The sequence below is a fragment of the Demequina sp. genome (assembly GCF_049841215.1).
Taxonomy (GTDB): Bacteria; Actinomycetota; Actinomycetes; order Actinomycetales; family Demequinaceae; genus Demequina.
In genome coordinates this window covers 1-57,671 of record NZ_JASGEO010000010.1, presented here as the reverse complement: position 1 = coordinate 57,671, position 57,671 = coordinate 1, and the positions used below count along the sequence as shown (strand labels likewise).

The 57,671-nt window shown below is 67.3% G+C and carries 53 protein-coding genes and 1 tRNA gene (1 of these 54 running past the window's edge); 12 read left to right on the top strand and 42 right to left on the bottom strand.

The features are described from left to right. From QM618_RS03820 to QM618_RS03805, 4 genes are all read left to right on the top strand, one after another. On the top strand, positions 1-334 hold the 3' portion of the coding sequence (locus QM618_RS03820; RefSeq protein WP_428095122.1) for a uracil-DNA glycosylase. It extends 332 nt beyond the left edge of the window; the window shows 334 of its 666 coding nt (coding positions 333-666); its start codon lies beyond the left edge, outside the window; its stop codon occupies positions 332-334. A gap of 302 nt (positions 335-636) precedes the next feature. Continuing rightward, positions 637-2,097, top strand: a complete 1,461-nt coding sequence (locus QM618_RS03815; protein ID WP_428095119.1) for a dicarboxylate/amino acid:cation symporter — start codon at positions 637-639, stop codon at positions 2,095-2,097. A gap of 2 nt (positions 2,098-2,099) precedes the next feature. Next, positions 2,100-2,930 (top strand): hypothetical protein, encoded by an 831-nt coding sequence (locus QM618_RS03810; protein WP_428095117.1) that lies wholly within the window; start codon positions 2,100-2,102, stop codon positions 2,928-2,930. Positions 2,931-3,060: 130 nt separating this feature from the next. After that, positions 3,061-5,523 (top strand): Ig-like domain-containing protein, encoded by a 2,463-nt coding sequence (locus QM618_RS03805; protein ID WP_428095115.1) that lies wholly within the window; start codon positions 3,061-3,063, stop codon positions 5,521-5,523. A gap of 62 nt (positions 5,524-5,585) precedes the next feature. Here QM618_RS03805 and QM618_RS03800 read toward each other — a convergent pair. The 5 genes from QM618_RS03800 to QM618_RS03780 form a co-directional block, all read right to left on the bottom strand. Then, positions 5,586-5,658, bottom strand: a tRNA-Thr gene (locus tag QM618_RS03800). A gap of 74 nt (positions 5,659-5,732) precedes the next feature. Beyond that, the gene (locus QM618_RS03795; protein WP_428095113.1) at positions 5,733-6,497 is read right to left on the bottom strand and encodes a DsbA family protein; all 765 of its coding nucleotides are present in this window, start codon (positions 6,495-6,497) and stop codon (positions 5,733-5,735) included. A gap of 80 nt (positions 6,498-6,577) precedes the next feature. Continuing rightward, positions 6,578-7,366, bottom strand: a complete 789-nt coding sequence (locus QM618_RS03790) for a DsbA family protein (RefSeq protein ID WP_428095110.1) — start codon at positions 7,364-7,366, stop codon at positions 6,578-6,580. A gap of 29 nt (positions 7,367-7,395) precedes the next feature. Then, the gene (locus QM618_RS03785; protein WP_428095108.1) at positions 7,396-7,872 is read right to left on the bottom strand and encodes a MauE/DoxX family redox-associated membrane protein; all 477 of its coding nucleotides are present in this window, start codon (positions 7,870-7,872) and stop codon (positions 7,396-7,398) included. A gap of 59 nt (positions 7,873-7,931) precedes the next feature. Next, positions 7,932-9,449, bottom strand: coding sequence for a protein kinase domain-containing protein (locus QM618_RS03780; RefSeq protein WP_428095106.1), 1,518 nt, complete (start codon positions 9,447-9,449; stop codon positions 7,932-7,934). Positions 9,450-9,622: 173 nt separating this feature from the next. Between QM618_RS03780 and QM618_RS03775 the strand changes: the two genes are divergently transcribed. Together QM618_RS03775 and QM618_RS03770 are read left to right on the top strand one after the other, a co-directional pair. Further along, complete coding sequence (locus tag QM618_RS03775) at positions 9,623-10,783, top strand: ABC transporter ATP-binding protein (protein ID WP_428095104.1); 1,161 nt, start codon at positions 9,623-9,625, stop codon at positions 10,781-10,783. A gap of 166 nt (positions 10,784-10,949) precedes the next feature. Next, the gene (locus QM618_RS03770) at positions 10,950-12,326 is read left to right on the top strand and encodes a DUF4032 domain-containing protein (protein WP_428095102.1); all 1,377 of its coding nucleotides are present in this window, start codon (positions 10,950-10,952) and stop codon (positions 12,324-12,326) included. Here QM618_RS03770 and rlmB read toward each other — a convergent pair. From rlmB to QM618_RS03745, 5 genes are all read right to left on the bottom strand, one after another. Continuing rightward, positions 12,323-13,303, bottom strand: coding sequence for a 23S rRNA (guanosine(2251)-2'-O)-methyltransferase RlmB (rlmB, locus tag QM618_RS03765; protein ID WP_428095100.1), 981 nt, complete (start codon positions 13,301-13,303; stop codon positions 12,323-12,325). The two genes, QM618_RS03770 and rlmB, sit on opposite strands and share 4 nt — an antisense overlap. Positions 13,304-13,520: 217 nt before the next feature. Then, entirely contained in the window at positions 13,521-14,924 is a 1,404-nt protein-coding gene (gene cysS / locus QM618_RS03760; RefSeq protein WP_428095098.1) for a cysteine--tRNA ligase, read from the bottom strand. A 9-nt stretch (positions 14,925-14,933) separates the two neighbouring features. Next, positions 14,934-15,416: a 2-C-methyl-D-erythritol 2,4-cyclodiphosphate synthase gene (ispF, locus tag QM618_RS03755; protein ID WP_428095096.1), complete on the bottom strand. Its 483-nt coding sequence runs from the start codon at positions 15,414-15,416 to the stop codon at positions 14,934-14,936. 13 nt (positions 15,417-15,429) lie between these two features. Then, on the bottom strand, positions 15,430-16,104 hold the full coding sequence (gene ispD / locus QM618_RS03750; protein WP_428095094.1) for a 2-C-methyl-D-erythritol 4-phosphate cytidylyltransferase: 675 nt from the start codon (positions 16,102-16,104) through the stop codon (positions 15,430-15,432). Then, complete coding sequence (locus tag QM618_RS03745; RefSeq protein WP_428095092.1) at positions 16,101-16,583, bottom strand: CarD family transcriptional regulator; 483 nt, start codon at positions 16,581-16,583, stop codon at positions 16,101-16,103. The genes ispD and QM618_RS03745 overlap by 4 nt, the downstream gene beginning before the upstream one ends. 159 nt (positions 16,584-16,742) lie before the next feature. Between QM618_RS03745 and QM618_RS03740 the strand changes: the two genes are divergently transcribed. Then, entirely contained in the window at positions 16,743-17,285 is a 543-nt protein-coding gene (locus tag QM618_RS03740) for a hypothetical protein (protein WP_428095090.1), read from the top strand. 249 nt (positions 17,286-17,534) lie between these two features. Here QM618_RS03740 and pstB read toward each other — a convergent pair whose 3' ends face one another. The 6 genes from pstB to QM618_RS03710 form a co-directional block, all read right to left on the bottom strand. Then, positions 17,535-18,314 carry a phosphate ABC transporter ATP-binding protein PstB gene (gene pstB, locus QM618_RS03735; protein WP_428095088.1) on the bottom strand — a complete coding sequence of 260 codons (780 nt, stop codon included), beginning with the start codon at positions 18,312-18,314 and terminating at the stop codon, positions 17,535-17,537. 30 nt (positions 18,315-18,344) lie between these two features. Next, positions 18,345-19,307: a phosphate ABC transporter permease PstA gene (pstA, locus tag QM618_RS03730; RefSeq protein WP_428095086.1), complete on the bottom strand. Its 963-nt coding sequence runs from the start codon at positions 19,305-19,307 to the stop codon at positions 18,345-18,347. Then, positions 19,307-20,311 carry a phosphate ABC transporter permease subunit PstC gene (gene pstC / locus QM618_RS03725; protein WP_428095084.1) on the bottom strand — a complete coding sequence of 335 codons (1,005 nt, stop codon included), beginning with the start codon at positions 20,309-20,311 and terminating at the stop codon, positions 19,307-19,309. Before pstC ends, pstA begins: the two co-directional genes overlap by 1 nt. An 82-nt stretch (positions 20,312-20,393) precedes the next feature. Further along, positions 20,394-21,506: a phosphate ABC transporter substrate-binding protein PstS gene (pstS, locus tag QM618_RS03720; RefSeq protein ID WP_428095082.1), complete on the bottom strand. Its 1,113-nt coding sequence runs from the start codon at positions 21,504-21,506 to the stop codon at positions 20,394-20,396. Positions 21,507-21,634: 128 nt separating this feature from the next. Then, complete coding sequence (locus QM618_RS03715; RefSeq protein WP_428095080.1) at positions 21,635-22,330, bottom strand: winged helix-turn-helix domain-containing protein; 696 nt, start codon at positions 22,328-22,330, stop codon at positions 21,635-21,637. Beyond that, the gene (locus QM618_RS03710; RefSeq protein WP_428095078.1) at positions 22,327-23,448 is read right to left on the bottom strand and encodes a sensor histidine kinase; all 1,122 of its coding nucleotides are present in this window, start codon (positions 23,446-23,448) and stop codon (positions 22,327-22,329) included. Before QM618_RS03710 ends, QM618_RS03715 begins: the two co-directional genes overlap by 4 nt. A gap of 175 nt (positions 23,449-23,623) precedes the next feature. Between QM618_RS03710 and phoU the strand changes: the two genes are divergently transcribed. Beyond that, a complete protein-coding gene (phoU, locus tag QM618_RS03705; RefSeq protein ID WP_428095076.1) occupies positions 23,624-24,283 on the top strand; it encodes a phosphate signaling complex protein PhoU in 660 nt (219 codons plus the stop codon). A 368-nt stretch (positions 24,284-24,651) separates the two neighbouring features. Here phoU and QM618_RS03700 read toward each other — a convergent pair whose 3' ends face one another. From QM618_RS03700 to dacB, 23 genes are all read right to left on the bottom strand, one after another. Further along, complete coding sequence (locus QM618_RS03700; RefSeq protein WP_428095073.1) at positions 24,652-25,392, bottom strand: phosphoglyceromutase; 741 nt, start codon at positions 25,390-25,392, stop codon at positions 24,652-24,654. A 58-nt stretch (positions 25,393-25,450) separates the two neighbouring features. Then, the gene (locus QM618_RS03695) at positions 25,451-26,521 is read right to left on the bottom strand and encodes a lactonase family protein (protein WP_428095071.1); all 1,071 of its coding nucleotides are present in this window, start codon (positions 26,519-26,521) and stop codon (positions 25,451-25,453) included. Continuing rightward, on the bottom strand, positions 26,518-26,838 hold the full coding sequence (locus QM618_RS03690) for a histone-like nucleoid-structuring protein Lsr2 (protein WP_428095069.1): 321 nt from the start codon (positions 26,836-26,838) through the stop codon (positions 26,518-26,520). The genes QM618_RS03695 and QM618_RS03690 overlap by 4 nt, the downstream gene beginning before the upstream one ends. Before the next feature lie 79 nt (positions 26,839-26,917). Beyond that, positions 26,918-27,112, bottom strand: coding sequence for a hypothetical protein (locus tag QM618_RS03685; RefSeq protein ID WP_428095066.1), 195 nt, complete (start codon positions 27,110-27,112; stop codon positions 26,918-26,920). Further along, a complete protein-coding gene (gene lysS, locus QM618_RS03680) occupies positions 27,109-28,620 on the bottom strand; it encodes a lysine--tRNA ligase (protein ID WP_428095064.1) in 1,512 nt (503 codons plus the stop codon). The genes QM618_RS03685 and lysS overlap by 4 nt, the downstream gene beginning before the upstream one ends. Before the next feature lie 20 nt (positions 28,621-28,640). Next, complete coding sequence (gene nadC, locus QM618_RS03675; protein WP_428095333.1) at positions 28,641-29,540, bottom strand: carboxylating nicotinate-nucleotide diphosphorylase; 900 nt, start codon at positions 29,538-29,540, stop codon at positions 28,641-28,643. 29 nt (positions 29,541-29,569) lie between these two features. Continuing rightward, the gene (locus QM618_RS03670) at positions 29,570-30,793 is read right to left on the bottom strand and encodes a PrsW family glutamic-type intramembrane protease (protein ID WP_428095062.1); all 1,224 of its coding nucleotides are present in this window, start codon (positions 30,791-30,793) and stop codon (positions 29,570-29,572) included. Beyond that, on the bottom strand, positions 30,790-31,455 hold the full coding sequence (locus QM618_RS03665; protein ID WP_428095060.1) for a hypothetical protein: 666 nt from the start codon (positions 31,453-31,455) through the stop codon (positions 30,790-30,792). Before QM618_RS03665 ends, QM618_RS03670 begins: the two co-directional genes overlap by 4 nt. 154 nt (positions 31,456-31,609) lie before the next feature. Then, on the bottom strand, positions 31,610-32,113 hold the full coding sequence (locus QM618_RS03660) for a hypothetical protein (protein WP_428095058.1): 504 nt from the start codon (positions 32,111-32,113) through the stop codon (positions 31,610-31,612). A 4-nt stretch (positions 32,114-32,117) separates the two neighbouring features. After that, complete coding sequence (locus QM618_RS03655) at positions 32,118-33,809, bottom strand: L-aspartate oxidase (protein WP_428095056.1); 1,692 nt, start codon at positions 33,807-33,809, stop codon at positions 32,118-32,120. 182 nt (positions 33,810-33,991) lie between these two features. Next, entirely contained in the window at positions 33,992-34,792 is an 801-nt protein-coding gene (panC, locus tag QM618_RS03650; RefSeq protein WP_428095054.1) for a pantoate--beta-alanine ligase, read from the bottom strand. Next, positions 34,792-35,682 carry a Rossmann-like and DUF2520 domain-containing protein gene (locus QM618_RS03645; protein WP_428095051.1) on the bottom strand — a complete coding sequence of 297 codons (891 nt, stop codon included), beginning with the start codon at positions 35,680-35,682 and terminating at the stop codon, positions 34,792-34,794. The genes panC and QM618_RS03645 overlap by 1 nt, the downstream gene beginning before the upstream one ends. Then, positions 35,675-37,201, bottom strand: coding sequence for a PH domain-containing protein (locus tag QM618_RS03640; RefSeq protein WP_428095048.1), 1,527 nt, complete (start codon positions 37,199-37,201; stop codon positions 35,675-35,677). The genes QM618_RS03645 and QM618_RS03640 overlap by 8 nt, the downstream gene beginning before the upstream one ends. An 18-nt stretch (positions 37,202-37,219) precedes the next feature. Beyond that, entirely contained in the window at positions 37,220-37,696 is a 477-nt protein-coding gene (locus QM618_RS03635; RefSeq protein ID WP_428095046.1) for a PH domain-containing protein, read from the bottom strand. Between the two features lie 219 nt (positions 37,697-37,915). After that, complete coding sequence (locus QM618_RS03630; protein WP_428095043.1) at positions 37,916-38,377, bottom strand: DUF3180 family protein; 462 nt, start codon at positions 38,375-38,377, stop codon at positions 37,916-37,918. Positions 38,378-38,380: 3 nt separating this feature from the next. After that, complete coding sequence (folK, locus tag QM618_RS03625) at positions 38,381-39,454, bottom strand: 2-amino-4-hydroxy-6-hydroxymethyldihydropteridine diphosphokinase (RefSeq protein WP_428095041.1); 1,074 nt, start codon at positions 39,452-39,454, stop codon at positions 38,381-38,383. A gap of 4 nt (positions 39,455-39,458) precedes the next feature. Next, positions 39,459-40,271, bottom strand: a complete 813-nt coding sequence (gene folP / locus QM618_RS03620) for a dihydropteroate synthase (RefSeq protein ID WP_428095039.1) — start codon at positions 40,269-40,271, stop codon at positions 39,459-39,461. 3 nt (positions 40,272-40,274) lie between these two features. Beyond that, on the bottom strand, positions 40,275-40,841 hold the full coding sequence (gene folE / locus QM618_RS03615; RefSeq protein ID WP_428095036.1) for a GTP cyclohydrolase I FolE: 567 nt from the start codon (positions 40,839-40,841) through the stop codon (positions 40,275-40,277). A gap of 5 nt (positions 40,842-40,846) precedes the next feature. After that, positions 40,847-42,871, bottom strand: a complete 2,025-nt coding sequence (gene ftsH, locus QM618_RS03610; RefSeq protein WP_428095034.1) for an ATP-dependent zinc metalloprotease FtsH — start codon at positions 42,869-42,871, stop codon at positions 40,847-40,849. A 287-nt stretch (positions 42,872-43,158) separates the two neighbouring features. Beyond that, positions 43,159-44,007, bottom strand: a complete 849-nt coding sequence (locus QM618_RS03605) for a hypothetical protein (protein ID WP_428095032.1) — start codon at positions 44,005-44,007, stop codon at positions 43,159-43,161. A 273-nt stretch (positions 44,008-44,280) separates the two neighbouring features. Then, positions 44,281-44,814, bottom strand: coding sequence for a hypoxanthine phosphoribosyltransferase (gene hpt / locus QM618_RS03600; RefSeq protein ID WP_428095332.1), 534 nt, complete (start codon positions 44,812-44,814; stop codon positions 44,281-44,283). 41 nt (positions 44,815-44,855) lie between these two features. Then, a complete protein-coding gene (gene tilS / locus QM618_RS03595) occupies positions 44,856-45,947 on the bottom strand; it encodes a tRNA lysidine(34) synthetase TilS (protein WP_428095030.1) in 1,092 nt (363 codons plus the stop codon). Then, the gene (dacB, locus tag QM618_RS03590; RefSeq protein WP_428095027.1) at positions 45,937-47,370 is read right to left on the bottom strand and encodes a D-alanyl-D-alanine carboxypeptidase/D-alanyl-D-alanine endopeptidase; all 1,434 of its coding nucleotides are present in this window, start codon (positions 47,368-47,370) and stop codon (positions 45,937-45,939) included. Before dacB ends, tilS begins: the two co-directional genes overlap by 11 nt. Before the next feature lie 65 nt (positions 47,371-47,435). Between dacB and QM618_RS03585 the strand changes: the two genes are divergently transcribed. Next, a complete protein-coding gene (locus tag QM618_RS03585; protein ID WP_428095025.1) occupies positions 47,436-47,960 on the top strand; it encodes an inorganic diphosphatase in 525 nt (174 codons plus the stop codon). Here QM618_RS03585 and QM618_RS03580 read toward each other — a convergent pair whose 3' ends face one another. Further along, positions 47,961-49,352, bottom strand: coding sequence for an NlpC/P60 family protein (locus tag QM618_RS03580; protein WP_428095023.1), 1,392 nt, complete (start codon positions 49,350-49,352; stop codon positions 47,961-47,963). 288 nt (positions 49,353-49,640) lie between these two features. On the opposite strand from QM618_RS03580, the gene metX (QM618_RS03575) reads away from it, so the two are divergent. Next, positions 49,641-50,837 carry a homoserine O-acetyltransferase MetX gene (gene metX / locus QM618_RS03575; protein WP_428095021.1) on the top strand — a complete coding sequence of 399 codons (1,197 nt, stop codon included), beginning with the start codon at positions 49,641-49,643 and terminating at the stop codon, positions 50,835-50,837. 13 nt (positions 50,838-50,850) lie between these two features. Here the strand turns inward: metX (QM618_RS03575) and QM618_RS03570 are convergent, their stop codons facing one another. Together QM618_RS03570 and QM618_RS03565 are read right to left on the bottom strand one after the other, a co-directional pair. Further along, positions 50,851-53,874, bottom strand: coding sequence for a hypothetical protein (locus tag QM618_RS03570; RefSeq protein ID WP_428095019.1), 3,024 nt, complete (start codon positions 53,872-53,874; stop codon positions 50,851-50,853). Positions 53,875-54,003: 129 nt separating this feature from the next. Then, the gene (locus QM618_RS03565) at positions 54,004-54,417 is read right to left on the bottom strand and encodes a hypothetical protein (RefSeq protein ID WP_428095017.1); all 414 of its coding nucleotides are present in this window, start codon (positions 54,415-54,417) and stop codon (positions 54,004-54,006) included. Between the two features lie 393 nt (positions 54,418-54,810). Here QM618_RS03565 and QM618_RS03560 point away from each other — a divergent pair, with 393 nt between their 5' ends. Continuing rightward, complete coding sequence (locus QM618_RS03560) at positions 54,811-56,169, top strand: bifunctional o-acetylhomoserine/o-acetylserine sulfhydrylase (protein ID WP_428095015.1); 1,359 nt, start codon at positions 54,811-54,813, stop codon at positions 56,167-56,169. Beyond that, positions 56,166-57,317, top strand: a complete 1,152-nt coding sequence (gene metX / locus QM618_RS03555) for a homoserine O-acetyltransferase MetX (protein WP_428095013.1) — start codon at positions 56,166-56,168, stop codon at positions 57,315-57,317. Before QM618_RS03560 ends, metX (QM618_RS03555) begins: the two co-directional genes overlap by 4 nt. Positions 57,318-57,671: the final 354 nt, after the last annotated feature.

Here is a 57,671-nt window from a genome sequence, read left to right as displayed (position 1 = left end):
CACTGCGTGGCAACGACAGGGCGTGATGCTGCTCAACAGGGTGCTCACCGTCCGGCCGGGAGCGCCCGCGAGCCACCGCGGCAAGGGTTGGGAGCAGTTCACCGAGACCGCGATCAGGGCTCTCGCCCAGCGCGGCGGACCGCTCGTGGCGATCCTGTGGGGACGTGATGCGCAGGCGCTAGCGCCGCTACTCGGAGACATCCCACGCATTGAGAGTGCCCATCCCTCGCCCCTCAGTGCGAGCAGAGGTTTCTTTGGTTCCAAGCCCTTTAGCAGGGCAAACGATGCCCTCGTGGCCCAAGGAGCCGCCCCCATCACGTGGGGCATCAACTAACCTCACGCACATCATTTGCAATTCCTACAAAACCGATGGTATTAATAGGACATCGGTTACGGAGGTGCACCCAGCGCCCCGGCCCGCGAGCGAGGGAAGTGAAGCGATGGCCACTGCAGCCAGCACCGCGATCTGTCGCATCACGCCTCGCCGAATGCAGGCGTAGGCCGCCCCGGCGTCCACGGACGCACCCGCGCAACGCCGCGCCCCCTCGCACCGCCGCCCCTAAGCACTACAGCCCCTAAGCAACACAGCCCTAAGAACAACCGCCCCACAAGCCCCACACTCCCAAGGAGAACCCAGTGAACTGGCCTGCCCTCGCCGTGCTCGCCGCCGTCGCGGCCGCGTACGTCGGCATTTACTACTTGAACCGCAGACGGTTCAACTTCAGCCTTCTGACGCTCAGCGCACTCGGCGTTGGCGTCGTGATCGGCCTCATCGGCCGCGGCCACGCAGAGTGGATCGAGCCCATCGGCCGCATCTACATCAACCTGCTGCTTGCCTCGGTGGCGCCGCTCGTCGTGGTCTCGATCATTTCCTCGATCGTCTCCCTCGGCAGCATCGAGAAGCTCCGTACGGTGGGCGCACGCAGCTTCGGCTGGCTCCTGCTCACGAACGCGATCGCGGTGGTGCTCACGCTCGGAGTCGCCATCTCGGTTGGCGTGGGTAAGGGAGTCAACGAGAGCCTCGGCGGCGAACAACTCAACGTACTCGAGAACTCGGTGCAGAGCTTCACCGAGGTGGTCGTTGGCTTCTTCCCCGTCAATGTGATCGGCGATCTGGGGGCCAACCACATCATCCCCATCATCATCATCTCGATCGCACTCGCGGTGGCCTACCTTGCGGTGGCACGCAAGGACCCCAAGGGCGTCCGCCCGTTCCGCACCGGCATCGAGGCCCTGCGCCTCGTCATCTACAAGGCCGTTGGCTACGTCATCAAGCTCACGCCGTACGCCGTGCTTGCCCTCACCGCAGGCATCGTCGCCAACTCGGTCAATCTCACCAACAAGTTCTGGTCCCTCATTGGCCTGCTCGCCGTGGCGTGGCTGGTCTGCTTCGTGGATCTCTACGTGGTGAACGGCCTGCTACTGAGTACCTTTGCGCGGGTCTCCCCCGTGGCGTTCTTCCGCAAGATTTTCCCCGCCCAGGTCACGGCTTTCACCACGCAAAGCTCCGTTGGCACCCTGCCCGTGACCACGAGCGTGCTCACCAAGCGCGTGGGCGTGCACCCAGAGGTGGCGCACTTCACTGCGCCCCTCGGCACCACGATCGGCATGCCAGGATGCTCCGGCATCTGGCCCGTCCTGGTGGCGGTGTGGGGCATCAACGCCTACAACATCCCCTACACGGCCCAGGACTACCTGGTGCTCGCGCTGCTCGCCACCGTGGTGTCGATCGGAGTCGCGGGCGTGCCCGGCACGGCCACGGTTGCCGCCGCAACGGTCCTCGCAGCCGCCGGCCTCCCGCTCGAGTTCATCGCCGTCACGCTACCCATCTCGATGATCGCGGACATGGCACGCACCACCGCGAACGTCACGGCCGCGGCCACGAGCGCCACGATTGTCGCTCGCCAGACCGGCCTGCTCAACGACGACATTTTCGCCGGGCGCGCCAGCTTTGACGAGGTCACCGGAGACGTCACCCCACTGCCCGACGCTCCGCTCACCAAGGCGACGGCCGTCACCCAAGGCGCGCCAAGCGTCGGGCAAGAAAACCCCATCCCCACCGAAGAGCCCGCGTATGCGGGAGCGAACAGGAGCTGATCATGAAGCGCATCGTCACCGCCGCGGCAGGCGCCGCGGGCCTCGCAGTACTGCTGTTGGGGATCTCGCCGGCTGCACACGCCGACGTCACCAACCCCGCGGACAACCCCAGCAAGATCACCGTGAAGGGGGACGACGGCCAGACGTACGTCGACGGCCAGGACACGCTCCCCGGCTACGACGACTACGAGTGCACCTACATCCCCGGCGCGTGGTTCGACTTCGACAAGAACCGCGTCTACTACGCGGACGGCAGCTGGATCCCGTGGACCGAATGGGACCGCGCCACCGGCTACAAGGAGTGGCTGGCCAAGAAGGACTCTTCGGGTTCGGGATCCAGCGGCGGCTCGTCGTCCGGGGGTTCGTCTTCCGGCGGCGGATCGAGCTCAAGCGGAGGCTCCTCCTCGAGCGGTGGTTCCTCCTCAAGCGGCGGCTCCGGCGGCAGCAAGACCTCTGGCACGAAGACGTCGGGCACCAAGACGTCGTCCACGAAGTCCGGCGGCACCTCGACCACGAAGTCCGGCGGCACCTCCACGACCAAGGACGGCACGACGAGCGAGACCGAGGTCTCGCCCACCGCATCGGCACTGCCGCTCGTGAGCGCCTCGGCAAGCCCAAGCGCATCGCCCCTCCCCCAGCTGGTCTCCGAGTCGCCAACCGCGCAGCCAAGCGCCTCCGCCGCCGTGGTCGCGTCGGAGCCCGGCGAGAGCGCGGGCGCGGGCGCCGGACTCGCGATCCTCGGCGGCCTCGCGGCCGCGGGAGGCCTCGCTTACGGAACCACGTGGTTTGTGCGGCGCGGCCGCGCACCCCAGGCAGCAAGGGGGTCGGCGTGATGTCTAGCGCCCGCAGCATGCGCTGACCCCTAACCCCAAGCAAAAGCTCCGCACCACCGCCCGTGAGCGCCACAGCTCAGCGGGTGGGCGAAGCACACCCCTTTCACCCAAGACATAAGGAAGAACTCTGATGCAAGGAAAGACAGTGCGGCGCCTGGCAGCCGCATCGGCGGGTCTCGCGGTAGCGGCCACGCCGTTCCTCGGGGCCGCGGCATACGCGGCGCCTGAACGGGCGGCTGCCACGTCCGAGGACACCACCTATCTGGCGGACACGCTCGGCCTCCCGGCCCAGTCCATCGTGGAAACCGTCACGTACGACCGTTTCCAGTGGCTGCTCCAGCAGCCAGGACAGTTCGCGTTCGTCGTGGGCTCCACCAACGACGCCAACTTCAAGACCCGCGTGCAAGAGGCAGACGCCGCGGCTCGCGAGGCGGGAGCCACCAAGCTCTACTGGTTTGACCCCAACCTCACGGGATACACGGACGCCAACCGCAAGCTCGACGTTCGTAACCCGGAGACCATCAACCTGGCTGCGGCCTCCCAGACCATCTTTGGGAACATCTGGCGCAACGTCATCGGCCAGTACCTTGGCAACGGGATCCAGTCCACGCCTAACTCCTCCGGCAACTCGGTCACCGTGACGGCGAACGACTCTGTGGTCAACGACTCCGTGAACCCCGCATGGGACCTGCGCACCGGTGCCACGCCAGCGGTGAGCTCCACGGATGATGTGTTCTTTGTCTATGACAAGGACCGCACGGTTGACGGCGTGGCGGACAAGGTGGCGGACTTCGTCAATCTCTCTACGGTGGCCGACGCCAAGCCCGGAGTGACGGCCGCACTCGCAACCGTTGGCGGCGGCGCCGCGATCGACGCGATCGGCCAGTTCTACTGGTGGAAGGACTCCAACAACAAGATCCAGGCGAACCAGAACGGCGGCACCCCTGAGGGCATCGCGCGCTATGGCGGCGACATCCTCAACGATTCCGACAACGCGGACGGCTGGAACGTCAAGCAGGTCACCTACCCCGAGTTGCTCCACCTGCTGAGCATCAAGGAGCAGGGCGCCAACTTTGCCCTGCTGTTTGGCGGCACGTGGTGCCCCAACACCCGCGCGGTGATCAAGTTCGTCAACCAAGAGGCCGTGGAGAATGACGTCACCGTCTACAACTTCGACCTCGTGCTCGACGGCGGCAAGACCAACGGCAGCAACGGTGGCTCCAACCCCATTCACGTGCGTGACAACGCCGCGAGTGGAAGCACCTTCAACTTCCGCCCGTCGTTCGTCTACGGCGACCTGGTCCGCACCTACTTCGCGAACCTGATCACGCAATACGACCCCAACTCCGGCAACCGCGTTGCGTACTACCCAAGCGGCAACCAGTCGGCGTTCCCTGACGTGGTGCGCAAGCTCCAGGTGCCGTTCCTCATCGGTTACGAGCGCGGCGTCTCCACCAACCCCTCCGGAACCGCGGTCAAGCGCCAGTGGATTCAGCAGAACACGGACGCCAATACGGGCCTCGCGACGTTCAAGGAGTACATGACGAACTGGTGGTTCACGCAGCCGTCGGCACAGATTGGCCTCAACTTCGCGATCCCCGCGGACGAGTCCACGCTCACGAGCGCCGAGCAGAGCCAGCTGGCACAGGCTCGCGCCAACGTCGCCTTCGCCCAAGAGGCCCTCGACAAGCTCGACGTCTTCTTTGGCGGGCTTCCGGGTGCGGTCAAGTCCACGCGCACGGTCACGGCGCCCGACGCTGTGTATGGGGCCGACGCTACGGTCGCCTTGGCCATTGCCAACAAGTACGGCAGGGTTCCGGCTGGCGTGGCAACGCTCAGCATCAATGGGGCGGAGTACCCGGTGACGGTGGCGCAGAACGCGGCCGAGTTCACGGTGCCTGGCCTGCCTGCTGGCTCGCACCCCTTCACGATCACCTACGCGGCCGACTCGCAGCTGCTTGGCTTCACCGAGACGGGAACGCTCACGGTCACCAAGGCAGCCGTGAAGTCCGCGGCAGGCGCGGTTGTTACCAAGCCCACCCCGCAGAAGGCCGGAAGCTACAAGGTCACGGTGACCGAGCCGTCGGGCCTTGCTAAGGCGAGCGGTGCGGTCACGGTGACGCTCAAGAACGGGTCCACCACCAAGACGGCCACGGGGACGGTCACGGCCGGTACCGCGACGATCGCGCTGCCCAAGCTGCCTGCGGGCACGTGGACGGCCTCCGTGGCATACGCCGGGGATGCCAACTACGCGGCCAAGACGGTCGCTGGCGGCTCGGTGGTGTCCTCGAAGTCTGCGGTCTCGAAGGTGGCGGGTGCGGTCTCGAAGACCCCAACCAGCACTAAGGCCGGCGCCTACAAGGTCACGGTGAGCGCTCCCGCGGGCCTTGCGAAGGCGAGCGGCAAGGTCACGGTGACGCTCAAGAAGGGCTCATCGAAGAAGACCGTCACGGGAACGCTGAAGTCGGGCGTGGTGACGATCGCGGTGCCGAAGCTGGCGAAGGGCACGTGGACCGCCTCTGTCGCGTTTGCCGGCGACGCCAACTACGCGGCGAAGACCGCTGCTGGGGCCTCCATTAAGGTCACCAAGTAGCACACACAAAGGGCCGGTCGCGGAGCGTGGGGCACCGCGGCCGGCCCTTTGTGCTGCCTGGGAGCTGGCAGCGGGACTTGAACCCGCAACCGCCCGATTACAAGTCGGGTGCGCTACCAATTGCGCCATGCCAGCGAGCTCCTCTGACCACAGCCAAAGGCGCGCGGTCAAGAATACCGGCGCGAGCGTCGGGCCGGATGCGTGGTGGCTTAGCCCGCCAGTTGCGACTCGAGGAACGGGCCAAGTACGCCCTCTTGCAAGAACGGCACTTCTTGGATGTTCACTGGCTCGCGATTGACCATGAAGGTAGGCGTGGCGGTGACGCCGTCAATGGACGCCTGTTGCGCGGCCGCGTTGACCCAGTCGTTGAACTCGCCGTCGACGAAGGTGTCAGCCACCTCTTGCGGCACGCCCACGCTCACGGCGAGGTTGGCGATCTCCGCATCGGTGAGGCCCGGGGTCTGCTCCGCGGGCTGGTTGGCGAACAGGATCGCGTAGAAGTCGGCGAGGTGCTCTGGCGAGCGGTCCGAGACCACGGCGGCTGCGTTCGCGGTGCGCGTCGAGTACTTGGTGCCGTTCGAGTACGGGTCCAGGCCATTGAGCATGTGGTAGTAGATCGAGACGTCGCCGGCTTCGCTCATGGAGGTGAGCGTCTCAGCGTTGGTGTCTTCAAAGATCTTGCAATACGGGCACAAGAAGTCCAGGTAGATGTCCGTGCGGAGCTCGCCGCCGGCGGCGCCAACGAGGATGCCGCCCGTCTCGTCAGAGCCTGCCGGAGCGTGCGCCTCCGCAAGCGTTGGCGTCTTGGAGGTGTCGACGATGAAGTAGACGACGCCCGCGAACACCGCGATGACGGCGATCGAGACCGCGATCACGATGGCGGTGGTGCGGCGCTCCTTCGCCTTGACCTCTGCCTGAGCCTTCGCCTTGGCCTGTGCGCGAGCCTGCGCCGCGCGATCTGACTTCGATGTCATCTCTCCCCCTTATAGATAGGCGGTCCGTCTCGCCACCCTAACGGGCAGCGAGACGGACCGCCTGGGACCTAAGCCGTGCTTTACGCGGAGGCCTGCTCCTCAAGGAAGGACTTGAGTGCGCCCTCCTGGAAGTACGGCACCTGGTTCTGGTCGAGGATCTCGCGATCGACCATCACGGTAGGCGTGCCCTGCATGCCGTCCGCGGAGGCCTGCTGCGTGGCGGCGGCCACCCACTTGGTGAACTCACCGTCCGCGAAGGTCTCAGCCACGTCTGACGGCACACCCGCACCAATCGCGAGCGCGGCGATCGTCGCGTCGTCGAGGCCCGTGGTGTTCTCGGCCGGCTGATTGGCGTACAGCGCGTCAAGGAAGCCAAGGAACTGCTCCGGCGACTTGTCCGCGACAACGGCGAGCGCGTTCGCCGCACGCGTGGAGTACTTGGTGCCCGCCGAGTAGCGGTCAAGGATCGAGATGGGGTGGTAGACCATCTGGATGGTTCCGGCCTCGCGCAGAGCGTTGAGGTCCTCGCCGTTGATCTGCTCAAACTGGTTGCAGACGGGACACATGAGGTCGAGGTAGACGTCCACGCGCACCGCATCGGTGGGCACGTCTACACCGGCCACTCCACCACTGCCAACCGCAATGCCGCCCGTCTCGTCGGCGATGGCGGGCCCGCCCGCCTCGGCCAGGGGCGGCACGTTCGCCGAGTTCACGATGAAGTAGACGATGCCCGCGAACGCGGCGATCACCACAAGCGAAACCGCGATGATGATCACGGTGGTGCGGCGCTCCTTGGCCTTCACCTGCTGCTGCGCCTTGGCCTTCGCGTTGGCGCGTGCGGCACTGGCGTCTTGGTTCTTGCTAGCCATGTATCCCTCCAGAAATGACGTGCTTGAGTCTAGTTGCCGCCACGCATCCAGCCGTCGAGGCTGAACTTGGTGCGGGGGTAAACGAGTAGCCATGCACCGAGGATCACGAAGCCGACCCTTTCGAGCATGTGCATGGGGTAGTTGGTGGTGCCTTCCGCGACGTCACCGCCGCCACCAAAGCACCCGCAGTCGATCGAGTAGCCCTTGGCCCATGCCCAGATCACGCCGAACATGAACGCCGCCATCATCGCGAGCCACACGATGGCCGCGATGCGGGTGAACAGGCCAAGAATCAGGAACAGAGCCAGCAGCAGTTCAACGAACGGGAGCATCGTGCCAACGAACGGCACCACGGGCTCTGGCAGCAGTCGGTACGCACGGACCGCGATGATGGACTGCGGAATGTCCTGAATCTTGGGGATCGCGGCGGCGATCAGAATGCCAGCCATCGCGAGGCGCACCACAGTGGAGATCCACTCAAAGACCTCGGACTTCTTCACAGCCATGTGAACTCCCTGTTATTGGCGCTGCTCGCGTAACGAATCCTAGCCGCGAGCGGTTCCCGTCAATATGGGCCGTACTTCCCAAGCGGCCACCACACCTGGTCGATTCCCGCGAAGGCAATGCCAAGCAGCGCGATGGCCGCGGTGATGAACACCGCTCCCCAGAACAGGGCCCACCCTCGCGAGGGCGCCAGGCCAGCCGCGACAATGTGAGCTCCGATGCGCGCCTCGCGCCCGCGCGGCCCCCATCCAAGCAAGGCTAGTCCGGCCACTGCCGGCACCACGAACGACATCAGCACATAGGCGGCCGCGGTCTCCGCGCTCATCGCGAGAGCGTGCCCTCCGTACCCAAGGGCGTAAACCGCGAGCGCTGCGAGCGCGGCGGAGGGCAGGGTCAGCACGAGCGCCCGTCCCAGATGCCACGGGCTGGCGAGTGCCTGTGCCACGATTCCGCCCTGCTCCACGCCGCGCCTATCGCGCGAGCGCCACACCGCTCGCGCCGCGGACTCGACACCTCGCGCCACCACGGTGGCAACCAGCGCGAGCGCGGCGGCGATCATCGGCGCCACCGTGGCGAGAGCAACGAGCGCCACTCCCGCCGTGAGCAAGAGCCCGCGCCTGTGCGGCAACACTCGTTCGGGAAGTTCGTCGTCTGCGAACTCCGCGTCCTCGTGCTCGTACTCGTGGAGGTCACCTCCCTCGGCGTTGCGGTCTGCCCGGTCGAAGTATCCGAAGGCCGCCTCGTCTTCCCACCCCACGGGCGCCACGAGCGTCGGCTCCACCTCGCCCACGCCGAGCACGGCCGTCTGGTCGCCCTCGGCGAGCATCCGCGCCAACTCTCGCGGCTGCGGCCGGAACTGCGGCGCGGCGGTGAGGGCGCGTGCCAAGGCGAGCGGAACGTCGGGCCGCACCTCGCCAGCAAGGGTGGCACTGAGCGCCCCCATCCCCGTGCCAAACGGGGCTCTCCCGGTGGCCGCAAACGCGAGCGTTGCCGCGAGCGCCCAGTTGTCCGACGCTGCGGTTGGCTCTCCCCCATCGATCACCTCTGGCGCCACATAGCCAGCCGTGCCGCTCACGAGGCCCGTACGCGTGAGGCGATCGTCCTCAGCGTGGTGAGAGATGCCGAAGTCGATGAGCATGGGACCGCCCGATCCCAGCAGCACATTGGACGGCGTGACGTCGCGGTGCACCACCCCAGCGGCGTGCACGGCGGTGAGCGCTCCCGCGAGCACGTCCGCGAGTTCCGCCACTTGACCCGGCGCAAGCGCGCCCTGGCGCGCCACAAACTGCGACAGCGACGGGCCGTCGATGAACTCGAAGACCACGAAGGCGTCCTCGTCATCGAGCTCCGCATCGAGCACGCGCGGGACACTCGGATGCCGCAAGGACTGAAGCGCCGCCACCTCCCGCGACAAGCGCAACCTGGCCCCAGCGTCGGCCGTATCTACCAACTTGAGCGCGGCCTCAGCGCCGCCTTCGTCGGCCACCAGGTACACCGCGCCAGAGCCTCCGCGCCCCAAGGCGCGCAGCACGCGATAGCCGCCCACGTCGTCGCCTGGATGCCGTTCGATGCCCCGCACGCTGCCACGCTACCGGGGGTCGCTGGTCCTACCCGGGATATGGCAAGATGGCGGTGTTCGTCGCAACGGCGTCGGGCAGTGTCAATGTGGACACCAAAGAGTTAGCAAGGAACCACAGCGGCACTCTTCACCACGGATCGTCTGGCACGTACCTGCCAGTGAAGGGACCAGCAATGGCAACCGTTACCTTTGACAAGGCAACGCGTATTTACCCGGGCACCGAGCGCCCGGCGGTTGACGCACTCAACCTCGACATCGCCGACGGCGAATTCCTCGTCCTCGTCGGCCCCTCCGGATGTGGCAAGTCCACCTCGCTCCGCATGCTCGCGGGTCTCGAGGACGTGGACCAGGGCTCCATCTGGGTTGGCGACCGCGACGTCACCAACGTGCAGCCCAAGGACCGCGACATCGCGATGGTGTTCCAGTCCTACGCGCTGTACCCGCACATGACTGTTGCGGACAACATGGGCTTCGCGCTCAAGATCGCCAAGGTTGAGAAGAGCGAGATCCGCCAGCGCGTGGAAGCCGCCGCCAAGATCCTCGACCTCACCGAGTACCTGGACCGCAAGCCCAAGGCCCTCTCTGGTGGTCAGCGCCAGCGTGTGGCCATGGGTCGCGCCATCGTGCGTCAGCCCCAGGTGTTCCTCATGGACGAGCCGCTGTCCAACCTTGACGCCAAGCTGCGCGTGCAGACGCGTACGCAGATTGCCGCGCTCCAGCGCCGCCTCGGCACCACCACCGTCTACGTGACCCACGACCAGGTCGAGGCCCTCACGATGGGTGACCGCATCGCTGTCCTCAAGGACGGCGTGCTGCAGCAGGTGGGCACCCCGCGCGACATGTACGACGCTCCCGCCAACGTGTTCGTCGCGGGCTTCATCGGCTCCCCCGCCATGAACCTGGGCACCTACCAGGTGTTCGACGGTCAGGCTCAGGTTGGCCGCGGCCGCGTGAACCTGTCCCGTGAGGCCATTGCGGCGCTCAAGGCAGAGGACAAGAACGCCGTTGTGCTCGGCTTCCGTCCGGAGTCGCTCGACCGCTCTACCCCCAACGCTGAGGGTGCCATCCCGATCGAGGTCGACATCGTCGAGGAGCTCGGCTCCGACGCGTACGTCTACGGCTCGGTGCCGAACGAGTTCGGTGAGTCCAAGGAGATCCACTTCTCCGCTGGCGAGTCCCAGATGGTGGTCCGCATCGACCCCCGCGACGTCCCCAAGAAGGGCGACACCGTGTGGGTCACGATCCGCGAGGGCGAGCAGCACACCTTCTCGTCCGCCACGGGCAAGCGCCTCACCAAGGACGCCGTCATCACGGACGCGTCCACGCACGCGTAACTGTTGTTCCGCTGAAGGGCGGTCCGGCTTCGGCCGGGCCGCCCTTTTGCTTGCCCGCCGAACCCTGCGCGAAGCTGCAGGGTTCCGCCATACCCCGCCACTGCGTCGGGCCGACGCTGTGGCAAGGAACGCGGGCGCGTCGCCTCTCCCCGTTACGCTTGGGAACATGGCGCTCAGCATCAAAGGCTCGGCAAATGTTGGCCTGATTGGCCTGCCGTGGGAGATTCCGCTCGAGCATTGGCCAACCGAGCACATCGCGGCGCTGCCGCGCGGCATCTCGCGCCACGTGGTGCGCTTTGTGAAGCTCGAAGGCCGCGTCGTCGCCATCAAAGAGACCAACCCGATGATCGCGCGGCGCGAGTTCAAACTTCTGCGGCGATTGCAGAAGGCGGGGGCGCCGTGCGTCACGCCGCTGGCCGTGGTGACCGGGCGCGAAGGGGTGGACGGCAAGCCGCTCGAGGCCGCGCTCGTCACGGAGCACCTGCAGTTCTCGCTCCCATATCGCGCCCTGTTCAAGCAGTCGCTGCGCGGCGAAACCGTGGACCGCTTCCTCGATGCCCTCGCCGTGCTGCTGGTGCGCTTGCACCTGCTGGGGTTCTATTGGGGCGACGTGTCGCTGTCCAACGCGCTGTTCCGTCGCGACGCAGAGCAGTTCACCGCGTACCTCGTGGACGCCGAGACCGGCGACCTTCACGACAACCTCACGGAGGGCCAGCGGGACTACGACATCGAGCTGGCTCGCACCAACATCATCGGCGAGATGTTCGACCTCGAGGCACAGGGCAGCCTGCATGAATCGGTGGATCCCATCGCGGTGGCCGATCGCCTCGAGGAGCGCTATCGCGAGTTGTGGCGCACGCTCACCAAGTCCGCGACCCTCACCTCCAACATCCCGCTCGAGATCGCCAATCGCGTCAAGCAGCTCAACGAAATGGGCTTCGACGTTGGCGAACTCGAGATGCGTGAGACGGACGATGGCAATGCCCTCACCATCCGCCCAAAGATCGTGGACGCGGGCCACCACAGCCGCCGCCTCATGCGCCTCACGGGCCTCGATGTGCAGGAAAACCAGGCACGACGCCTTCTCAACGACCTCGACGAACACCGCGCATACGCCAACCCGAACGACGATGTTGGCTACGCCGCGCACCAGTGGCTGCTGAAGATCTTTGAACCAACCGTGCGAGCGGTGCCCCGCGAGTACCGCAAGAAACTCGAGCCCGCGCAGGTGTTCCACGAGATCCTGGACCACCGCTGGTTCCTCGCCCAAGAGGTGGGCAGCGACGTGCCGATGGCCGTTGCGGCCGCGAGCTACGTCAAGAACGTGCTCCCCAATCGCCCAGACGAGCAGGCGATCCTCGGCACCTCGCTCGCCGAGATGACGGCAGAACTGCCCGCGCTCACGGCCGAAGTTGAGGCGCGCGCCGCGGCTGCAGAAGAGGAAAACGAAGACAACCTTGGCGGCTGGGGAGGCATCGAGGAGCCGCCGGCCCCGGAAGTGGTCCGACGCTCCACGCGGCGAGCGCCAGAGGACTCGCCTTAGCGTCGGGCCTGGTTGGCGGCTTGGTTGGCGGCTTGGTTAGCCGCGTACAGCGCGATCGATGCGGCTACCGAGGCGTTGAGACTCTCAGTGGTGGCGGCGATGGGAATGGATGCGACCTCGTCGCACGCCTCGCGGACAAGTCGCGAAAGGCCCTCGCCCTCGGCGCCGACCACGATCACGAGCGGGCCGTCGAGCAGCGTGGACTCCGGAAGCGACACGGTGCCGCCCGCATCAAGGCCCACCACGAACAGGCCGGCCCTCTTGTAGTCCTCGATGGTGCGTGTGAGGTTGGTGGCGCGCGCAACGGGGATGCGTGCCGCGGCGCCCGCAGATACCTTCCACGCGGCAACGGTCACCCCCGCGGCGCGGCGATCAGGAATCACGATGCCGCTCGCACCAAAGGCCGCCGCCGAGCGCATGATCGCGCCGAGGTTGCGCGGGTCCTGGATGTGGTCGCACACCACGATGCGCACGGGGCTCGGCGCCTCGAGCAGGTCCTCCGGTTCCGCGTAGGCGTAAGGCGGCACCTCGAGGACGATGCCCTGGTGGGTCTGGCCGTCTGCAAGGAGGTCAAGGCGCGCCTTGGTGGCGTCGCGCACCTCAACGCCTTGCTCAACCGCGAGCGCCACGAGCGACGTCACGCGCTCGTCCGCGTCGATGCGGTTGTACACGTGGAGCACGTTGGCGCGCAGGCCCATCCGCAGCGCCTCGAGCACGCTGTTGCGCCCCACGATGAGTTCAAGGTTTCCGGACGCGCGGTCGCGTGGCCCCCGCTTAGGTGACGCCGGCGCCTTGGCTGCCGCAGCGTCGGCCCGTTGCTTGGCCTTGTACGCCTTGTGGTTGGGGCGATCCTCCGCCCTGGGCGTGGGGCCTTTGCCCTCGAGCGCCTTGCGGCCGTGGCCGCCGGTGCCGACGCTCGCGCCCTTCTTCGAGCCCGCGTTGCGCGTTGCGCCGCGGCGCTTCGAGTTTCCAGCCATGCCTCAAGGGTACCGGGGCCCCCGTGCCGCCTCTCCACACACCGCGAATGCCCCTCCACACAAATCCGGCTCAATCGACAGGGCGCCCATGCGTCGAGGCGATCTACCAGGGGTGTTGCGCGAGGCGTTCCACATCTGTGTGGAGGGGCATTCGCCGTGTGTGGAGGGGTGACCTGGAGAGAGGCGTGCCTGGGGCGTGCCTGGGGTGTGCCTGAGGCTAGCTGAGGCTCCAGCGGGCGCCGTCTGGCGCGTCCTCGATCGCGATGCCGGCCGCGGCGAGCCGGTCCCTGATCGCATCAGCTGCCGCCCAGTCACGGGCCTCACGAGCTGCGGCGCGCGCGTCAAGGGCGGCCTGAACCAGCGCGCCAAGCGCGGACAGCGCTGACGACCCCTCGCCACCACCCGCCCACTGCGGCGCCAGCGGGTCAAGTCCAAGCGCGTCGAGCATCGCCCGCGCCTCGCCAAGCGCCACCGTCACGGCGGCATCGTCACCGGCCGTGAGCGCGGCGTTGCCCGCGCGCACCGTCTCGTGGATCACGGCCATCGCGCGCGGTACGCCGAGGTCATCGTCCATGGCCTCGACAAAAGCGACCGGGAGCGCGGAAGCAGACACAGCGTCGGGCTGGCCAACCTTCTCCCCCGCTCGCGTGACGAAACCGGACAACCGCTCCCACTGGGCAAGGGCCTCGTCGAGAGTGGAATCGGTCCACTCGAGCATGGAGCGATAGTGCACCGTGGCGAGCGCCAGCCGCAGCGCGGCGGCCGGATACGACGCGAGCACCTCGGACACGAGCAGGCCATTTCCCAGGGACTTCGACATCTTGGAGCCCGACTGCGTCACCCACGCCGAATGCATCCACAACTGGGCAAAGCCGTACCCGGCGGCGCGGGACTGCGCCTGCTCGTTCTCGTGGTGCGGGAAGCGTAGGTCGAGGCCGCCACCGTGGATGTCGAATGCGTCGCCCAAGTAGCGCTGCGCCATCGCGGAGCACTCGATGTGCCAGCCGGGCCGCCCCAATCCCCATGGCGAATCCCACGATGCGGTCGCGGGCTCACTGGACTTGCGCGCCTTCCACAGCGCGAAGTCGCGGGGGTCGCGCTTGGCGACCTCCGGGGAGTCCTCGGCCGGCGCAAGATCGCCAAGCGACTGGTTGGTGAGCGCGCCGTACTCCGGGAAGGAGTGCACGTCGAAGTAGACGGAACCGTCCTTCTCGTACGCGTGCCCGGCGTCGATAAGGCGCGCGACCAGGGCCACGATCTCCGGGATGTGCCCGGTGGCGCGCGGCTCCGCGGCGGGCTCCCGCACGCCAACCGCGCGGTACGCCGCCTGGAATTCGCGTTCATAGCGCAGCGCCCACTCCCACCACGGCACGCCCGCCTCGGCACCCTTGGCGAGCGTCTTGTCGTCAATGTCGGTGATGTTGCGCACCATCGTCACGTGATACCCGGACCGCTCGAGCCACCGCTGCAGCACGTCAAACGCGACCGCGGCGCGCAAGTGCCCAATGTGCGGCGCGCTTTGCACCGTGGGCCCGCACAGGTAAATGCCCACCTCACCGGGGGTCAGCGGCACAAAGGGCCGCTCCTCGCGGGTGGCGGTGTCAAACAGGTGCAGGCTCACGCGCCAAGGCTACCGGGGGCTCGGCTCCCGGAACACGAGGGCCGACGCTATGGCCGCGATCCCCTCGCCGCGCCCCGTCAGCCCAAGGCCGTCGGTGGTGGTGCCAGCAATGCTCACAGCCGCGCCGACGGCCGCGCCAAGCGCCGCTTCCGCCTCGCCTCTGCGGGGGGCAAGTTTGGGTCGGTTGCCGATCACTTGGATGGAGATATTGGCGATCTGCCAGCCGTCGGCTCGCACCATGCGCGCGGCCTCCGCGAGCAAGGAAACGCCCGACGCTCCGGCAACGTCCGGCCGATCCACGCCAAAGACGTGGCCAAGGTCCCCGAGCCCGGCCGCGCTGAGCAATGCGTCGCACGCGGCGTGGGCGGCTACGTCGCCGTCCGAGTGGCCAGCGAGAGCGGGCTCATCCGGCCAGTGCAGACCAGCGAGCGCGAGGCCCTGAGAGTCGCCGAACGCGTGCACATCCGTGCCGATGCCCGTCCGGTACGTCATGGGTTCTCCGTCGTTACGAGTTCGCCGCGATGAATGCCGCGAGGGCCAGATCCCCCGCATGAGTCACTTTAAGTCCCCACGGGTGGCCCTCGGTGGCAACCACGCGCAGCCCAAGGTCTCGCACGAGAGTCGCATCGTCAGTGGCCTCGCGCCCCGCGGCGGCCTCATGGGCCGCAACGAGGGCGCTTGCGCGAAACACCTGGGGTGTTTGCACCGCCCGCACCTGATCCCGGTCAACCGGGGCTCCATAGGAGTCGTCCACGCGCGGCGCCGTGACCAAGGTGTCCACGACGGGAATCACGGGGATCGCGGCATCAGCACCGCCCTCGACCGCGGCTATCGCCTCGCGCATCGCGGAGGTAGGCATGAAGGCGCGCGCGGCATCGTGGACGAGCACCACATCTGAGGGTTGCAGGCCGCGTGCGCCGAGCGCCGTCAACCCAGCCCAAACGGAGGCTTGCCGGGAGTCTCCGCCAGCCACAACGTCGGCCCTTCCTTCTACGGCGTCAACGAAGGCGTCGATGTCTTCGGCGACGGCGGTGACGACAATGAGGGATGCGAGCGGCGCGATGCGGTCAAGCGCATGCGCAACGAGAGGGCGCCCGGCAACGGGCACCAAGGCTTTGGGGGTCGCGCTTCCTAGCCGGGTACCGCGACCGGCGGCGGTGACAACCGCCGCGATGGTCACGAGGCGAGGACCTCATCAAGACGGACACCAGCAGCGGCCTCGTCGCTCTTCTCGGCGAGAGCAAGTTCGCTCACGAGAATCTGACGCGCCTTGAGAAGCATGCGCTTTTCGCCGGCACTAAGGCCCTTGTCGGTGTCGCGACGGCTGAGGTCACGCACAACTTCGGCAACACGAATTACGTCGCCGGACGCGAGCTTTTCGCCATTCGCCTTGAAACGGCGAGACCAGTTAGTGGGCTCCTCAACGTACGGCTCACGCAGCACGGAGAAGACCCGCTCGAGGCCCTGCTTGTCCACGACGTCACGCACGCCAACGAGGTCAACGTTCTCAGCTGGCACCTTGATGATGAGGTCGCCCTGGGCTACACGGAGCTCCAAGTACGTCTTTTCTTCGCCCGCAACCATCCTCTTGAAGATATCTTGGATGGTGGCCGCCCCGTGGTGCGGATAGACGACGGTTTCCCCGACGACAAAATTCATGCGACGTGCGCCCCTTCTTTTGCGGATTCCATTCTACCACCGCACGGAACGCCTTTAGAAGGGGCCCCTTTTTGTGCTCTTCGGGCGCCTGCGCGCTGGTGGCTCACCGCACGTACGGCCCGGTATCCTTGACCCGTTCAGTTCCCGGAAGGATCCGCGTTGAAGACCACCGCCCTCGCACGCCTGGCCGTCGTTGCCGTGGCCGTTGCCGCGCTCAGCGCGTGCTCCGCGATCAACCCCATCACCTCGCAGAACGAGTACCAGGCGTCCGACGGCTTCACCGTCGACCTAGGCGATGACGCGCGCGTCATCAACGTGCTCGTGATGACCACCGCGAAGGATGCGCCCGCCGTCATGACGGGCTCCATCTACAACGGCGGCACCGAGGAGCTCGAGGTGACGCTCAGCATCGACGGCACCCTCGCCACCAACGTTGAGGTTCCCGCGAAGAGCACGGTGGTGCTTGGCACGGGTGAGGGTCAAGAGCTCGTTCAGGGCGCGTCGCCCGCAGCGCCCGGTGGCCTCGCGACCGTGTGGTTCGGCACCGAGGACGCCGGAGCGATCGAGGCGCAGGTGCCCGTGGTTGACGGCACTATCGACCCGTACCAGAACGTCATCGACTCGATCCCGCCGCTGCCCGAGCCCAGCGCCTCGCCCGAGCCGAGCACCTCGCCTGAGCCCAGCGCGAGCCCCAGCGCGTAACCTCACCCCAGCGTCGGGCGGGGTGCGCCCTGGCGGCAACCAGGAGTCCCTAAGGCGGCCTTAGGGACTGTCCGTTGCCGCAGGGGCGCTTGCGGTGTCCCAGGAACCTTGCTGCCCGACCCCGGGGAGCCCAACGCTGTGGCGAGGTTGCGCGCTTGGGTGGCCCCAGCGTCGGGCAGTAACGCACAAGGCCCGACGGCCCACACCAGTGGTGCGGAAACACCGGGCCTTGCAGGGGCGTGAGTTGGGTTACCCGAATCGGCCCGAGATGTAGTCCTCGGTCGCCTTCTCTGAGGGCGAGGAGAACATGACCTTGGTGTCGTTCATCTCGATGAGCTTGCCGGGCTTGCCGGTGCCCGCGATGTTGAAGAACGCGGTGCGGTCGGCTACGCGAGCGGCCTGCTGCATGTTGTGGGTCACGATGACGATCGTGTAGTCCTCTTTGAGCTCTTGCATGAGGTCCTCGATCGCCAGGGTGGAGATGGGGTCGAGGGCGGAGCAGGGCTCGTCCATGAGGAGGACGTCGGGCTTGATGGCGATGGCGCGGGCGATGCACAGGCGCTGCTGCTGGCCACCGGAAAGCGACGAGCCGGGCTTGTCGAGGCGGTCTTTGACCTCTTCCCAGAGGTTGGCGCCACGCAGGGACGTCTCCACGAGCTCCTCGGCAGCGGCCTTGGACACGCGCTTGTTGTTGAGCCGGTAGCCGGCGAGCACGTTCTCCGCGATGGACATCGTGGGGAACGGGTTGGGGCGCTGGAACACCATGCCCACGTGGCGACGCACGGCAACGGGGTCGATGCCGGAGTCGTAGAGGTTCACGCCATCCATGAGCACCTCGCCCTCAACGCGAGCGCCGGGGATGACCTCGTGCATGCGGTTGAGGGTGCGCAGGAACGTGGACTTGCCACATCCTGACGGGCCGATGAAGGCCGTGACGGACTTGGGCTCGATGGCGAGCGAGACGTCCTCAACGGCTAGGAAGTCTCCGTAGTAGACGTTGAGATTGTTGACGTCGATGCGCTTGGACACTGTTCTACCTTTGCCTTGTGTGCGTGTCGCCTACCGGCCCGTCTTGGGCGCGAAGATGCGAGAGATGAGACGCGCAAGCAGGTTGAGCGTCATGACGATGAGGATGAGTACCAGGGCGGCGGCCCATGCGCGGTACTCGGTGATTTCGGGGATGCACGCGACCGTGGGGTCTGGGTTGTTGCAGACCGCGTCGCCCTTGCGCCACTCGGAGACGATGTAGACGGGGAGCGTCATCATGCGGCCGTCGAAGATGTTGAAGTTCATGGAATCGGCGAAGCCAACGGCCACAAGCAGCGGCGCGGTCTCGCCGATGACGCGAGCGATAGCGAGCGTGACACCGGTCGCAAGGCCCGCAACCGCGGTGCGCAGCACCACCTTGATGACCGTGAGCCACTTGGGAACGCCGAGCGCATAGGACGCCTCGCGGAGCTCGTTTGGCACCAGCCGCAGCATCTCTTCTGAGGCGCGCACCACCACGGGAATCATGAGCACGGACAGCGCGATGGCACCAACGAAGCCCGTCTTGGTGCCGGGGCCCATGATGATGGCCGCGAGCGCATAGGCGAACAGACCGGCCACGATGGACGGGATGCCCGTCATGACGTCGACGAAGAACGTCACCGACCGCTTGAGGCGCCCCTTGCCGTATTCCACGAGGTAGACGGCCGTGAGGATGCCGATGGGCACCGAGATGACCGCCGTGGTGAGCGTGATGAGGACCGTGCCCCAGATGGCGTGCAGCGCGCCACCCATGGGGGCTCCACCCACCACTCCGCGCATGGACTGCTGGAGGAAGTCGAGGTTGAAGTTGTGCTCGCCGTTCTCGTCCACGAAGAAGCGGTCGATGCCCATGCTCACGACCGTCCACGACAGCCAGACGAGGGGGATAAGGGCGAGGCCAAAAGCCAGGTACACCAGGACGGAAGCCGCGCCGTTCTTGAGGCGACGCGACGTGCTGAGCTGCCCCAGCGTCGTGCTGTCAATGGCGGTCATCAGTTGGCTCCATCAAACTCGGCGCGACGCGAGACGATCCACCGCGCCAGCATGTTGACTAGCAGCGTGATGACGAACAGCGCAAGGCCCATGGTGATGAGCGCGCTGACGCCCCAGTTGTTGGCCTCTGGGAACTGGGAGGCGATGTACGCGGCGATGGTCTCGTGCTTGCCCGACTGCAGGATGCCGAACGAGAAGGTGAGACCACCGGAAAGAATCATGTAGACGGCCATGGTCTCGCCGAGCGCGCGGCCAAGGCCAAGCATCGTGGCGCCGATCATGCCGGACCGAGCGAACGGGAACACCGCCATGCGCACCATTTCCCACCGAGTGGCGCCCATGGCGAGGGCGGCCTCTTCGTGGAGCTTTGGCGTCTGCAAGAAGACCTCGCGCGTGACCGCGGTGATGATGGGGATGATCATGATTGCGAGCACGATGCCGGCGGCGAGGGCCACGCGGCCCGTTGGTGACGCGGCGCCGGTCGCGGGATCGGGGGCGAACAGCGGGAACCACCCAAAGGTTTCTGTGAGCCACGTGAAGAACGGCCTGAGGAAGGGCACCAGCACCGTGGCGCCCCACAGTCCGTAGACCACGGACGGGATCGCGGCAAGCAGGTCGATGAGGTAGCCAAGGCCAGACGCCAAGCGGCGCGGCGCGTAGTGCGAGATGAAGAGTGCGATGCCGATAGCGAGCGGCGTGGCGATGACGAGGGCAATCGCGGAGATCAGCAGCGTGCCAAAGACGAGGTAGCCGATGATCTCGATGAGGCTCTCGCCCTTTTCTGGGCGGATCCAGCTCACGTTCTTGTCGAGCGTGGCGGCGTCGGTGATGGCCGGCCACGCCTCGAGGATGAGGAAGGTCGCGACGGCGGCGAGCACGATCAGGATGATCACCGCGGACCCGGTGGACAGACCGGCGAACGTCTTGTTGGCGCGCGAAGGCCTGCTGGCCTCAAGCGGCGCTGATGGTGCGGTGGCGGCCTCGTCGGCCAAAGTTTGCGTCACGCGAACTCTCCGTCAATAGAGCGTGAAGAACGGTGGTGGACCCATCCTCGCGGAGGAGTCCACCACCGTCCAATCAGCGGTGTTACGCAGCGGCAATCTCGGCGAGGATCGTCTCGATCTTCGCGGAAAGGTCCGCGGGCAGCGGGGCCGAGCCGGCGGCGGCAGCAGCAGCCTGCTGGCCCTCGGCGGACGCCACGTAGGAGAGGAACCCGGTCACGTTGGCGGACTCGGTCGCGTCCTCGTATGCCTGGCAGACGATCGCGTACGACAGCAGCATGAGCGGGTAGGCGCCCGCTGCGGTGGTGCTGCGGTCAATCTTGTAGGCGAGGTCGTTGTCGCCGTTCACGCTCGCGAGCTCGGAGCTCGACAGCGCGAGGGCGGCACCCTCTGCGGACGGGGCGTTGAACGTGTCGCCAACCTGGATGGCGACCACGCCGAGCGAGCCAGCCTTGGACGCGTCGGCGTAGCCGATCGTGCCAGGGGTGCCGCTCACCACGTCGATAAGGCCGGACGTGCCCTCACCGGACTCGCCGGAGTCGATGGGCCACACGCCGTCAGCGTCGTAGCTCCACGCGCCACCGGAAGCCTTGTTCAGGTAGTCGGTGAAGTTCTTGGTGGTACCCGAGTCGTCCGAGCGGTGCACCGGCGTGATCGCGGTGTCAGGAAGGGTCACACCCTCGTTGAGCGCGGCGATCGCGGGGTCGTTCCACGTGGTGATCTTGCCGTCGAAGATCTGCGAGATCGTGGCGGCGTCGAGGTTGAGCGAGGTGACGCCCTCGAGGTTGAACACCACGGCGATCGGGGAGATGTACACGGGGAGGTTGATGGCACCGTCGGCGCCGCAGCGAGCCTCGGCGGTGGTGTACTCCTCCTCGGCGAGGGCGGAGTCGGAGCCCGCCCACGACACGGCACCCTCGAGGAACGCCGTGCGTCCACCGCCGGAGCCAACGGGGTCGTAGTTGATCGTGAGGTCGGCGTTCGACGTCTGGAACGCGGCACGCCACGCATCCATTGCCGACTCCTGCGAGGACGCGCCGGAGCCGTTGAGCGTGCCGGAAAGGCCCGTGGGGCCGTCGGTGGCGCCGCCACCCGTCGTGGAGCCCGAGGTGGGCTCGTTGTCCGCGGAGCACGCGGCGAGCGAAAGCGAAAGCACAGCAGCGGCAGCGAGTGCGCCGGCGCGGTAGGCGATCTTCACAGTCAGAAGTCCTTACGTGATGATGAAACCGGCTCGTTGCCGGATACCTTCACGCTAGGGAGCGAAAGTAACGTCACGAGTGCCCGTATCTGAACCTTCGGTGAACGTTCGGTGAACGCCCAAGCGGCTCACGCCTCGAACGTGTATCCCACTCCGCGCACGGTCTGGATCAGCGTGGGCTCCGCGGGGTCGTCCTCGACCCTCGCGCGTAGGCGCTTGATGTGCACGTCGAGCGTCTTGGTGTCGCCAAAGTAGTCGGCCCCCCACACGCGCTCGATGATCACGTGGCGAGGAAGCACGCGGCCCGCGTTCTGCGCCAGCAGGTTGAGCAGCGCGAATTCCTTTGGCGGCAGCGACATCGCTTCGTCGCCCTTGGTAACGGTGAGGCGCTCGGCATCCAGGGTGAGCGGCCCGACGCTAAGGCGGGTTGGTTCGTCGGGTATCCCTGTGAGGCCCGCGGCTTGGCGGCGCAGCACTGAGCGGATACGCGCCACGAGCTCGCGGCCAGAGTAGGGCTTTGTCACGTAGTCGTCGGCGCCCAGCTCGAGGCCGATGATCTTGTCCACCTGGTCGTCCTTGGCGGTGACCATGATGATGGGCACGTCCGTGCGTTCGCGCAGCACCCGGAACACCTCGGCTCCCGACATACCAGGGAGCATGAGGTCAAGCAGCACCACGTCCGCGCCGCGGCGAGCGAACTCCTCGACGCCGCGCGGCCCCGTCTCCGCGAGCATGACGGTGAAGCCTTCGCGCCCCAAGAGGAAGTTGAGGGAGTCACGATACGACTCCTCGTCCTCGATGACGAGTACCCGTTCGCCTGTCATTCGTGGTCCTCCTCCTGCCCGCTCACGGGCAGCTTGAGGGTGAAGGTAGAGCCAACGCCCGGCGTGCTCCACACCTCCACCTTGCCGTCGTGGCGAAGTGCGATGTGCTTGACGATGCTGAGCCCAAGGCCCGTGCCGCCGGTCTCTCGCGAGCGCGCTGGATCCACGCGGTAGAAGCGTTCAAAGATGCGTTCTGTCTCTGCGGGGGCAATGCCGATGCCCTGATCCACCACCGACACGGACGCGACTTCGCCGTCCACCTCGGCCGAGACAATGATGCGTTTACCAGGGTCGCTGTACTGGATCGCGTTCTCGAGCAAGTTCCGCACCGCCATCACGAGCAGCTCCTCGTTGCCAAGGATGGTGACGTCTTCTTTGATGTCCGTCGTCACCGAGATGGTGCGCGCCGACGCGGCCGTGGCGGTTCCCTCAACTGCCTCCTCAACCACGTGCCCAAGCCGCACCGGCGCAGCGTCCATGACCGCAGCGTCGGACTGCAAACGGGTGATTTCAATGATTTCTTGAATGAGCGTGCTGAGGCGCTTGGCCTCCTTGCGGAGCTTCTTAGTGAAGGCGAGCACCATGTCGGGATCGTCGGCGCCGGCCTCCACGGATTCCGCAAGCAACTGAATGGCGCCAACGGGGGTCTTGAGCTCGTGAGAGACGTTGATGGCGAAGTTGCGGCGCATCTGCTCGGCGGCCTGCTGCTCGGTGCGGTCGGCGATGAGCGCGAGCACCAGCTCGTCGTCGACGACGGCCACGCGCGCCTGGAGCGTGCGGCTCGAGGCGAGCACCCCGCGCTGCACCTCGATGTCCTCTTCAATGACCTCGTTGTGGTTCCACGCGATCTCCGCGAGGCGAGCGAGCTCAGGATGCAGGGCTCCGTCGGGGCGCGCAACGCCAAGCGCGAGGGCGGCGTTGTTGCAGTACGCGCTGCGCCGATCGCGGCGAATCACCACCGCCCCTGCCGGGAAGACTGCGAGGAGCTGGCGGGTGCGCGCGGGTACAAGAGTGTTGCCGGTGGCACGCGAACGCCCGTTCGCCCTCCCGGCCCACAATCCGGCGCCTAGCCCAACGCCCATAGCTACAACCACGAGAATCCACGCTACGGCCGTCATGCGCACACCCTAACTATGTGGGCCTGTGTTCACCGAATGTTCAGGCCGGACACCAAATGTTCACCGATTCTGGCTCCGTTCCGAGTCTGGCGCGGCGGGCAGAGTGCCAGACTTGAGGACATCACGCACGTGCGCCGCCGTGCCTGCCAAAGCGGGGGCGCCATCAAGGAGAAACATGCGCACCATCTTCACCGCCGAGATGTCCGAACTGCGGGACGACCTCATCGCCATGAGCCACTTGGTTCACACCGCGATCGCCAATGCATCAGAGGCGCTGCTCACCGAGAACATCGAGCTTGCCCAGTCTGTCATTGCCGCGGACGCCAAGTTGGATGACCTCGAAGAAACCGTTGACGAGCGCTGCGTGCTGCTCATCGCGCAGCAGCAGCCGGTTGGCCTTGACCTGCGCACGATCATCGCGTCGCTGCGCATCTCTGCCTCGCTTGAGCGCATGGGCGACCTTGCGCAGCACATTGCGGAGTCCGCGCGCCGCGCCTACCCGGAAAGCGCGGTTCCCGCGACGCACCGCGAAATCGTGGAAGGCATGGCCGCCGCCTCCAAGCAGGCCGCTGCCGAGGTGGCGGAACTGCTCGAGACGCGCGACCTCAACACGGCCGCACGCATCGTCTCCGACGACGACACGCTCGACGACCTCCACACCAGGGCGTACGCCTCGCTGCTCGCCGATGACTACGACGGCGACGCGCAGACCACGCTCGACATCGCGCTCATGGCCCGCTACTACGAGCGCTTCGGCGACCACGCCGTTGGCGTCTCGCGCCGCATCGTGTACTTGGTGACGGGCGATCACGGCGGCGAAGGCGCGAAGATTTAGCCCCCTCCCAACCAAGCCTTCACGGCCGGGCCGAGCACAGCTTCGGCCCGGCCGTGGCGTTTAGGCAGCTCACTCGTACATATCGGCTCGCAGGGGCCGCATTTAGGCAACTCACTGGTACATTCCGCCGCCACCGCTTCCGGCCCAGAGCGTCCACGCGCGACTCTCGCCAACCGCCACACGCCCGCCAGAAGTACCAGTGAGCTGCCTAAACCGCGCCTATTCCGCGCCAGAAGTACCAGTGAGCTGCCTAAACCGGGTCGCGGAGGGGTGCTCAGCCCCTACACGCAAGCGAAGGCCCCGGGATTGCTCCCGGGGCCTTCTTTTTCGGCCAGCAATGACAGGCTGACCGAACACTTACCTACAGACTACTTCTTTCCCTGGTTCGCCACAGCGGCAATCGACGCTTCCGCAGCCGCGGGATCAAGGTAACGCCCGCCGCGCTCCACGGGAGTGAAGTCATCGTCGAGCTCGTAGTACAGCGGAATACCCGTGGGGATGTTGACGCCAACGATCTCGTCGTCGCCGATGCCGTCCAGGTACTTCACGATCGCGCGCAGCGAGTTGCCGTGCGCGGCAACGAGCACCGTCTTGCCCTCGCGAAGATCGGGGACGATCTCCTCGTGCCAGTACGGCAGCGCGCGCTCAAGCACATCCTTGAGGCACTCGGTTGCGGGCACCTCGATGCCGGCATAGCGGGGGTCGCCGTCCTGGGCGAACTGCGAGCCGGCCTCGATGGGCGGCGGCGGCACATCATACGAGCGGCGCCAGATCATGAACTGCTCTTCGCCAAACTCGGCGAGCGTCTCTGCCTTGTTCTTGCCCTGCAGCGCGCCGTAGTGACGCTCGTTGAGACGCCAGTTGCGCTTGACCGGAATCCAGTGGCGGTTCGCCGCGTCGAGCGACAGGTTGGCCGTCATGATGGCGCGGCGCAGCAACGAGGTGTGCACCACGTCGGGAAGGATTCCCTGATCCTTCATGAGCACGCCGCCAAGCGTGGCCTCCGCGCGCCCCTTGTCATCAAGCGGCACGTCCACCCAGCCGGTGAACAGGTTCTTCTCGTTCCATTCGCTCTCGCCGTGGCGGAGCAGGATCAGCTTGTACGTCATGCGTCCATCCTTGCGCACTTCGCGGCCCGACGCTAACGCCCTTGGTCCTACCCCTCGCCTAGGCAGGGGGCTGGGAAACGACGCAAGCTGGGCTTGTCACGGTCGCCGTCTCGTAGGGCAGCGCCGCCATACCGCCGACGCTATTTTCAGCGGGCAGTGACAGCACCTGGGCGAGGTCGTAGGACCGCACCTCGTGGCCACGTTCGCAGCCCACGTGCAGCCGGTCACCGATCGCGGCGAAATAGCGGGGCCACTCGCCAACGTCGAGGCTTGTGCGATAGCGGGCCTCGCCCTCAGGACTGAGATCGAAGAGCGCGATGACGTCGACTCCGCGAACAGACACGAGCAGCACGTCCCTATCCGCACCCTCGACGAGCGCCACGTGCGCGTCGTTAATGTCGTTTCCCGTGCGCTGAGGCGCGGTGGTGGTGGGCACCTCCGCGATGAGGTCCGCCTCTGCATCCGCTGCAGACCATCGATAGGTGCGCAACTGGTGGTCGAGCTCGCACACCACGTAGATGTTCTCGCCGCGCACCGCGAAGTGGCGCGGGCCGGCACCGGGTGGCAACGTTGCGGCGATTCCGTCCGCCTCGAGCAGCCCGCGGTCCGCGACCCGATACCTCCGCAGCTCGTCGGTGCCGAGGTCCGCGACGAGCACGTGCTTCCCACCGGGAGCGAAACCTGCGGAGTGGGCGTGCGGGCCCCCTTGCCTGTCCTCTCGAGGACCGTTCCCCTCGTGCCCAAGGAGTTGTTGGGGAGCGTCGGCCACCGGCAGCCCGTCGGCGCCCAGCTGCACCACCGCGACGTCCCCGGAACTGTAGTGACTGACGTAGGCCACCGAAGCGTCTCCCGCGAGCAGGATGTGACACGCGTCCGCGCCTCCGGTTGGCACGGTGGCGAGCACCGTCGGCGCCGACTCAACGGACACCACATGAAGCGAGCTCTCAGCCGCCTCGCTCACCACGTACAGCAGCGGCAGCGAGGGGTGCGCAACCACAAACGAGGGCGCGTCGAGGGGCAAAGCCAACGCAGCGTCGGGCCCTTGCTGGAGGTAAAGGCCCTCCCCCTTGCCAACGGGAGTGCCCAAGCCGAGCGGCGGGTACGTGCCCCACCAGAGCTGCTCGCTCACTTGGAGTTGGCGTACGCCTCACGGATCTCCGCGGAGACGCGGCCGCGCTCGGAGACCTTGTAGCCGTTCTCCTTGGCCCACTCGCGGATCTTGCCGGCATCGGAGGAGCCGCGGCCGCGGCCACGGCCGGCGGAGCGGCGGCCGCTCACCCGGCGGCCCGCGGCGATCCACGGGCCAAACGCGTCGCGCAATGCGGAGGCATTGGCCTCAGAGAGGTCGATCTCGTAGCCAACGCCGTCGAGCGAAAAACTCACCGTTTCAGCGGCCTCCCCGCCATCGACGTCGTCAACAAGCACAACCTGAACCTTCTGAGCCATTGCACAGCCTTTCGGATTTCCCCCGGGAGCGTGATTCGCACCGCCATGCTAACCATCACGGCTGGCGCACTGTCAATTCCTAATTGGCGAGGGGAGAATTCGAGCCGTTTTCTGCGGATTCTGCGGCGGCACGGCGGGCCTCTTCGGCGTCAATCTTGGCGAGTTCCGCGCGTTCGCGGCGGTCCGCGCGAATCACCGCACGCATCACGTACCAAAAGATGAGCGCCAATCCAACGGACGGCAGCACGCTCATCAGGATGGGGCCAAGGTTCATGACTCGTCCGGCTTCACGAGCGGGAAGAGGATGGTCTCGCGGATACCAAGGCCCGTGAGCGCCATGAGTAGGCGGTCAACGCCCATGCCCATGCCCCCTGACGGCGGCATCGCGTACTCCATCGCGGTGAGGAAGTCCTCGTCGAGCTTCATGGCCTCGTCATCACCCTGCGCGGCCATGCGAGCCTGCTGGGCAAAGCGCTCGCGCTGAATGACGGGGTCCACAAGCTCCGAATACGCTGTGGCCAGCTCGAATCCCCGCACGTAGAGGTCCCATTTCTCCACGACGCCTGCTTGCGTGCGGTGATCGCGGGTGAGCGGGCTGGTCTCGACGGGGAAGTCGCGGACGAAGGTGGGCGCGTAGAGAGCGTCGCCTACGTGGTGCTCCCACAGCACCTCCACGAGCTTGCCGTGGTTGATGCGCTTGGGGTCAATCGAGAGGTCCGCGGCCTCGAGCAACTGCAACAGGCGCTCCACACTCGTCTCCGGCGTGATCTCCTCACCAACCGCCTCTGACAGCGAGCCGTACATCGTGAGATCCGCCCACTCGCCGCCAAGGTCATACTCCTCGCCGTCCGCGAGCGTCACCACCTGGGTGCCGAACACGTCCTGAGCAGAGCGCTGAATGATGTCCTTGGTGAGCGCGGCCATGGTGTTGTAATCGCCGTACGCTTCATACGCCTCGAGCATCGAAAACTCGGGCGAGTGCGAGGAATCCGAGCCCTCGTTGCGGAAATTGCGGTTGATCTCGAAAACCTTCTCCACGCCACCAACCGCGGCACGCTTCAAGAACAGTTCCGGCGCAATGCGCAAGTAAAGCTCAATATCGAACGCATTCATATGTGTGACGAATGGCCGCGCTGCCGCACCGCCTGCCTGCGTCTGCAGCATCGGGGTCTCCACCTCGATGAATCCGCGCTGGTGCAAGGACTCGCGGAGCGAACGCACCACGGATGCGCGGCGGCGCAGCGTGTCGCGGGCAACGGGGCGCGCGATGAGGTCAACGTAGCGGTGGCGCACGCGCGACTCTTCGCTCAGCTCCTTGTGCAACACGGGCAGGGGGCGCAACGCCTTCGCGGCCAGTTGCCACGTGCGCGCAAACACAGAGACCTCGCCGCGGCGAGACTTGCCAACCGGCCCTTCCGCAAAGAGGTGGTCTCCCAAGTCGACGTCGGACTTAAAGGCGGCCAGAGCGTCGGGCCCAACGGCGTCGAGCGACAGCATGAGCTGCAAGCGCTCGCCTGCGCCGTCTTGAATGGTGGCGAAGCACAGCTTTCCGGTGTTGCGAATGAAGACCACGCGGCCGGCAACGCCAACCACGTCGGTGGTCTCTTCGCCGTCCTCGAGCCCCTGGTACGTGGCGCGCACGTCGGCGATCTGCGCGGTAACCGGCACGCCAACCGGGTACGCCTCGCCGCCGTTTGCCAGGATCTTGGCGCGCTTGTCCATGCGCACCTGGATCTGCTCTGGCAGGTCGGCTTCTGGGGTCTCGTTCACGGCGTCTGTCACGGCATCAAGGGTACCGGCGCCTAGATCAGATCGAGCGCCACGTCGAGGATGGGGCTCGAGTGGGTGAGCCCGCCAACGGACATGAAGTCCACGCCGGTCTCGGCGACCACGCGCGCGGTCGCGAGCGTGAGCCCTCCCGTGGCCTCGAGCCACACCTTGCCCGTCTGCGGCTCCATCCCGCGCACCCGCTCCACAAACTCCGTCATCTCGGCCGGGGAGAGGTTGTCGAGCATGAGGAAGCGCACGCCCGCCGCGAGCGCCTCTTGAGCCTGCTCCCAGGTTTCCACCTCCACCTGGATGGGCACGTCGGGGAAGCGCGCCTGAATCGCCAACACCGCTGCCGTCACCGTTCCCGCTGCCACGATGTGGTTGTCCTTGACCATCGCGCAGTCGAACAGCCCCATCCGCTTGTTCACGCCGCCGCCGCACCGCACCGCGTACTTCTCCAGCTCGCGCAGCCCGGGGGTGGTCTTGCGGGTGTCGAGCACTCGCGCTCCGGTCCCCTCAAGCGCGTCCGTCCACTTCTGCGTGTGGGTAGCGATGCCCGACGCTCTGCTCACCAAGTTCAGCGCCGTGCGTTCGGCGATGAGCACCACGTGGCCTGGGCCCTCGACTTCCACGAGGATGACGCCGTCCTCAACGCGCTCGCCATCGAAGACCCGCTCGGTTGTCTCCGGCACCTCGAGGCCAAGCCGCCCCGCCACCTGGCGCAGCGTCTCGGTGACGGCGTCGAGGCCCGCAACCACGCCGTCGGCCCGTGCGCGAAAGACGCCCTCCACCGTGACGGACGACGGGATCGTGGCCTGGGTAGTGACGTCGCGGCCGGGCGCGGGGCCGAGGTCTTCGTCGAGAGCGGTCGCGACGATGCGTTCCAGGAACTCGGGGTTGAGCGGGGCGTCCTGTGGGAGTTCTTCAGGCATGGTCACGCTCCCATTGTGGCGCGCGGCGGCTACACCCGGTAGCCGCGCTCCGCCCAATACCTCCGGTATTCCTCCACTTGGCGGTAATAATCCGCCCACGCCTGCTGCTGGGCGGCGGCGGCCTGGGCGGCCGCTTCTGCCCGACGCTGCGCCTCCTCGAGCGACGACCTCACCTGGGCGCGGTACGCGTTGGCGGCGTCTTCGTCGCCCGCGTCCACGGCGTCGGCGAGGTCAACGAGCAGGGCCTCATGGGTGCGTTCTGCCTGACGAATGGCGGGGCCGTACTGGCGCACGAGGTCGCGGCGGCGGCGCCTGCGCGCGTGGAGGGAGCCGCCGAGCCACTGCACCCACTCGGCGGGAATGGTGCCGCGCTCCACCTCGCCGGCGAGAACGCCGTTGACCCACCCGCTCTCCGCGCGGCGGGCAAGGTGCACCACGAGCCACAGCACGAACGGGACCACGGCGGCGAAGGCCATGCGCGTGAGCATGCCCGGCAGGATCGGGGAGTTCCAGAAGAAATGGATGCCATACGCGAGGGCGAGGGAGAGGATTCCCCAGCCGTAGCGTCGGGCGGCTGGACGGCCAAAGAGGAAGCCGAGCCCGGCGCCCGCGAGCGCCGTGAAGATCGCGTGAGAGATGGGCCAGAACAGGCCCGTGCGGATCACGTAGATGGCGATCGTGGAGATGGGCTGGCTCTCGCCAAAGCTCATCACCGTGACGTTGAAGGCGTAGAGGACGTTCTCCGCGGTGAGGAAGCCAAGGCCAACGAGAGCGCCGAGCAGCAGCCCGTCCATGGGGCCGCGCAACCACGAGCGGGCGGCGATCACTACCGCGGCGACTCCGAGCAGCTTGCCCGTTTCCTCGGTGAGGGGGGCGGCGATGGCGGCGCCCCAGTCGTTCGCGAAGTCCACGCTGACGTGCTGAGCGAGCATCAGGATGATGGCGCCGTTGGCGTTGATCGCGAACAGGCCCGTGGCCACTGCGGCGCCCCAGATGACGGCCGCGATCTTGGCCGACGGGGCGGGTTTGGTAACGATGTGCATGCTCGCGACAAGCCACCACACCACGATGAACATCGGTGTTCCGAGCACGAGCGCGAGGGCGCCCGTGATGGCGTACCGCTGGAATGCGGGGGCCAGCGAGGAGACCATCACCCAGCCACCTACCAGGGTGAAGACGATGAGCAGCCACCAGCCCGCGTTACGCGGATCCCACCAGCGGACGGCGGCGCTGCGGCGCGTGATCTCTTTCATGGGCGGGGGTCTTTGGTGAGGCGCGGGTCTTTGGTGAGGCGGGGGTCTTTGGTGAGGCGCGGGTCTGTGGGCACGTCGTCCACGCCCACCACCCCCACGTCGACTGAGGCGAACATCATGTCGACCTCAACCTGGTGGTCCGCGACGGCTTGCGTCTCGCCGACCACGCGCAGCAGCGCAACGCTCGCATCTTGGCGCACAACGAGCAGTGTGCCGCGCTGCTCGCCCATCGTGAAGTCGAGGTAATACTCGGTGCGCGGGATGGTCTCGTTGGGGGTGACGTTGGGGTCCGTGGTGATGAGGGCGTCGTCTGTTGGGGCGTCCGGCAGGGTCCCTACGGTGGCACCGGCCTGCTCCAACAGCTCGCCCATGCGCGCGATGAGGTTGGAGGACGAGCCAAACCACACGCCGTCGCTGAGGCGCACCACCACGCCGTCAGCGCGGATCTCGGGGCGGTTGGAGACGGCGCTGTCGAGGTCAAGCGTCCAGTCTTCGGCCGGAGCGAAGGACGCCGTGGTCGCGTAGAGGCGCTCGCCGTGGGCCACGGGGCGCGTGGTGTCCGCGAGACCAGGCAGCGCAGGGACAAGGAGGTAGGCGACGGCTCCCAGCACCGCGATGACTGGCAACCACACGGCGGCACGCCATGGCTTCGCGGGAGTCACGCACTCACGCTAACAGCGAGCAAGGCGCGACAGGGACCTCTGTCCCTAAATGCCGCGCGCGGCGTGGCTAGTGTGAAAAGCGGCGCCCTCGGTGTTGGAGGCGCTGGGCCTGCGGGGACCCCGTGAGCCCTCCTCACACACGGCGGCGGGCGGCTTAGGTCGCCCGCCGTTGTGCTGTGACAAGCCTGCGCTCGGCCGAGATTTTCGCCACGCGGTAGCCCCACGTGCCCATGACAGGTAGCTCGCGGCGCTCGGCGTCGGTCGCGGGAGCGTCACGAAGCCCGTTCGAGTACGTCCACACCGTGCCTCCCGCCGTGTGCGAGACCATCCGGATCTGGTTCAGCTCGTGGTCAATGCGGCCGGTGATGAGCCCGTCGTCCACGCCGATGGTCTTCACGTGCGCGGAACCCCAGGTGAGGAGCTGGGCGCCGGCGAGGTCGGCCGCGGTGGGCTCTCGACTGCCCACCCAATCGAGAACGCCAGCGATGAAGCTCTTGGTCGAGAACGCGAAGTGCGGAGCCTGCTCCTTCGTGGGCACGGCCAAGACCACGCCCGCGGCAAAGCGCCCGTCGCTCAAGGTGATGGGCCAGAACTGCCCCGTCTGGAGGTACGCGTTGGACCTCGCGGCGAACGGATACGCGGGTGCTCGGCTTGCCATCTGGCTAGCCCAGTTCCAGGGGCGCTTCCGTGAGGTGCAGGTCCCCGTCGGGGTCCAACGTGGCCACGAGCCGCACCTTCCAGCGCTCGTCTTGGCTTGGATAATCGCTGCGCACGTGACCGCCGCGCGTCTCGGTTCGCGTGAGGGCCGCACTGGCAAGGACCGACGCTGTGGCCAGCACGTTCGACGTCTCCCATTCGGCGACCTGCGGCACCACGGTGCCGGGTTCCGTCGTGTGAAAACGCGCCCGGATGCTCGCGAGCCGCGACACCGCAGTGGCAAGGCCTTCCATGTCTCGCACCGGCCCGGCACCATCGTGCGCAATGGACTGAATCTTGCGGCGCATCGTGGCCGGGATGAGCACTGTTGGGGCGGGACGCTCAACGGGCTCCGCTTGGGTGAGCACGCCGTCGGCCACCAAACTGGCGGCGTCCGTAGCCGCGCGTTTGGCGAAAACTAGGCCCTCTAGTAGGGAATTTGATGCCAAGCGGTTGGCGCCGTGGACTCCCGTGCAGGCGGCTTCGCCGATCGCGTAGAGGCCCTGCTGGGTGGAACGTCCGTTGAGCTCGGTGAGGATGCCGCCCGAGTGGAAGTGCTGCGCGGGCGCCACCGGGATGAGGTCGCGGCCCATGTCGATGCCGCGCTCCTCGAGGCGCGCCCAAATGGTGGGGAAGCGCTGCTTGAGGAAGGCGCCGCCGAGGTGGCGGCAGTCGAGGAAGACGTTGTCCGAGCCTTCCTCCTTCATCTGCGCCACGATGTTGCGGCTCACGACGTCGCGCGGGGCGAGCTCGGCGAGTTCGTGGCGGCCCACCATGAAACGGTCGCCGTCCGCGTTGAGGAGGTAGGCGCCTTCGCCGCGCACGGCCTCGCTGATGAGCGGCAGTTGCCCGCGAGCGCCAGAACCCTCCCACAGCACCGTGGGGTGGAACTGCACAAACTCGATGTCCGCGACGGCGGCACCTGCGCGGAGCGCGCTCGCGATCCCATCGCCGGTGGCGGAGGCCGGGTTGGTGGACGAGCGGAACACCTGTCCAATCCCACCCGTGGCCACGATCACGGCCTTAGCGAGCGCGGCGCCCACGCCGTCCCGGGTGCCCTCCCCGATCACGTGCAGCGTGATGCCGCAGACCTTGCCTGGGCGGCCGTCCCTGGTGGGGGCGGCGGTGAGGATGTCCACCACCATGGCGTGCTCGATGACCTCGATGCCGGGGTCGTTCTTGATCGCCTCGAGTTGGGCGACGAGGGCGCGGCTAATCTCCGCGCCCGTGGCGTCGCCGCCCGCGTGGGCGATGCGATCGCGATGGTGGCCGCCCTCTCGCGTGAGGTTGATATCGCCCTCGGGGGTGGTGTCGAAGTTGGCGCCGCGAGCCACGAGCTCGCGGACGCGGTCAGGGCCCTCCGTGACCAGAGCGCGCACGGCCTCTTCGCTGCACAGCCCGGCCCCGGCAACGAGGGTGTCGTCGAGGTGCTCTTGGGGCGTGTCCTCTGGGTCAAGCGCCGCCGCAATGCCGCCCTGCGCCCACACCGTGCTGCCGCTGCTCAGCACGCCCTTGGTGACCACGAGCACGCGGTCCACCTTCTCGCGCAGCTCGAGGGCGGCGCTCAACCCGGCGATCCCGGAGCCGATCACGATCACGTCCGCAGAGATGGTCCAGCCGGGAGCGGGCGCGGTGAGGCGATGCACAAAGCGGGTCATGATGCTGACCTTAGCGCGCCCGCCGAATCACCCCTCCACACAGCCCGAATGCCTCTCCACACACCGTGGCAGTGCGGCGCGGGTGTTGAGCGTGACGGAGTGCTGTCCAAGCCCGATAATCGCGGCATTGTGTGGAGAGCTATTCGCCTTGTGTGGAGGGGTGTTTAGGTACGGAGGGGTGCTTAGGTGCGGATGTTGTCTATCAGCCGGGTCTCGCCAACTCGCACCGCCGCCGCGATCGTGACGCCGTCCGGCCCCGACTCGAGCACGTCCAGGTAGTCCACCACCACGCGCGGCTCGCTCGCCAAGACGGCGCGGCCCGTCGCCACGGCCTCCTCCACGGGCCGCCCTTCGCGCAACAGCGCGGCCACGGCCTCGAGCGCCCGCGGCAACACGAGCGCCGCGTCGCGCTCTTCCCCCGCGAGGAACCGGTTCCGCGATGACAGCGCCAGCCCGTCCGCAGCGCGTACCGTGGGCACCCCCACGATCTCAACGGGCACGTTGAAATCCGCGACCATCCGCTTCACGAGCACCAGCTGCTGCGCGTCCTTCTCGCCAAAGTAGGCGGCATCAGCCCTGGTAATCAGCAGCAGTTTGAGCACCACGGTGAGCATCCCATCGAAGTGCCCCGGCCGGTGCGCCCCCTCCAAGATCTCGCCCAATCGGCCCGACGCTACGGTCACCTCAGGCTCACCCGCTGGGTACACCTCGTCCCCGGCAGGGGCAAAAACCACGTCGACGCCGAGCGGCTCGAGCAGGGCCAGATCCGCGTCGAGCGTGCGCGGGTAGCGCTCCAGATCGGCGGCGTCGTTGAACTGCAGCGGGTTCACGAAGATGGTCACCACCACCTCGTCGCACTCGGCCCTGGCAGCGCGCACCAGGGCCTCATGCCCCTCGTGCAGCGCACCCATGGTCATCACCACCCCGCGCCTCACCCCAGGTACGGGGGCACCTAAGTCCGCCACTGTTGTCACGAGACGCATCACTCCTCCTCCACGCCGAGGGTCGCGATGAGGTCCGCGTATTGCGCGGGCCCAATCCGGCCCCCCGCGAGTGCCAGGTCCGCGGTGGCGCGCGCCATGGCTCGGTACGCCGACCGCGTGTCCGGCAGCGCCGCAAGGGCACCAAGGTGCGCGGCGACAGTCCCCGCATCCCCGCGCACCACGGGCCCAGTCAGGGACGACACGGACCCCGGCGCATCCGCGAGCGCGTTCTCAATCGACGCGTGCACCACGGGAGAGAGCACCCGCCCGGGCTCCTCAACACCCAGCCGCGCGAGCACCGCAGCCGACTGCGCCGCAAGCGTCACCGCATGGTTCGCCGCATGCACAATCGCCGCGTGATATGCCGCACGATCCGCCTCGGCGAGCACGATCGGCTCGCCACCCATCTCCACCACAAGCGCCTGCGCAATGGGCAGCAGCGGCGCGGGGGCGGTCACGGCAAACACCGCATCGGCAAGCCTCCCCCTATCGAGCGACGTTCCCGTGAAGGTCATGGCCGGATGAATGGCGAGCGGCAGCGCCCCGGCCGCCACAGCGTCGGACAGGACGCCAACCCCAAACCTGCCCGCCGTGTGCACCACCAGCTGCCCCGCGCGGAACGCGCCGACGGTGGCGAGGCCCGCGCACAGCGGCTCGAGCGCGTCGTCGGGGACGGTGAGGAGCACGAGGTCGGCGCCGCGCACCACGGCCTCTGGCTCCAGTCGCGGCACCCCGGGGAGCAGCGTTTCGATGCGGCTCACGGAGTCCTCGGATACGCCCGACGCTCCCACCACGTGGTGCCCCGCCTCGCGCAAGGCGGTGGCCAAGACCGCGCCAACGCGGCCGGCTCCCACCACGCCGACGGCAAGGCGGCTTGCGTTATCAGGCATGGGACACACCGCGGCTGGCCCTGGCGCGCGCCGCCTGCTCGTGGAGCAGCGCGAGGGCGTCGTCGACGTCGAGGTTGCCGGCGACGGGCCGAACAGGCCCGGGGGTGGAGTGGACCGTGAGATCGGCGAGCCGGCGGGAGCGCTGGATGGGGCCCTGGCTCACGCCGAGCGATTGCGTGCGCTCATTGGGCACCACCGCCAGCTGGTGGGTGAGCCACCCACTGCGGATGAACAGTGCGCGATCGCCAGCGAGCACGCCGCGGCGGTTCCACTGGAACGGATCCAGGAGGCGCGCGCGCCGCGGGCTTGGCGTGAAGTCATCCTCGCCGCCGCGGCCCTGGACCATGCGGGCAAGCGACTCGTCGGCGACATCGGGGAGCACAAGGCGAAGGGCGAGGAGCACGTCATCGAGTGTGCCCACGGGCAGCAGGTTCGAGACTCGCGCCTGTTCCTCCTGATATCCGGCCACATTCATGCGGATCTTGTACCAGCCTTTGGTGCGCCACAGCACGCCCTGGGTCACCACCACCGCCTGGACTCGGCCGGGGGTGACCGTCTGACGACGGGTCTCAAGGAGACCGTGGCGCAGCCGCAGGCCATCAGAGGAGGTGGCTGCGGTGAAGTTGAAGCCCTCATTGATCTGGTTCCAGAAGTAGCTCAGCACCGCCACCACAAAACCCACAACGGCGAACACCGACGTGCCGATCATCGCAAGCAATTGCTCCCCCACCACCGAGCCGAAGATCGCCGCGGCCACCAAGAGCGCAATCGCGCCGGCCGCCACAAGAAAGGTTGGAGTCGAGAGCGCCACGGACCCGAAGAGACGGCCCGGGGGAACGCGGTAGACCCCGTGTTCCGGCGCGGCCTGGACCGCCGTCACCGGGTGGGTCTCGCCGATGTTCATACCGAGATCGCGGAGGGAAGCCGGCGCCATCTCAAGGGGCTGGGAAGCGCTCGAGCCAGCCACAGCGTCGGGCACGCTGGGCAGTTTGGCGCCGGCGGCGAGCGCCAAAACCTCGTTGCGCAGGGCCTCCGCGTCGCCGAGCCGCAAGAACTTGAGGTCGATGCCAGAGCCCGTGCCGCCCGCCACCTGTACGTTGAGCTGCGCCATGCCAAACAGGCGTGCGAGCAGCGGCTGCACCACGTCCACCGCCTCGATGCGATCGAGGCGCGCCTGCTTGTGCTGCTTGAAGACGATGCCCTTGCGGTAGTAGATGGCGTCGTCGGCGATGCGGTACTCGTTGCGGCGCCAGCTCAGCAGGCCGTAGCCGATCACGGCGGCAACGATAAGGATCACCGCGCCCGCGAGCATGAGCAGCGGCATCCTGTTGATGAGCTCATACTCTTCGCTGCCGCCGGCGACCCACGAGGGCAAGAAGCGCGCGAGCGAGTAGACCGCGACGAAGCCGATGATGGGGCCGCTGCCGAGGTACGGCGAGATGGGGTGAACGCGCGTCCACTCGCGCGGCGCCGAATACAGCGGGCGCGGGGCGAACGATGGGTTCTCTGGGATAGACATGGACAAGCGACGCCCGGCCTAGAGCCCAGCCAGCCGAGCCTCGCCGCGCGCCGTCATGCGATCGCGGAGGGTCTCGGCGTCGGCGGCGCGCACCCCGCTGAGCGTGGCATCGGTGCCGGGGCTCGCGGTGTGGAGCTGGATCGTGGCGATCTTGAACGCCCTGGCAACCGGCCCAGCGCTCACCTCCACAAACTGCATGCGGCCATACGGCACCACAGTGACCGAGCGGAACATGCGGCCGCGCTTCACGATCAGATCGTCCTCGCGCTCCGCCCATGCGTGGGCGGTGACGTTGCGGAAGATGAGCCAGGTGAACCAAGCGCCAAGCGCTAGTGCGGCGGCCACGCCCGCCCACCAGCCGGGGCTGATGGTGATCGCGAGCACCGTGCACACCGCGAGGGGGATCAGCATGAAGATCCACAGCGAGATCACGCGGGCCGTGATGAGGGCGCGGTCGGCGTAGGTCCAGTCCGCGTCGGTCTCGTACCAGGTCATGGGTTCAGTCTGCCACCAGGGGTGAGCGGACGATGCGAGGGGTAATCGGCGCTCGCCCCGCAAGCTCTCCAACAAGCGTTCGGCGTGTCGCCCGGCGTGTCGCGGCTCCGGACGTTCTCCAACCGGCGTGTCGCGCGTGTCGTTGTTGGAGAGCTTGCGGGAGGGGTGGGTCGGCCGCCTGCCCGGCGGCCGTGGCCGCGTTAGGCGGCTCACCCCGCCTTAGCTGGGGCTGGGTTTTGGGTCCTCAGGTGGCTTGGTGCGGCACCAATGCTCGGCGAGGAGGCCGGCCGCCATGAGCGCGAGCGCGCCGAGCGCCGCGATCAGCGCGGAGATCGCCACCTCGCGCCGCGGCTCGTGGCTCCAATACTCCGCGAGCCCAGCCGCGTAGCCAAGCAGTCCCCCCGCGAGCAGCACCCCCGCATATGCGGACGCTTGCGCAAACACCGCGGCCCGCGCCGCCCGCAACCCATCAAGACCAGGGCGTTTGCCTTGCTGGTATTGCCGCACGGGCCACGCGAACACGAGCGCGAGCACCGCGCCAACCACGCAGATCGCCGGCAGCGTCCACGGAATCAGCGCGGGCGTGTAGCCATCGCCCAAAGCCATGCGCGTTATGACCCACGCGATCGCCAGCGTGATGCCCGCGATGATCGCAAGGCGCTGCCACGAGAGATGCTCCATGAGTTACGTGAAATCTGGCCCGTCGACGACAGGCACGGCGTCCGTACCGAGCGGCGTGGGCTCCGCGCCGGAGGGCCACGGCTTGGCCACGACGGACACCGACTCCACGTCCACGCGCGCCAACAGGTCCGAAACCGCGCCGCCGTTCGCCCCCGGCAGCACCGCATCCGCATCGACATCACCAAGGGGAACCAACACGAACGCCCTCTCGTGGGCGCGCGGGTGCGGAAGCACAAGGTCGGCGGACTCGCCGGTGACGCCCGCGATCGAGATGATGTCGAGGTCAAGGGTGCGCGGCCCGTTCACCACGGAGCGTTCGCGCCCATGCACCACCTCCACGCCTTGGCACGCGGCGAGCAACTCTCGCGGCGCCAGCGCGGTCTCGATCTGCACCACGGCGTTGAGGTAGTCGGGCTGCTCTGGGCCGCCAACAGGCGCGGACTTCACCAGCGCCGACGTCGCCACCACATGAATCCCGCTCACACGATCCAACTCACGAACTGCCGCGCGTAGCGTGCGCTCCACCTCGCCAAGATTCCCGCCAAGCGCGATCCACGCGGTCACCGGCTGGAACGGCCGCTCGTCGAATGCATCGCGGAAGATCGCAGGCTGCTCCAGCGGGTCATCGGACATCCCCGCCGAGGACCCAATCCGCTTATCCGCCCACAGCGTCCCCGAGCGCAGGTCCCGCCGAATCCGCACAATCACATCCGCGAACTCCACATGCAACGGCGCTTGCGGCTTGTGAATCGCCACGTCCACGCACTCCACGCCCTCAAACTCGAGCACGGCCCGCGCGCAGTGCTCCGCCACCGTCTCCAACAGATCACTGGGGTCTCCGGCGAGAACCTCAGCCACAGCGTCGGCCAGGTCCGAGTAATTCACGGTGCGCGCCAACTGATCGGTGGTGGCCGCCGCTTGCGTACTCACGTGCGCCACGATGTCCGCGATGAACAGCTGCCCGCTCTCGCGCTCCGTGGCGAGCACGCCGTGATACCCCGTGACGCGAATCCCCTCAACCGCAATCTGGTCCAGTTCAACGCCGCCTTTGACGTACGCGCCCACGCTCAGTGTCATGGCATCACTCTGGCGCGAATGTTGCGTTCTGCCAAGCATCCACGACGGCCACGGCGTCACGTGCCGCGCGCGCGTCGTGCACCCGGATTCCCCATATGCCCGACGCTGCGGCCAGTGCCGTAACAGCGGTTGTGGCGGCCTCGCGTTCCGTTGGGGGCGCATCGGGGCGGCCGATGGCCGCCCCGAGGAACCGCTTGCGGCTGGCTCCGATGAGGATGCGGTTGCCCATGCCGCGCAGCACGTCGAGGTTCGCGAGGAGCGCCCAGTTGCTGTCCCCCACCTTCGAGAAGCCGAGGCCGGGGTCCACGATGATTCGGTCATTCGCGATTCCGGCGTCCTGCAGTGCGTGGACTCGGCGCACGAGCTCGTTGTGGACGTCCGCGACCACGTCGTCGTAGACGTCGAGGGCGTCCATGTGGGTGCTGTGCGCGCGCCAGTGCATCGCGATGAAGTCCACGTCCAGACCGGCCACAGTGGTGGCCATGGCGGGATCGGCGAGCCCGCCGCTGACGTCGTTGACGATCGTGGCGCCCGCCTCGACGGCCGCGCGAGCGGTGGCCGCTCGCATGGTGTCGATGCTCGTGGTGATGCCTGCTGCGGCGAGCTCGCGGATCACGGGGATCACGCGGGCCAACTCCTCGTCCGCAGGCACCCGCTCCGCACCAGGCCGCGTGGACTCGCCGCCCACGTCCACGATGTCGGCCCCCTCGTTGGCGAGGTGAATGCCTTGGGCGACCGCAGCGTCGGGCCCATGCCAGAGCCCGCCATCGCTGAAACTGTCAGGGGTGACGTTGAGGATGCCCATGACGAGGGTCACGGGTCACTTCCCCAGAATTAGGCTCATGGCCTCCGCGCGGGTGGCGCCGTCGCGCATAATGCCGCGGACGGCGCTCGTGACGGTGCGCGAGCCGGGCTTGCGGATGCCGCGCATCGACATGCACAGGTGCTCGGCCTCGACAACGACGATGACGCCGCGAGCGCCCAGTTGTTCCACGAGGGCGTCAGCCACTTGAGTGGTGAGGCGTTCTTGCACCTGGGGGCGCTTGGCGTAGAGATCCACGAGTCGCGCGAGCTTACTGAGCCCCGTGATGCGGCCATCGGCGCCGGGGATGTAGGCCACGTGGGCCACGCCATGGAAGGGCACGAGGTGGTGCTCGCACATCGAGTACAGCTCGATGTCCTTGACCAGGATCATCTCTTCGTGGCCCAGTTCGAAGACTGCGCTCAAGACCTCCGCGGGGTCTTGGTCGAGACCCGCGAAGAACTCCTCGTAGGCGCGCGCCACGCGCGCGGGGGTGTCGCGGAGGCCGTCGCGGTCGGGGTCCTCGCCCACCGCGGCGAGGAGCTCGCGAATGGCCGCCTCGACGCGGGGCTTGTCCACGGCCATGACCGTTAAGCCTCGTCCTTGGGCTCTACGGCCTGTTCCACGGGCGCGGAGTCTTCCGCCGCTTCCTGGACCTCGGAGACCTCCTTGGCCACGCCGTCGGGCTCTTTGATCTTGGCTGGAGCCTTGGCCTTGGCGGGCGCCTTCTCAATCCAGGCGCCGCTCAACCAGTTGCTGCGCGGCTTGATCTTCTTGACGTCCTTGAAGATCTCGGCGAGCTCGATCTCGCCGAGTGTCTCTTTGTCGAGGAGCTCGAGGGCGAGCGCGTCGAGGACGGCGCGGTTCTGCGAGAGGGCCGTGGTGGCCTCGGCGAGCGCGTTGTCCATGAGCTCGCGCACCTCTTGGTCAACCACGGACGCCACTTGCTCGCTGAACTCGCGGCCGTGGCCCATGTCGCGTCCAAGGAACACCTCGCCGGAACTGCCCGTGAGGCGCACCGAGCCGATCTTGGTGGACATGCCGAACTCGGTGACCATCTGGCGGGCGATCTCGGTGGCCTGGCTGATGTCGTTGCTGGCGCCCGTGGAGGGGTCGCCGAACACGAGTTCTTCCGCGATGCGACCGCCCATCGAGTACGCGAGGTTGTCCAGGAGCTGGTTTCGCGTCTTCGAGTAGCGGTCCTCTTGCGGCATCACCATCGTGTAGCCGAGCGCGCGTCCTCTTGGGAGGATCGTCACCTTGGTCACAGGGTCCGTGTGGTTCATCGCCGCTGCTACCAGAGCGTGTCCGCCCTCGTGGTAGGCGGTGACGCGCTTGTCGTGATCGTTCATGACGCGCGTGCGGCGCTGGGGGCCGGCGATGACGCGGTCGATAGCCTCGTCCATCTCGCTGCTCGTGATCTGTTGCTTCTCTCTTCTCGCCGTGAGGAGCGCGGCCTCGTTCAGGACGTTCGCAAGATCCGCTCCCGTGAAGCCGGGCGTCCTTCGCGCGATGGCCTCCAGATCCACGTCCGGGGCGATGGGCTTGCCCTTGGCGTGCACCTCGAGCACCTTCTGGCGGCCCTTGAGGTCCGGGGCGTCCACGCCCACCTGGCGGTCAAACCTTCCTGGGCGCAGGAGCGCGGGGTCCAGGATGTCTGGACGGTTGGTGGCCGCGATCATGATGACGTTGGTGCGGGCGTCGAAGCCGTCCATCTCCACGAGCATCTGGTTGAGGGTCTGCTCGCGCTCGTCGTGGCCGCCGCCAAGGCCGGCGCCGCGGTGGCGGCCAACAGCGTCGATCTCGTCGACGAAGATGATCGCCGGGGAGTTCTTCTTGGCCTGCTCAAAGAGATCGCGGACGCGCGAGGCGCCAACGCCAACGAACATCTCTACGAAGTCGGAGCCGCTGATGCTGAAGAACGGCACGCCCGCCTCGCCTGCGACGGCGCGCGCGAGCAGCGTCTTTCCGGTTCCAGGCGGGCCGTAGAGCAGCACGCCCTTGGGGATCTTGGCGCCAACGGCCTGGAACTTGGCGGGGTTCTCGAGGAACTCCTCGATCTCCCGCAGTTCCTCGACGGCCTCGTCGACGCCGGCAACGTCCTCGAACTTCACCGTGGGGGTGTCAGGAGTCACGAGAGTGGCGCGGCTACGGCCAAACTGCATGATGCGCCCGCCGCCGCCCTGCATGGAAGACATGAGGAACCAGAACAGGCCAACCAACAGAAGAATCGGCAAGAAGGTGAGGAGCAGCGTGGACCACACGGATCCGCGCGCGATCTCCGAGTCATAGCCCTTTGGCGGATCGGCGGCCGTAACAGCCTCCACCACGTCCGCGCCTTGCGGCGCCACGTAGAAGAACTGCACTACCTGGGTCAACTCGCCCCACTCTTCAGGGCTACCCTTCGGCAGCTCCTTCTTGAGGGTCAGCACCACTCGCTGATCGCCGTCCACCATCTTCGCCTGCTCAACGGCGCCCGCCTTAAGCATCGCGAACCCCACGGAGGTGTCGACGCGGTCAACACGGGGCTTGAAAAGGCCGCTGAGCATCCAGCCAACGAGCACCGCGAGGAGCACGAGCAAGATGATGCGGCGCAACGTAAAGGCGTTCTTCATGGTGCCCCAACCCTACGCGAGGGGTCTGATACGGAGGAAACGGTTTCGCTGAGGGCAATCCCGCCGCCACGATCACGCCAAAGCCAGCCACACCGTCGGCCCGTCACCGGGCGCTGCCACAGCGCTCCGCCCGCGCCCTCTGCAAGCTCTCCAACAAGGCTTCGGCGTGTCGCCCGGCGTGTCGCCCGCGCGAAGGCCCTACAGCCGGCGTGTCGCGCGTGTCTTTGTTGGAGAGCTTGCAGGGGCCAGCGAGGCACACGGCCCGACGGTGTGGCCGGGTTCGTGTATCAGGCGGACTTGCGTAGGAGTCGGAGCGCTGCGTTTACGTCCGCCACAAGGTCGACGGGATGGCGCCCAAACAGATCGGCGTAGGTATACCGGAGCGTAAGTTTGCCATCGTGGATCGCCATGCGGTCGCGGAGGCGGTCCTCGCGAAATGCCACTTTCGTTCCGTGAGTCTTCCAGCCGTCCAGTTCAACAATGACCAGGCCCTCGACCAACAAATCTCGATGCCCACGACCCGCCACGACGATCTGCGGTCGAACCGCGAATCCGCCCTCCGTTAGCGTGACTCGCGCATACGACTCCATTACTGATTGCGCCTCGTAATCGCAGTGATCTATGAGCCAGCGACGCTGGTCCGGCGGTGTGTGCCGGAAGTCGCGGATGTCACCGGGGAAGACTTTCCGAACTTCAAGCGCGGCATCCAGCACGGCAAGTTGCGCGTAGCGATTCACACAACCGGCCGCAAGATCAATCGCCGCGGCAACCGGCTCGAGCTCAGATCTCTCCCACATCGCGTCAGACCGATGAACGATCACCCGGCGCGTGGGCCGTGTGTCGTCACTACGCAGGCCGCGCGACTCCGGCACCAACAGGTGAACCCGGCGCGGACGGTCCAAGAGAGGCAACTCCACGCGATCGCACAGCGACACGCACGAGAGCCTCGCGTGAAACGCGGCCGCGAGCCATACCGGGTCCGGCGTTTGCGGAAGTGCGTAGGTGCCAAAGAGTCGGCGCACCACCGAACCCTCCCTCGTCGAACGGGTCAAAGCTCGTTGACTCACGCCGGCGTCGATGAGCTCTTTCCAGCGCGCAGCACCGCCTAGAGCGGTGAGCGCTTGGACCGGATCCACCCGCCAACCGTGCCAGGCCACACCTAAGCTCGCGCAACCCCTGTGGATAACCCAGCCACAGCGTCGGGCCGTATGCCTCGCCAGCCCCGCAAGCTCTCCAACAACGACACGCGCGACGCGCCGTTGGAAGGGTGCATCACTCCGCGACGCGCCGGGCGACACGCCGAACACTTGTTGGAGAGCTTGCAGGGAGGGGGCACGGGGCGGGCACGCGGGCGGCCGGGGGTTGGCCACCCAAGCAACGCGCGGGCCGACGGCGGAGCCGGGTTTGCCCTAGCTGTACACCTTTGGCGACAGTTCAGCCACGAAGGGCAGGGTGCGGTACTTCTCCGCGTAGTCGAGCCCGTAGCCAACGACGAACGCGGGCGGGATGTCGAAGCCGACGTACTTGACGGGCACCTCGACCACGGCGGCCTCGGGCTTGCGCAGCAGCGCGGCCACCTCCACGGACGCGGCACCACGGGAGCGCAGGTTCCCCAGCAGCCACGAGAGCGTCACGCCGGAGTCAATTATGTCCTCGACGATGAGCACGTGACGGCCCGTGAGGTCGGTGTCGAGGTCCTTGAGGATCCGTACCACGCCAGACGACTTGGTCCCAGATCCATACGAAGAAACGGCCATCCAGTCCATCTGCACGTGCGGAGGCATGCGCCGCGCGAGGTCCGCCATCACCATCACGGCACCCTTGAGCACCCCAACGAGCAACAGGTCATGCCCTGCGTAGTCCTCACGGATAGCGACAGACATTTCGTCGAGCCGGTGCCGAATCTGGTTCTCGGACACAACCACTCGCACAAAGTCATCCATGTCGAACTGGGCGTCCACGCATCCTCCGGCAGTAACGGACGTTAAGTCTTGGCGTTCCCCGCGGTGTCCACAGGGGCGATGACCAGCCTGCCATATTCGCGCCGGGCCTCATACCCGCCAGGCAGCGACACCGGGCCCTGACCGCGGAAGGACGTGACGAGCGCATCCAGAGCAGCCACGTGATACGCCGTGAGCGGCCCCGCCCCCTTGTTCTCCGCGAGCATCTTGAGCATGCGCGAGCGGATCGCGTCGGGCAGCGAGGAGAGCATGTCGCACCGCCACTCGTCGCCGCGGACGGCGCTCTCGGACAGGATCAGCGCGGATCGCGCTTGGCGCTCCAACTCATCGGCATCGGACTGCAACAGCGCCGCGGAGCGCGCCAGCCCAGAGACCACTCCCTCGCCCAAGACATCAACCAAAGCGGGCATCACGCGCATGCGCAGCGCGGACCGCCGCGGCCCATCGACCAGCTCGTTCGTGGGATCCATCCACGGGTCAAGGCGTTGCTCGCGGCACGCCGCAACCGTGTCTTTGCGGCGCAGCGACAGGAACGGGCGCAGGATCCGCCCGCGCCGCACCGGAATCCCTGACAGCGCCCGGGCGCCAGACCCCCGCGCCAGCGCCAACAGCACAGTCTCCGCTTGATCGTCCATGGTGTGACCGGTGAGGATCTGCGGGTTGATCCCGCCTTCGTCGGTGACGCGCTGCTCAATCGCCGCATACCGCGCGTTGCGCGCCGCCGCCTCGAGCCCGCCCTCGCGTCCCACCACCACGCGCTCGATGTGCACGGTGGCGATTCCGGCCCTGCGCACCTGCTCGGCGGCGTGTTCCGCGATGGCCGCGGACCCAGGTTGCAACCCGTGATCCACCACGATCGCGCCAGGGAAAAACCCCTCTTTACGAGCCACGAAGCCGGTTGCGGCGGCCAAAGCCAACGAGTCTGGCCCCCCAGAACACGCCACCCACACGCGCGTCCCAAGCTCCAGTCCGTACAGCATCTCGCGCACGGCCACGCGGGTGGCGGCAACGGCGGGGTGCGGGCCGCTCACGCCAGCGCTCGGGCCGCCAGCGCTCGAGCCGCCAGCGCCACTCCCGGCGCCCTCAGCCCCACCTTCAACGCGATCATCCTGCACACCCACATTCTGCCAAGGCATTGACGAACTCGTCGACGGCGGCGATGGGCCGCTTTTGCCCCGCGGGCATCCCGTCGAGCAACGTCGCGAAGGCGAGTTGCCGCCCGTCGGCCGTCACCACCACCCCGGCGAGCGCGGTGACCCCGGTGAGCGAGCCCGTCTTGGCGCGCAAGAACCCGGCGGCGGGCGCTCCCTCGAACCGCACGGCCACCGTCCCCTCGAGCCCTCCGAGCGGCAAATACGTCAGCAGCCCCGCCGTGTTACCAGCGGTCCGCGCCTGCACCAGCGCGCTCACGAGCGTCGCCGGCGAGACCTGGTTGCGATCAGAAAACCCCGCGCCGTCATACAGCTTGAGACCGCGCACATCCACGCCCATCCCGGCCAAAGTGGAGGCCGTCACGGTCGCGGCATTCGCGGGCGTCGCGTCCAGCCCCGCCTCAAGCGCAAGCACGCGCGCAGTCTGCTCGGCCACCGTGTTGTCGGAGTACCGCAAAAACTCGGTGGTCACCGCGCTCATGGGCGCGGACTCCACGCGGGCTACTTCCGTACTGCCCGACGCTGCGGTCGCCTTCCCCTCGTTCGTCACCTCATATCCCAGTTTGGTAAGCGCGGTGCCGAGTGCCTTGAGGGTGCGCAGTGCGGGCTCCTTATCGCGGGCTCCGTACTCGCTGGCGGGGATGCCGTTCTTCTTGCCGACGTTCACGGCGATGCCCTCGACCTTGCCCGCGTAGCCCATGTAGAAGGGGTACTCGGGCCACGACGCGGGGTAGGCCGGGCCAGGGAAATCGCTGGTATCCACGGCAATAGTCACCGGGCCAACGGGCACGGTGTCGGCGATCTGATCTGCGAGATCCGCCACCCCCGCCCAGCCGTTTGCCTGGGGCTCGCCGGAGTCGTAGACCTTGGAGCCGTAGTGGCCGTGACCGGCGGCGAGCATAAGGTCGCCGCCGGCAACGAGCGTCAGTGTGGAGGTGGCGCCGTCAAACACCACGGTGGTGTCGAAGGTGTAGTCGGGCCCCAACGCCTCGAGCGCAGCCACTGCCGTGAGCAGCTTGGTGGTGGACGCCGGAACCTGCGGGTTGTCGCCGTCCAGGTCGGCGAGAACGGACCCAGTGGTGTAATCCGCGACGTACACATTCGTGGACTTCCCCGTCCGGTCATCCGAACGTAACTGTGCCGCCAAAGCCGCCACAGCGTCGGGCGATGGCAAGGGCGCGGACGACGAAAAGGCGCCCACCGGCCCCGGCGACGGCGAGGCAACCGCGAGCGGTGAGGCCGTCAACAACGGAGGCTGCGGGGACGGGAGCGGCGCGGAGGTGAGGATGCCGGGGACGCGGTCCGTAGCGTCGGCCCACGCGTAGCCAGTGGCGCCCGCCACGATCAGCGACGGCACCAGCACCGCAGCCACAACTTTGCCCCGCACGCGGTACCTCCATTCATGCGCCAGACTAGTACCCGGACCTAAGACCTAAATCCCAAGGATTGATCATGGAATTCGACGTCACTATCGAGATCCCCAAGGGCAGCCGCAACAAGTATGAGGTGGACCACGAGACCGGGAGAATCCGCCTGGACCGGATGCTCTTCACGTCAACGCGCTACCCCGACGACTACGGCTTCATCGACGGCACCCTAGGCCAGGATGGCGACCCCCTGGACGCGCTCGTGCTGCTCGAGGAGCCGACGTTCCCGGGCTGCCAGATCCGCTGCCGCGCGCTGGGCATGTTCCGCATGCGCGACGAGGCCGGCGGCGACGACAAGGTGCTGTGCGTGCCCGTTGGCGACCAGCGCCAGACGTGGCGCCAAGAGCTCAGCGACGTCAGCGACTTCCACCGCCTCGAGGTGCAGCACTTCTTCGAGGTCTACAAGGACCTTGAGCCCGGCAAGTCCGTGGAGGGCGCGCACTGGGTGTCTCGCGAGGAGGCCGAGGAGGAGATTCGCTCGTCCTTCGCTCGCGCCGCTGGGACGCCGTTTGAGCACATGAACCCGCTGGTGCCCCCGCCGGGGCACTAGCTACGGCCTTCCCGCCACCGGAATCAGGTCATCGATTCGCCACGACTCGTCGTACCCGCGAATCAGCGAGTCCTTGCCAGGGCGCGCCGCCTCGGCGACTAGGCCATTCCCGATGTAAATCGCCACGTGATAGATCTTTGACGGGTTCCGGTCCGAGCCGTAGAAGATCAAGTCGCCCTTGCGCAACTGGCTGAACGCCACGTGCTTCGTGGAGTTGTACTGCATCTGCGAGCTGCGCTGAATCGACAGCCCCGCGGCCTTCCACGACACCATCGTGAGCCCGCTGCAGTCGTAATACGTGGGCCCCGAGCCGCCCAGCTTGTACGGCTTGCCCATCAGCGTGAGCGCCTTCGCCACGGCCGCCTCACCTTGGGCGGCACTTGACTTCCATCCGCCCGACGTTGTTGGCGGCTTTGGCTGTTCAGTTTCCTCTGGCTCGGGATCCTTGGTTTGTTCCGGCTTGGGGTCCTCTGCCTTGGGGTCTTCTGTCTTGGTAGGCGTGCTGGTGTCGCCGCCAGAGTTGGAGTTCCCGCCGGGGTTGGAGCTTCCGCCGGAGTTGGAGCTTCCCCCGTTCTCCTTCTCCACCTCTTCCTGCGCGGCCTTCGCGTCGTCGCGGCGCTTCTTGTCGCGCTCTGCGGCGAGGCCATCTTGGCGCGCGTTCTCGAGCGCCACGGTAGTGCCGCGCAGTTCTGCCAGGGTGTTCACGGCGTCGTCGCGCACCTCGTCTGCATCCTTGACGGCCTGCTCCGCGGCGTCCGCCGCGGCGGTGGCGTCGTCATAGGCGTCCGCGGCGGCGATCTTGGCGTCGGCGGCGGCGGTGGCTGCGTCGTTGGCGGCCTTGCGCATGGTGTCGGCCACGAGCTGCGCGGCCTCGACTCGCTGCACAAGGGTCGCCATCTCGTCCGACGCCCTGTTCATCGCCTCCGAGGAGTTGATTGCATCCTCAAACCCGTTGGCGTTGACCACGGCGCCAACTTGGCCCATGTCGCCACCGTCCCGATATGCGGCCTGAGCCACAACGGCAAGTTTGGACTGAGCCTCGGCGAGTGCAGCGTCGGCCTCATCGGCGCGCCTGTTCGCTGTCACCAAGTTCGCCTGCGCCGCCTCAAGGTCGCCCTGCGCTTGCGCGTACTTGTCGGCGGCGAGCAACTGCGCGGCCTCGGCGTCGTGGAGTGCGTCCTCGAGCGAGGCGACGGCGGCGTCGAGTTCGCTCACCGTAGAGGCCTGCGAGGCGGCGGCTTCGCGCGCGGCGTTGATCTCGTCTTGGCCGGGGTAGCCGTCGGCGGAGGCACCGCCAGCGCCGACCAGCGCGACCCCCGTGGCCGCGAGCGCTCCCACGCAGACCGCGGCGATGCGGGAGCGTGTGAGGCTAAGACTGACGGGGATTCGCATAAAACTCCTGGTCCGGCGATGGTACGTCCGGTTTGTCCGGCGTCGCGAGCGGGTGTGGCAAACACCACGCGCCGCTCCTACGTACCTCGGCACTTCGGGGGCGCACCTTGAGCCCCGATCACCCCTCCACACACGCCGAATGCCTCTCCACACAAACATCGTGGTTCCACCAACGTCCCACGCTCAGAGTCGCCCCAGCGCGCCTCAGAACAGTGACTCTTGTGTGGAGAGGCATTCGGGTTGTGTGGAGAGGCATTCGGGGGGCGGGTGTGCCCTAGGCTTCCCTTCGTGGATGACGACGGCATCGAGACCGACGCCTGGGCCGCTGACCAAGGCCCCGGCGATGGCGCGCCCATCCCCGCGAGCGCCGCATGGCGCGAGGGCGACCACCCTGGGCACCGGCAGTTCTATGCGCTCGGCGACCTCCCCCTCGAGGCCGATCCAATGGGGGTTCTACCAGGCGTGACGATGGCCTACGAGACCTGGGGCGAACTCAACAAGGACAAGAGCAACGCCATCTACGTGGCCCACGCCCTCACGGGTGACAGCCACGTCTGGGGACCCGCGGAGCCCGGCCACCACACCGGCGGCTGGTGGCACGCGATGGTGGGACCGGGGAAGCCCATCGACCCAGAAAAGCACTTCATCGTCAGCGCAAACGTCGTTGGCGGCTGCCAAGGCAGCACCGGCCCGGCGAGCCCGCACCCCGAGGACGGCCAGCCCTGGGGCAGCCGCTTCCCCTACGTCACGATGCGCGACATGGTGGCCGCAGAGGTGGCGCTCACGGACTTCCTTGGCATCGACCGCTGGCGACTCATTGCGGGCCCATCGATGGGCGGGATGCGCGCCATCGAATGGGCGGTGACCCACCCAGAACGGGTAGGCGCCATCGCCCCCGTTGGTTCCACGGCCGCCACCACGGCAGACCAGATCGCCTGGTCCACATCCCAAGTGGCCGCGATCACCGCGGACCCCAAGTTCCGCGGCGGCGACTATTACGCGGCGCAAGACGGCGACGGCCCGCACGTAGGAATGGGGATCGCGCGCATGATCGCGCACACCACCTACCGCAGCGAGAGCGAGCTTGCGGACCGGTTTGGCCGCAACTACCAGGGCGAAGGCGACCCCCTGGGCAAGGGCGGCCAGTTCGCCGTGCAGTCCTACTTGGCGCACCACGCGAGGAAGCTCGCCAGAAGGTTCGACGCCAACACCTACATCCGCCTAGCCCAGGCCATCCAGTCCCACGACGTGGGCAGGGATCGCGGCGGAGTCGAGACCGCACTGGCTCGCTACACCAACGCCGCCCTGGTGGTGGCCGTGGACAGCGATCGCCTCTACCCGCTCAAGAACTCGCAGCGCCTGGACGCGGCACTCTCCGGCTCCAACGGCGTCAAGGTGGTCCACTCCCCGGTTGGCCACGACGGCTTCCTCGTTGAATCGGGCCAGCTCAACGCCTTCATGGCCGAGTTCGAGCAGCAGCTCTAGCCGCCACCAACCCCTACCGCACCACCTTCGCGGTCTTCGCGCTGGTCTTGGATACCGTGGTGTAGCCGCTCTTCTTGCCGGTCACCTTCACGGTGATGTACTTCCCCGCCCGCAGCGAGGACACCTTGTACGTGGACTTCGTTGCCCCACCAATCGCCACCCCGTTCGCGTACCACTGGTACGTGAACGTGGTCCCCGAGAGCCACGTGCCGCGCTTCGCGGTGAGGGTGGAGCCCACCTTGGCGCGCCCGCTGATGGTGACCTTGCCCACCACCGGCACGCCCTTGGCCGCGGACACCACGGACGCCGTGGTGTACCCGGCCTTGGAGCCAGTGACGCGCACCGTGATCTTCTTGCCTGCCCGCAGCGAGGACACCTTGTAGGTGGACTTGGTAGCCCCACCGATCGCCACGCCGTTGGCGTACCACTGGTACTTGATCGTGGCGCCGGAGGTCCACGTGCCGCGCACCGCGGTGAGCGTCTTGCCCACGAGCGCCGTACCGCTAATCACCGGAGTTGGCGCGGTCAGCACGCCAATCTCCACCATCGCGGCGTCCGTGGTGAGCGGCGCGGACGCCCCGTACAAGGGGTGCGTTCCCGTCACGGTGACGCTCAGCGCTCCTCCAAGGTCCGACGCTGTGGGCACGTACGTAGCCCCCGTCGCCCCTGGTATTTGCTCACCATTGAGCAGCCACTGGTAGCTGAGCGCGAAGTTGCGGGCCCACTGCCCGGCAACAGCGACCGGCGCACCAACGCGCACGGGCGCCACTAAGGAAGGCGCCAAGGTGTTGGCCACACCGCCGTCCACAACGGACCCCGCAGAGCGCTGCGTGATCGCTACGTACCCCGCGAGTGTGTGGGTGGCGGCGACGCTCACGGCGGCGCCGTAGTCGTCTTGGGTGAGCACATAGGTGGAGCCGGTGGCGCCAGGAATGGCGTCGTTGTCGCGGTACCACTGGAGCGAGTTGCCGGTGGACGCGGGGGATGTTCCGCCCGCGCTCGCCGTGAGCGTGGAGCCCACCGTGAACGTGCCGCTCACCGACGGCGCCACGGCGAACGACCAGTTGGTCGCGAGCGCAATCGGTCCGCGCGGATCCGACGTGACCGTGTCCGAGCCCCCACTCCACGTCGCGGCGACGCGAACGGAGACGGTGCCCCCAGCGTCGGCCGGGAGCGGCGAGAAGGTGGCGCCTGTGGCGCCCGGAACGTCCGTGCCGTTGACGAGCCACTGGTACGCGAGAGTGGCGTCCGCGGGCACGTGCGACGGCTTCACCGCGGTGAGCACCTCGTTGGCGCGCAGGGTGCCGGTGATGGTGGGCAGCCCGGCGTACACCGGCACATTCAGCACGGCCTGCGTGGGCGCGTACCCCTGTTTGCGCGCCTCAACGCGCACGGTGAGAGGCTGCCCCGCGGTATTAGCGGGCACCGTGTAGCTCGCCGCCGTGGCTCCCGAGATCTCCTTGCCGCTCCGGAACCACCGGTACGTGTAGGTGGCCCCCGACGTGCCGTCGACCACCACGGTGGCCGCCTGCCCGGCGACGGCCTGCTTCGTGAGATGCGGCTCCACCGTGAGGTAAGGCCGCTCGAGCGTGGTCACCGCGATGCTGGCCTTCCCGCCCGACGCTGTGAGGATTGAGATGTTGACGTCGCCTTCCGCAGAACGCCACCATTCGCCGGCGTCGAGCGCTTGCTCGGCCCAGCGGGGCTCTTGCGTTTGGGTGTTGACGGCTTCGACCCGCGTTTGGTTGTCATCCTCGACGGACAGCACGCGCACGCCGGGGCCGGTGGAGAAGATGCCGTCGTCGAACGAGCACTTGGTAGACGGCTGGAAGCCGGTGGTGCAGCCCGCGAAGCTGTTGTCCATGTACAGCGCGTCCTTCTCGCCGGTGCCGTCGCGATACTCGACGTAGAAGGTCTTGCCGGAGGGAGCGGTGATCTTGATTCCGCGGTTGCCGGAGGTCTTACCCAGCGGATACACGGTGTACGTGGCGGTCTTGAGCCCCGTGTGCTTGGCGAGCATCGTAGACGGCGCAACGCCCAACTGGTCGCGGCGCGCGATGTCGAGAAGCGGAGCCCACCACTCGGGCATCGTGAAGCCCATGAGGCTCCACCAGTCGCCGTACTCATCCGTGTCGCACGTGTCCCCAAGGGCCGTGTAGGCGGGAACGTCAGAGAAGTCGCAATCTTGCGTGAGCACCGCATTCGCGTGGTCAAGGCTGAAGTTGTGGCCCAACTCGTGCACCAAAAGTCCGTCAAGGAAGTACGGCGCATCAGGATCGGCGTAAAAGTCGGCCTGCACAATCACCACGCCGCCCGACTTCAGCGAGTCGCCAATGGTGCCCAGCGCGGCCTTCTCATCGTGCCGGCACTCGCCGATCATGACGAGGTGGTCGGGGCTCGCGTCGCTGAAGTACAGCTCGATGTCCCTGCCCACCTTGTTGGCCGCCTCGACGGCCCACTGCTCGTCGTCGGCGCCGCACGCGAGCGAGGAGTAGTACCGCTTGATGGTGCGCACCGTGAACCCGGGGAACGCGCCGCCGGTGTTGGCCTTCCAGTACGCGCTCGCGGTGGCGATGGCGGTCTTGATCCGCGAATCGCTCGGCTGCGCAACCCCGTCGCCATTGATGTTGACCGCCACGTCGATGTAGTGGGTGGTCGTGACGGCGGCGGCGGCCGTGGGGCCGAGCGTGGTCACATCGGTGACGGCGAGTGGGGCATCCGCGGCCTCCACAATGGCGGCGCCTTTGGCTGTCTCGGCGTCCACGTCACCCGTGACCCGCAGGCTCTTTGCCACCTTCGCCGGGATGGCGAGCGAGGCCTCAACTGCGGTTCCGGGCGCCAACCCAGCCACAGCGTCGGGCTGGATAGAAATCATGGAATTACCAGCGACGATGAACGTGCCTTCGACGTCAGCTGTGCGGCCAATGAGGCCGGTGACGGTGAGCTCTGGGGAGTCGTCTGCGAGGGCGGGGGCGGCCAACACCGTGCCCGCCAGCGCGGCGATCAGAACGGGTGCAAGGATGCGCGCTGCACGCATGGATCCCCCTCAGTCAGTGGACGTTGACTCGCACCCTAACAGGGGGATAGGGCGCCGCCACAGCAAGTGTGAGCGAGTCCCCAAACACGCGGAATATGCCCGACGCTGTGGTTGGCTGTTGCGCCCCCGTTACGTCACCGTGAAGGTGGCCGGGGTGGACGGCGTTGTCTTTTCCGCTGCGACATACGTGATGTCCGTTGTCGAGTCGTAGGCGGTCGCGGTCACGTGGAGCGTCGCGGAGTACGTTCCGGGAGCCACGGAATTGAGGACGAAGGCCTGAACCGGAGGCTGCGCCGGGTTGCCGGTAGCAACGACAGTGAACATCGGGCTGGTGAAGTTTGTTGTGCCGGTGACTTCCACCCAATAGGTGAACGTAATCGGGCCCAGGTTCGCCGGGTAGCCAGAGGCCCAGTTGGTGGCAAAGGTGGCATTCGCGTCGATGCGCCCCGCGTAACCGTCGCTGACCGTGAAGTTGTAGATGGAGATGACGTCCACAACCTGTGTGTTGTCACCTTCAGATGCCGCGGCGCGTGGCACGCTCACCGCCAACACAATGGCGGGCGTGGTCCACGCCACCCCCGCCAGCACCCTTCGCCGTGAGATTTCTCCGGGCTGCGCTGACATCATCCCTCCCCAGGGTTTTCAGAAACTCGCTTTTGTCCAACCTAACCCCCTCGGAGGGACTTGCCAAACGCTGCGACATCCGGCTACAGTCGCCAACGTGCTGAACCGAATGTGCCGCTAACAAGCGCACGTTTGGCGTGCGCCCGTGACGGGCGCCCTTAGGCAAACCTCCCCCATCACGGGCCCACACTCCACGTGTCACCTCGCAGACCTATAGGTCGCGGGCTGCTTGTGGCGGCTCCCGGTGATGGTCTGCACTCCCCCTCTCGTCGAGAAATCCCGCAGATCACACCCTTAAGGAGCACCACCACAATGAGCAGCAACTGGAAGTTCGAGACCCAGCAGATCCATGCCGGCCAGGCACCTGACGGCGACACGGGCGCGCGCGCCCTCCCCATCTACCAGACCACGTCCTTCGTCTTCGAGGACACCACCCAGGCGGCGGCACGCTTCGCACTCGCGGAGCTGGGCCCCATCTACACGCGCATCGGCAACCCCACGCAGCAGGCCGTCGAGGACCGCATTGCGGCGCTTGAGGGTGGGGTCGCGGCCCTGCTCTTGGCCTCCGGCAGCGCGGCCAACACCATCGCCATCCAGAACCTCGCGGAGGCGGGCGACCACATTGTCTCCAGCCCGTCGCTTTACGGCGGCACCTACAACCTGTTCCACTACACGCTGCCCAAGTTCGGCATCGAGGTCACGTTCGTCGAGAACCCAGATGACCCCGATTCGTGGCGCGCCGCCGCCCGGCCCAACACCAAGGCATTCTTTGGCGAGTCCATCTCCAACCCCAAGCAGGACCTCCTCGACATCGAGGCAGTGGCTGCTGTTGCCCACGAGGTGGGCGTGCCGCTCATCGTGGACAACACGGTCGCGTCCCCGTACCTGGTGCAGCCCTTCAAGTGGGGCGCGGACATCGTCACGCACTCGGCAACCAAGTATCTGGGCGGCCACGGCTCGGCGATCGGCGGCGTGATCGTGGACGCCGGCACGTTCGACTTTGCCCAGCACCCGGAGCGCTTCCCCAACTACAACACCCCTGATGAGAGCTACAACGGGCTGGTCTACGCTCGCGACCTAGGTGTCGGCTCTGCGCTTGGGGCGAACCTCGCGTTCATCCTCAAGGCGCGCGTGCAGTTGTTGCGCGACACGGGCGCGGCAATCTCGCCGTTCAACGCGTTCCTCATCGCGCAGGGCATCGAGACGCTCTCCTTGCGCGTGGAGCGCCACGTGGAGAACGCCAAGAAGGTGGTGGCCTGGCTCCAGTCGCGCCCGGAGGTGGAGTCCATCGCCTACGCCGGCCTCGAGTCCAGCCCGTGGCACCACTTGCAGCAGAAGTACTCACCCAAGGGCTCTGGTTCGGTGCTCTCGTTTGAGATCGCCGGTGGGGCCGACGCTGGGCGCACCTTCGTCGACTCGCTGCAGCTTCACTCCTTGGTTGCCAACATTGGGGACGTCCGCTCGCTCGTGATCCACCCGGCCACCACCACGCACTCGCAACTCACCCCGGAGGAGCAGGCCGCGACGGGCGTCACCCCTGGGCTGGTTCGCCTTGCGGTGGGCATCGAGCACATCGACGACATCCTCGCGGACCTCGAGGCTGGATTCGCCGCCGTGGCCGCGCTCAAGTCGGCGGCCACGGAGCAGGAACTGGAGGGCGCGTCCGCGTGACTGCGGTAGCGCCAGCAAGCGCCCAGGCTGCACCGACGCTGGAAGCCATCCCAGCGTCGGGCGCCTGGCGCCCTGGCGACCCGGTGGGAAACCGCCGCTTTGCGCCCATTGGTGACTTGCGGCTTGAGGACGGCTCAGTTGTGCCCGACGCTGTGCTCGCCTACGAGACGTGGGGCACCTTGAGCGCGGCTCGGGATAACGCCGTCTACATCGCGCACGCGCTCACGGGCGACAGTCACGCGTATGGGGATGCGGAGTTGGGGCACCCCACGCCTGGCTGGTGGAATCCGCTCATTGGGCCCGGCAAACCGGTGGATCCGGAGCGGCACTTCATTGTGAGCGCCAACGTAATTGGGGGGTGCCAGGGCTCAACTGGACCCGCCTCGTTGGCGCCGGACGGGACTCCTTGGGGTTCACGCTTCCCGTGGCCGTCGGTGCGGGACCTGGTGACCGCGGAGGTAGCCCTTGCCGACCTGCTTGGCATTGACCGCTGGCGTTTGATTGCGGGGCCGTCACTCGGCGGGATGCGGGTGCTTGAGTGGGCGGCCACCTATCCGGAGCGAGTGGGGGCGCTCGCGGTGCTGGGCACGACTTCGGCGACAACGGCGGACCAGTTGGCGTGGGGGGTGCCGCAGGTGGCGGCGATTCGCGCGGATCCGGGGTTCAGGCGCGGCGACTACTACGACGCTCCGGCTGGCTCGGGTCCGCACGTGGGGCTGGGGATTGCGCGGCAGATCGCGCACGTCACGTATCGCTCGGCGGAGGAGTTGGGGCGGCGGTTTGATCGGGACCGGCGGCCGGACGGGGTCTACGAGGTGCAGTCGTACCTGGAGCACCATGGCGAGAAGCTGGCTCGACGCTTCGACGCCAACACCTACTTGCGCCTGGTCCACGCCATCAACGGTCACGATATAGGGCGTGGCCGTGGGGGCGTGGACCGGGCGCTTGCTCGGTACGAGGGCGCGGCGCTGGTGATCGCGGTGGATAGCGACCGGCTGTACCCGGTGGGGGACGCGGAACGGGTTGCGGCGGCGTTGCCTCAGGCGGGCGGGGTTCACGTGGTCTCGAGCTCGGTGGGGCACGACGGCTTCCTCGTGGAGTCGGCGGCGATCAACGAGGTGGTCGGCGAGTTCGAGCGGGCGCTCTAGAGGCTCACTCCAGCCTCCGCTCCCCGCGCCGCACCCCCGCCCTCGGGTCCCCGCGCTGTAGTCGCCGCATCCCACACCCCACACCCAGCGCCCCGCTCCCCGCACCGCCCTCCCCGCACCGCCCTCCCAGCACCGCCCTCCCAGCACCGCCCTCCCCGCACCGCCCTCCCAGCACCCCACACCCCGCGCCGCCCGTGCCTGGACATGCCTGTAGGCCCTCTGCCTAGGCGGTGAGGGCTGCGAGGCCGCCGAGTATTCGGTGTTGGTGGGGGTCGATGGTTGTGGGTGGGGTGAACCAGACGTGGTTGTTGTCATCGACGGTGATGCCCCATCCGTCGCGGTGAACTTGGGTGT

Excerpts from the sequence above, each read along its gene's own strand:
- QM618_RS03810 (WP_428095117.1), top strand. The coding sequence starts at position 2,100 with ATGAAGCGCATCGTCACCGCCGCGGCAGGCGCCGCGGGCCTCGCAGTA.
- QM618_RS03805 (WP_428095115.1), top strand. The coding sequence starts at position 3,061 with ATGCAAGGAAAGACAGTGCGGCGCCTGGCAGCCGCATCGGCGGGTCTC.
- QM618_RS03795 (WP_428095113.1), bottom strand. The coding sequence starts at position 6,497 with ATGACATCGAAGTCAGATCGCGCGGCGCAGGCTCGCGCACAGGCCAAG.
- QM618_RS03790 (WP_428095110.1), bottom strand. The coding sequence starts at position 7,366 with ATGGCTAGCAAGAACCAAGACGCCAGTGCCGCACGCGCCAACGCGAAG.
- QM618_RS03785 (WP_428095108.1), bottom strand. The coding sequence starts at position 7,872 with ATGGCTGTGAAGAAGTCCGAGGTCTTTGAGTGGATCTCCACTGTGGTG.
- QM618_RS03775 (WP_428095104.1), top strand. The coding sequence starts at position 9,623 with ATGGCAACCGTTACCTTTGACAAGGCAACGCGTATTTACCCGGGCACC.
- QM618_RS03770 (WP_428095102.1), top strand. The coding sequence starts at position 10,950 with ATGGCGCTCAGCATCAAAGGCTCGGCAAATGTTGGCCTGATTGGCCTG.
- rlmB (WP_428095100.1), bottom strand. The coding sequence starts at position 13,303 with ATGGCTGGAAACTCGAAGCGCCGCGGCGCAACGCGCAACGCGGGCTCG.
- ispF (WP_428095096.1), bottom strand. The coding sequence starts at position 15,416 with ATGACGTACCGGACGGGCATCGGCACGGATGTGCACGCGTTCGGCGAC.
- QM618_RS03745 (WP_428095092.1), bottom strand. The coding sequence starts at position 16,583 with ATGAATTTTGTCGTCGGGGAAACCGTCGTCTATCCGCACCACGGGGCG.
- pstA (WP_428095086.1), bottom strand. The coding sequence starts at position 19,307 with ATGACCGCCATTGACAGCACGACGCTGGGGCAGCTCAGCACGTCGCGT.
- QM618_RS03715 (WP_428095080.1), bottom strand. The coding sequence starts at position 22,330 with ATGACAGGCGAACGGGTACTCGTCATCGAGGACGAGGAGTCGTATCGT.
- QM618_RS03710 (WP_428095078.1), bottom strand. The coding sequence starts at position 23,448 with ATGACGGCCGTAGCGTGGATTCTCGTGGTTGTAGCTATGGGCGTTGGG.
- phoU (WP_428095076.1), top strand. The coding sequence starts at position 23,624 with ATGCGCACCATCTTCACCGCCGAGATGTCCGAACTGCGGGACGACCTC.
- QM618_RS03700 (WP_428095073.1), bottom strand. The coding sequence starts at position 25,392 with ATGACGTACAAGCTGATCCTGCTCCGCCACGGCGAGAGCGAATGGAAC.
- QM618_RS03690 (WP_428095069.1), bottom strand. The coding sequence starts at position 26,838 with ATGGCTCAGAAGGTTCAGGTTGTGCTTGTTGACGACGTCGATGGCGGG.
- QM618_RS03685 (WP_428095066.1), bottom strand. The coding sequence starts at position 27,112 with ATGAACCTTGGCCCCATCCTGATGAGCGTGCTGCCGTCCGTTGGATTG.
- nadC (WP_428095333.1), bottom strand. The coding sequence starts at position 29,540 with ATGCCTGAAGAACTCCCACAGGACGCCCCGCTCAACCCCGAGTTCCTG.
- QM618_RS03670 (WP_428095062.1), bottom strand. The coding sequence starts at position 30,793 with ATGAAAGAGATCACGCGCCGCAGCGCCGCCGTCCGCTGGTGGGATCCG.
- QM618_RS03660 (WP_428095058.1), bottom strand. The coding sequence starts at position 32,113 with ATGGCAAGCCGAGCACCCGCGTATCCGTTCGCCGCGAGGTCCAACGCG.
- QM618_RS03655 (WP_428095056.1), bottom strand. The coding sequence starts at position 33,809 with ATGACCCGCTTTGTGCATCGCCTCACCGCGCCCGCTCCCGGCTGGACC.
- panC (WP_428095054.1), bottom strand. The coding sequence starts at position 34,792 with ATGCGTCTCGTGACAACAGTGGCGGACTTAGGTGCCCCCGTACCTGGG.
- QM618_RS03645 (WP_428095051.1), bottom strand. The coding sequence starts at position 35,682 with ATGCCTGATAACGCAAGCCGCCTTGCCGTCGGCGTGGTGGGAGCCGGC.
- QM618_RS03640 (WP_428095048.1), bottom strand. The coding sequence starts at position 37,201 with ATGTCTATCCCAGAGAACCCATCGTTCGCCCCGCGCCCGCTGTATTCG.
- QM618_RS03635 (WP_428095046.1), bottom strand. The coding sequence starts at position 37,696 with ATGACCTGGTACGAGACCGACGCGGACTGGACCTACGCCGACCGCGCC.
- QM618_RS03630 (WP_428095043.1), bottom strand. The coding sequence starts at position 38,377 with ATGGAGCATCTCTCGTGGCAGCGCCTTGCGATCATCGCGGGCATCACG.
- folK (WP_428095041.1), bottom strand. The coding sequence starts at position 39,454 with ATGACACTGAGCGTGGGCGCGTACGTCAAAGGCGGCGTTGAACTGGAC.
- folE (WP_428095036.1), bottom strand. The coding sequence starts at position 40,841 with ATGGCCGTGGACAAGCCCCGCGTCGAGGCGGCCATTCGCGAGCTCCTC.
- ftsH (WP_428095034.1), bottom strand. The coding sequence starts at position 42,871 with ATGAAGAACGCCTTTACGTTGCGCCGCATCATCTTGCTCGTGCTCCTC.
- hpt (WP_428095332.1), bottom strand. The coding sequence starts at position 44,814 with ATGGATGACTTTGTGCGAGTGGTTGTGTCCGAGAACCAGATTCGGCAC.
- QM618_RS03585 (WP_428095025.1), top strand. The coding sequence starts at position 47,436 with ATGGAATTCGACGTCACTATCGAGATCCCCAAGGGCAGCCGCAACAAG.
- QM618_RS03580 (WP_428095023.1), bottom strand. The coding sequence starts at position 49,352 with ATGCGAATCCCCGTCAGTCTTAGCCTCACACGCTCCCGCATCGCCGCG.
- QM618_RS03570 (WP_428095019.1), bottom strand. The coding sequence starts at position 53,874 with ATGCGTGCAGCGCGCATCCTTGCACCCGTTCTGATCGCCGCGCTGGCG.
- QM618_RS03560 (WP_428095015.1), top strand. The coding sequence starts at position 54,811 with ATGAGCAGCAACTGGAAGTTCGAGACCCAGCAGATCCATGCCGGCCAG.